This window comes from Cryptosporangium aurantiacum, from assembly GCF_900143005.1.
Lineage (GTDB): Bacteria > Actinomycetota > Actinomycetes > Mycobacteriales > Cryptosporangiaceae > Cryptosporangium > Cryptosporangium aurantiacum.
Genome location: NZ_FRCS01000010.1, coordinates 1 through 55,733, shown reverse-complemented (window position 1 = coordinate 55,733; position 55,733 = coordinate 1). Strand labels below are relative to the sequence as shown.

Here is a 55,733-nt window from a genome sequence, read left to right as displayed (position 1 = left end):
GTCGTCCTCGAATTCACGTACACCGGGGTCGTCGTCGACCAGAACCACCGGGTGCGGATCTTCCGCTTCGTGCAGGACGGCAAGTACTACGAGGTCTCTCTCCGTGCGCCCGAGACGAGCTACGCCGACTTCTTACCGGGCTTCGAACAGATCGCGGGCTCGCTCACACCGAAGTAATTCGTCTGCGTAGGGTGCGGGGCGAAGGGGAAGGGTGCACGCGACGCACGTCCCACGTGCGCCACCGTTCACCGCAGTGCCTCGAGGAGGAACCGTGTCGCAGGAGAACGTCGCCGACAAGCTGCTCTGGAAGGTCGTCGGCGGAGGTGCGGTCGCTGCCGCGGCCTTCGTCGCGAAGAAGGCCCTGGACGGCAGCTGGCGTGCGGCCACGGGCAACCCGCCCCCGAACAACCCGGAAGACCCGGACGTGGCGTGGAAGGAAGCGATCGGCTTCGCGCTGCTGTCCGGTGCGGTGATCGGCCTGGCGCAGCTGGTGGCAGCTCGGAACGCGGCAAAGTACTGGCGCCACCGTCGCGGGGCGCTTCCGCCCGGCCTTCGCGATGTGGGCTGAAAAAGCCATATTCCGGTTTCGGGTGGCAGGGTGGGGGGCGAAGTGGCTGGGACTAACAGCGTTACAGTGACCACATCTCGAGCCCGTAACCACAGGTCAGATGACTCCTGCTGACTCTTGAGAGGCGCGTCACGTTACTCACGGGTTAACCTCGGGCTAGGCTGCCGGGCACGCCCGCTGTAGTGCTGATCCCGCGTTGGAGGATCGTCAGCAATGGACGCCGTCCAGATCGTTGCCACGGTTATCGCCCTCGGTGTGGCCGTCGTCGGCCTCACCCTGTTCATCCGCGCGATCGCGACGATCGTGCGCACCATCAAGCTCGGTGCGCCCGATTATTCGCGAACGAACGACAAGGGCGAACGCACCAAGACGATGCTCCGTGAGTTCGTCGGCCACACCAAGATGATGAAGTGGCACACGGTCGGCATCGCGCACTGGTTCGTCGCGTTCGGCTTCATCCTGCTGGTCGCGACGCTGGCCAACGCGATCGGGCAGCTGTTCGCCCCGCACTGGGTCCTGCCGATCATCGGGCACTTCTGGCCGTACGAGTTGCTCACCGAATTCCTTTCGGTGGCGACCGTCGTCGCGATCGCGGTGCTGATCGTCATCCGTCAGCGGGCACATCCGCGGAACCCGCAGCGTAAGTCGCGGTTCGCCGGATCGAATTTCTGGCAGGCGTACTTCGTCGAGTTCGTGATCCTCGCGGTGCCGGTCTGCATCCTGCTGATCCGCGGATTCGAGGCAGCGCTGACCGGCAAGGCCGACTCGTGGAGCATCCACTTCGCGTTCAGCTACCCGCTGGGCGCCGCGTTCTCCGGTCTGTCCGAGGAGGCGCTCGAGACGGCCATCGTGCTCACCGCCGCGGTGAAGGTCATCGTCTCGTTCGTCTGGATGATCGTCCTGGGCCTCAACCCGACGATGGGTGTCGCCTGGCACCGCTTCAGCGCGTTCTTCAACATCTTCTTCAAGCGCAACGCCGACGGCGCGGTGGCGCTCGGCGCGCTGAAGCCGATGACCAGCGAGGGCAAGCCGCTGGACTTCGAGGAGGCCGACCCGGAGAAGGACGTCTTCGGCGTCAGCCAGGTCGAGCACTTCAGCTGGAAGGGCATGCTCGACTTCACGACCTGCACGGAGTGCGGTCGGTGCCAGTCGCAGTGCCCGGCCTGGAACACCGGTAAGCCGCTCTCGCCGAAGCTGCTGATCACCGGCCTGCGTGACCACGCCTACGCGAAGGCGCCGTATCTGGCTGCCGGCGGCGGCAAGACCGTGGAGGGCGAGGAGAAGGGCTCCGAGGAGCAGCTCGCGGGTGTCTCGGCGGTCGCGCTGGCCGAGGCCGAGCGTCCGCTGATCGGGGACGCCGAGTCGCTCGGTGTGATCGACCCGGACGTGCTGTGGTCCTGCACCACCTGCGGCGCCTGCGTCGAGCAGTGCCCGGTCGACATCGAGCACGTCGACCACATCGTCGACATGCGCCGCTACCAGGTGATGATCGAGTCGAGCTTCCCGTCCGAAGCCGGCGTGATGCTCCGCAACATCGAGAACAAGGGCAACCCCTGGGGCGCCAACCCGAACGACCGCGAAGAGTGGACCAAGAACCTCGGGTTCGAGGTCCGCAAGGTCGAGCAGGGCGAGCCGCTGCCCGAGGACGTCGAGTACCTGTTCTGGGTCGGCTGCGCCGGCGCGCTGGAGGACCGGGCGAAGAAGGTCACGAAGGCCGTCGCGACGCTGCTGCACGAGGCGGGCGTCGAGTTCGCGATCCTCGGCACCGGCGAGACCTGCACCGGCGACCCGGCCCGCCGGATCGGTAACGAGTTCGTGTTCCAGATGCAGGCGATGCAGAACGTCGAGGTGCTGAACGCGGCGTTCGAGGAGCGTCAGCCCGGTTCGCGCAAGATCGTCGCGACCTGCGCGCACTGCTTCAACACGCTGAAGAACGAGTACCCGACGATCGGCGAGGACGGTGGCAACTACGAGGTCGTCCACCACACCGAGCTGCTCTCGACGCTGGTGCGCGACGGCAAGCTGACGCCGGTCACGCCGCTGGAGCAGAACATCACCTTCCACGACCCGTGCTACCTGGGACGGCACAACCGAGTGTTCTCGGCGCCGCGCGAGGTGCTCGGTGCGGTCGTCGACGCGTCGCCGAACTCGACGCTGACCGAGATGCCCCGGTTCAAGGAGCGCTCGTTCTGCTGCGGCGCCGGCGGCGCCCGGATGTGGATGGAAGAGCGCATCGGCAAGCGGATCAACGTCGAGCGGACCGAGGAGGCGCTGTCCACCGGCGCCGAGGTCGTCGCGATCGGCTGCCCGTTCTGCCTGACGATGCTGTCCGACGGTGTGACCGGCGCGAAGGCCTCCGGGACGGCGTCCGACTCGGTTGAGGTTTTGGACGTCTCGCAGGTGTTGCTCAAGTCGATCCAGCCGGCGGCGGCCGAGGCGAAGCCGAGTGCGACGCCGGTCGGGAACCCGGTCTCGGCCGAGGAGATCGGCCCGAACGAGCCGGCCACCAGCTGACCTGAACGCACGCAAAGGGCGGCCCACCGGGCCGCCCTTTGGCGTTACATGTCCGACAGGACTGATACGGGTGCGGCGAGACATCGAGCCGTACCATTAGTTGCCGTGAGACCCCGACATAGTCGCCTCGTGAAGAGGTGACCGGTCATTGACGTCCTACTAGCCCTGATCGCGTTCGCCGTGCTGACCGCCGCGAACGCATTCTTCGTTGCCGCGGAGTTTTCGCTGGTCACGGTCGACCGGGCCAGCATCGAGGAGCAGGCAGCACAGGGTGACGGTTCCGCACGGCGACTTTCCGGCGCCCTGCGCTCGCTCTCGTTCCAGCTCTCCGGCGCCCAGCTGGGCATCACGCTCAGCGCTCTGCTCACCGGTTACCTGGCCGAGCCCGCCATCGCACAGCTGATCCGGCCGCTGGTTCCCGGCGGCGACGACCTCGCAGACGGCATCTCGGTGGCGCTCGCGCTGGTGCTGGCGACGCTGATCTCGATGCTGTTCGGCGAGCTGGTACCGAAGAACGCGGCGCTGGCCCGCCCGCGCGGCGTCGCGCTCTGGACCGCCGGCCCGCTCCGGGTCTTCTCGGTGATCCTCCGGCCGATCATCGCGGTGCTCAACGGCACCGCGAACGTCATCGTCCGGCGCCTGGGAATCGAGCCGCAGGAGGAACTGGCCAGCGCGCGGTCGCCCGAGGAGCTCGGGCTGCTGGCCGCGATCTCCGCGCGGGCCGGTGCGCTGCCGACCGAGACCGCCACGCTGCTGCAGCGGACGATCCGGTTCGGCGACAAGCGGGCGGCCGAGGCGATGACCCCGCGCGTGGACATCGTCGGGCTGGAGGCCACCGCCACCGTCGACGACCTGCTCGCGCTGGCCACCGAGTCCGGTCACACCCGGTTCCCGATCTACATCGACACGCTCGACCAGGTCGTCGGTGTGGTCGGCGTGATCGACGCGCTGGGCGTACCGGCCCAGCGGCGCGGCGAGACGCTGGCCCGGTCGATCGGGCGCGACCCGGTTCTGGTGCCGGAGAGCCTCGACCTCGATGGGGTGCTGGCGGCCCTGCGGGCGGCCGGTGCCGAGCTGGCGGTCGTCGTCGACGAGTACGGCGGCACCGACGGCATCGTGACGACCGAGGACCTGGTCGAGGAACTGGTCGGCGAGATCGACGACGAGTACGACCCACCCACCAGGCTGGACGCTCCGCGGATCACCGCCCCAGACGCCGACCAGGCCGTTCTCGTCCCCGGTGTGCTGCGGGAGGACGAACTGGCCGAGCAGACCGGGTTCCGGCTGCCCGACGGACCGTACGAGACGCTGGCCGGCTTCGTCATGTCGCAGCTCGGCCGCATCCCGGTCGAAGGCGAGCGCGCGGAATACAACGGCTGGACGTTCATCGTCACGTCGGTGGAACGGCACCGGATCGAGCAGGTGAAGGTGCGTCCGTCCGCGGAATGGCTGGCGGAGCAGCGGGAACGTGCGGCCGCTCCGGCGCGTCAGCCGGGCGGTGGTGAGGCGCGCGCCGTACAGCACGACGAGACTGCCCGCGGCAGTGAGGAGACCGGCGACCTCTCGTCGGTCGGATCACGCTCATCCGCCGGGTCACGCTCCTCGTCCGGGTCACAGGGGAAGGCGCAGTGAACACGCTCGCGTTGGCCGTCACGTTCCTGCTTCTGCTCGGGAACGCGTTCTTCGTGGGTGGCGAGTTCGCGCTGATCGCGTCCCGGCGCACACAGCTCGAGCCGATGGCCGCCCTGGGCTCACGCCGGGCCGCGGCGGCGCTGCGGGCGATGAACCAGATCCCGCTGATGATCGCCGGCGCCCAGCTGGGCATCACGATCTGTTCGCTCGGGCTCGGTGCGATCGCCGAGCCGACCCTCGCCCACCTGCTCGAATCGCCGTTCCACTCGCTCGGCGTTCCGGACGACCTGCTGCACCCGATCGCGTTCGTGCTGGCGCTGGCAATCGTGGTGTTCCTGCACACCGTCCTCGGCGAGATGGTGCCGAAGAACATCGCGCTGGCCGGCCCGGAGAAGGCCGTGCTGTGGCTCGGGGCTCCGATGCTCTGGTTCGCACAGGCCACCAAGCCGATCCTGGTGGCGCTGAAGTGGATCTCGCGGACGCTGCTCGGTGCGATCGGCATCGAGTCGCACGACGCGGTGAAGACCGTCTACACCGCCGACGAGCTGGCCAGCCTGGTCGCCGAGTCACGCACCGAGGGGCTGCTCGACGCCGAGGACCACAAGCGGATCACCGGTGCGCTCTCGCTCACGGAGAAGACCGCGGGCATCGTCGCCGTGCCCTGGCCCCAGGTCGACACCGTCAACCAGGAGATCAGCCCGGCGGCGCTGGAGGTACTGGCCACCCGGGTCCGCCGGTCGCGGTTCCCGGTGGTCGACCGGGTGAGCCGGGAGATCCTCGGGTTCGTGCACGTCAAGGACGTGCTGGGGATGAGTGGCGCGGAGCGACGAGCCCCGCTGCCGCCGGCGAAGATCCGGACGCTCAAGGCCGTGCCACCGTCGACGACGCTGGCGGATCTGCTGGTGCTGATGCGTCGGGAACGAGTGCACTTCGTCCTGGTCACCGACGGCGTGACCCCGGTAGGCGTAGTCACCCTGGACGACGTCCTCCACGCCGTCTTCGGTGAGGAAGCTACCGCCGTCTGAGGCGCTGAACACTTTGTGACCCTCTAGGGGCACAAAGTGTTCAGCGCTCCGTCGACCAGGTGCGGAAGTTCTTCCACGAACGCGACGGTGTGGGGCCGCGCTGGCCCTGGTACCGCGAGCCGAACACGGTTGAGCCGTACGGCTCGGTGGCCGGGCTCGACAGGCGGAACAGGCACAGCTGCCCGATCTTCATGCCCGGCCACAGCGTGATCGGCAGGTTCGCGACGTTGGACAGCTCCAGCGTCACGTGACCGGAGAAGCCCGGGTCGATGAAGCCGGCCGTGGAGTGCGTCAACAGCCCCAGGCGACCCAGGCTCGACTTGCCCTCCAGCCGCCCCGCCAGATCGTCGGGCAGCGTGACCTGCTCCAGCGTCGAGCCGAGCACGAACTCACCCGGGTGCAGCACGAACGGGCTCTTGTCGGGCGTCTCGACCAGCTCGGTCAGGTCGTCCTGCTGCTCGGCCGGGTCGATGTGCGTGTACTGCATGTTCCGGAAGACCCGGAACCACCGGTCGAGCCGCACGTCGATGCTGGACGGCTGCACGAGTTCCGGCTCGTACGGGTCGAGGCCCAGCCGGCCAGCGTCGATCTCGGCGCGAAGATCCCGGTCGGAGAGCAGCATGTCCGCACCCTACCGGCGGGGTCGTCTACGCCCGGTACCACACCCGGGCACCGTACGCTGCCGGCACCGCGAGCACGAGCAGACAGACCAGCAGCGCCACCGCCGGTGACCAGTGCACCGGCAGCAGCGCCACCGCAGCGAGTGCTCCACCCAAGCCGATCTTCAGTGCCGGGCTGAACGTCGGGTGGGTCGGCTCCGACTCGTCGCGCTCCAGCGTCGTCTCCAGGACGCCGAGCGCCGCCAGCGCCGCTCCGACGCTTCCGAACAGCAGGTCGGGAACGTCGTGGCCGGCCAGCGCGTAGCTCACCATGGCACCGGCGACCGTGATCGCGAGCAGCGTGAGCAGGTGCAAGTAGACCCACCCCAGGGCGACCACGATCTGCTGCCGGGACGGACGTCGGGCGATGAAGTCGTAGTACAGCCACCAGAACGCGAAGCCGATCGCGAGCCCGAGGACGCCGCTCGCCAGGTGCTTCTCCTCCGCGTCGGACAGCGCGTGGATCACCCCGATGATCATCTCGCCGAGCACGATCATCGTGAACAATCCGAAGCGCTCCGGCCACTTCGAGCGGCTCAGCGGTGGCAGCGCACCCTGCTGTTTCGCGGTGAACGACGGCGTGATGATCTCGACCACGACTGCGACGCCGAAAAACACGACGTTCTCCGTCACCGCGCCCGCCACGATCAACACGACGGCGATCGCGTAGCCCGTAGCGAACCGCACCGCGATCGGCAGGAACGCACGCTCGTGCACACCGGCGCGGAGCCAGAGTGCGATGTTCAGGCCACGGGCGGCCAAGTACGAGCCGGCGAACCCGACATAGTTGTCGTCGAGGCCGTGCGGTGCCCACACTGCGAGGCCGGCGACCGTGACCATGGCCAGGAACGTGAAGAGGCGGTTCTCCAGGCCGTCGGTCTCGAAGCGCTCGGTGTAGTAGGTGAACGCGTTCCAGACCCAGAACAGGGCCATGAACTGGAGGATGAAGCCGGGTAAGTGGTGCGGGTCGTGGGCCAGGTCCTCGGCGAGCACGCCGATGATGACGACGAAGACCAGGTCGAAGAAGAGCTCGAGCCAGCCGACCGGGCGATGCTGGCCGTCCTCCTCGTCGCGCCGGAGTTCGGCTCGTCTCCAGTAGCGCTGGGCTGACACGGTCATCTCGTCTCCCCGTTGACGGCCGCGAGTGATTACATCGTTGCAACCGTAAGAGATAGTCGAGATTGTCCGTTCGAGCAACCGAATCCTTCGGGGTGCCGCGTCGGCGGCGGCGCGAAGGCGCTAAAGTAGCCAGCGCTGCGGGTGTAGTTCAATGGCAGAACATCAGCTTCCCAAGCTGACAGTGCGGGTTCGATTCCCGTCACCCGCTCAACAGCACGCGGCCCAGGTCAGAGGACGTTTCCTCCGAACCTGGGCCGTTGTCGTGCGGGCCATCGGTTGGGCCACGGGCCATCCACGGGCCACTAGCTCGCCGGGACCAATGCGCCGGCCGCACCGTCATCCGGGGCGTCGGGCCGCTTCTTCTTCCGGGCCTTCCGCTCCTTTTTCGCCGCCGCCTTCAGCTCGGCGTTGATCGCGTCGGCGATCTTGCGGTCCGCTTCGGCCGACGCGTGCTGGTAGACGATCGCGGCGTCGGAGCTGTCGTGCCCCATCCGAGCCATGAGGTCAGCGAGGCTCGCACCGGTCCGAGCGGCGAGCGTGTTGCCGGTGTGCCGCAGATCGTGGAAGTGCAGACCCGGCACGCCGAGCGCAGTCACCGTCGCCTTCCAACCGACGAGCTTGTTGAAATTGCCCCGCCAGATCGGCCGGCCACTCGGCACGGTGAAGACGAGTGCATCCGGGTCGTCCGGGACCGAGCCGACCAGGTGGTCTCGCACTGCCGGAAGAATCGACGCCGGGACCGTGACCGTACGAAGGCCGGCCCTCGACTTCGGAGGACCGAGCACCAGGCCCTTTCCACGCTGCTCGGTGAAGGCTTGCCGCACCCGAACCGTGCCGCGCACAGGGTCGATGTCCTGCCGCTGGAGCGCGATCGCTTCACCCCAGCGGAGACACCCGAATGTGCTGACGAGGATGAAGGCCCGGTAGCGGCCCGGCACCGCGTCGGCGAGCTGGAACACCTGCGCGAGTGTGAGAACCGGCCGTTCCTCCGGTGACTCCTGGTCGGCACCCGGGATGCGGCACGGATTGACGCGGAGGATGCCGTCTTCCTTGACCGCCGTCATCAGCACAGCACGCAGCAGGCGATACGACTTCGCCGCCATGCTTGGAGAGACGCCCTTGTGAAGCAGCGTCGACCGCCATTCGCGGACGAGCGGCGTATCGAGCTTCCCGAGTGGGACGCCGCCGAGGTACGGCGCGACATGCTTGCCCAGGAGCCAGGAGTACAGCTCACGCGTGCGCGGACGTAACCCCGGTCGCTCCTCGATCCAGCGTTCCGCGTACTCACCGAGCCGCACTTCCGCTCGGGCCGGGTCGACCCACTCCCCCCGCATCATCTGCACTTCGATCAGCGACAGGTACCGCTCGGCGTCGCTCTTCCGAGCGAAGGTTTCCGGCGCCGTCCGGGTCTGCCCATCGGGACCGGGATAACGGACCTGGTAACGCCCTGAGTCACGCTTACGGATGCTGCCGAAACGACGACGTCCGGTCATCACGCCACCGCCCGGAGGTTGTGCCAAGCAGCCGGAGCAGTCAGCGGCTCAACCCGCCCAGCTGCGACGAGTTGCACCAGGTCGGATTCGGCGATGCGGACGCTCCGACCGAGCTTGTGGAACGGGATGCGACGTTCGGCGACCAGCCGACGCACGTAGCGCGGGCTCATATTGATCCGTGCCGCAGCCTCATCGATGGTGAGCAAGTTGTCCGTCATCAGTGCCTCCCGTCAGGCCGCGCGGTCGGCGGGTTCGGTTGCCGAAAGATCGGCGAGGGCGTCTTGGGCAGTGGCGTACTCCTGTCTCCAGCGGAGTCGATCGGTGAGGGTTCGCATCAGCAGAGATGCGACGGGTGGGCAGTCTTCGTCGGTGGGCTTGGCGCGTTCCCAGACGTAGGCGTCGGCGTTCTCGACCTGCTTGCCGACAGCGCCGAGGACGCGGAGCACGTGGGCTTTGCGATCGGCCCGGTGATCGGTGAGCGTCTTGCCCGACCACTTGCGGGAGACCAGCACCCGCCGGCCGACGAAGCCGAGCGTTTCCCGACGGTGGGCTTTGCCGGAACACCGACCCGGCACCAGACCCGCCTTCGCGTTGCGTGGCTGAATGCCGTAGAGCAGCCAGTTCGCACAGCGTTCCGAGCACGGCTCATACCGGAGGGCAGCGGCGAGCCGGTCGACGTGCGCGCGCTGCTGGTCGGTCTCGGGGGCGTGGCACTCAGCCACGGACTTCGTCAGGTACTTGGTGAGGTACCCGACGCACGTGTTGGCCGACTTCGTGCCTGCGGTGACGCCCTGGATGTCGGCGACGGGACCGAAGCGCACGACGTGGAACGGTTCGGCGTCGTCGTCCTGGTCGTCGAGTGCGTCGTCGAACGTCGGGAGGACTTCGCCGGTCGTCGGGTCGACGTAGCCGGCCTCGGTGTCCCAGACCGGGAACGCCTCCGGGGTGTTCGGGTCGAAGCGCAGTTCGTCGAGCGCCGGTCACCAGACCTGGTGGTAGGTCGCGGCGATGACCTGCTTGAGCAGCGCGCGCGGGAACGTGCCCCGGACAGCGGCGTGCAGATGGGGAGCCAGCCGCTTCTGTGGCTCGACGGCAGCGAAGTACTGGACGTCGTAGCCGACGACCCGACGGAGGTTCTGCCAGAACCGATCGACCAGGCGCGGGAAGTGGATCGCATCCCGAGCAGCGCGCCGGTAGTCGTAGGTGTTCGGGTTGACCGGTGTGCCGTCCGCCTTGACCCGCCCGTAGGTGTCGCAAGTCAGGGTGAGGAACGTCGACGGTCGGAATACGGTGCCGTCGTTGCCGAGGAACGTGCGGCCGATCGTGGTGTCCTCGACCTTGCGGAAGGGCAGGTTCGGGGCGTCCTGACGCCGCTTCGTCGACCGCACTCGCCGGGGCTTGGCCGGGTCGGCCGGGTGCGGGAGGGAGCCGCGGATTCCGGCGTTGAGCATCTGCTCGGAGACGTCCGCGATCGCGGCATCCAGCTCGTCTCGCTCGGAGAGGTCACCGGCCTCGTCGGCGTCGGCGCGGGCGTCTTCGAGCGCGGCCCGCCATTCGACGAGGTCGACCTGGTCGTCGGTCGCCTCATCCGGGGTGAGGTCGGGTTCGTCGTCGAGGTGCCAGCCTTCGCGGCACTGCTGCATGCGGAGGCGCTTGGCGCGGAGGGAGCAGGCGGGGCACTTGCTGGCGAGGGTGGAGCCGCACGGAACGCCGATGATCGAGGTCAGGCCGGTCACGGTGTCCGTGCGGCGCATCGGTACGAGGTTGGTGCAGACGCCGTTGTTCGCGGCGACTTCGGTCAGGACGTCGACGGCGCGGGGCATCTTGGCCCGCTGGACACGGGAGAGCCGGCGGTCGTCGGCCCGCTGGGGTGCGGTTGGTTCGGGGTCTGGGGCAGCGTTCATTGGTGGTCCTCTCCCGGCAGAGAAGCGCGAAGGGGCAGCCGATGCCCGGGAAGCGGGCATCGGGTCGGAGTAGTGCGGGGTGGTCACGTCGTCGGCTCGCAGTCCGGGCCGCCGTGGTTCCACCAGGCGACGAGGGCATCAAGGGCAGCGACGGCAGTGGTGAATGAGCGACCCCAGGCCAGCGATTCGCCGACCGGCTGGACTCCCCATTGGTGATCGGAGATCCAGACCAGCTCCCCCGCCAACACCGCCGAGTCAGTGGAGGGGCCGGTCTGGCGTTGTGGCCCGTAGACCATCCAGCGCCGCGCGGACGAACGCTGAGTGAGCCATCCGGGCTTGAGGAAGGGTTGGAGCGCTTCGGACGGGTCGGGGAGAACCCGTCCGAAGGGCCGGTAGCCGTCATGGGGGTCATGGCCGCCCGGCGCACCGCTCCAGAAGGTGGACATGAGGAGTTAGGCCGCTTCCTGCTCGTCGTTGAGGATCGGGCGGGGTCCGAAGTGCGGGGCGTAGAGCTGGCAGGTCTCGGCGATCGCGTCGTCGTCGGGGTAGCCGAACCGGACGCGGACCGGGTCGGGGTCGTCGTCGAGCCGGACGTACGCGACGCCCGGGAGTGCTCGGGGGATGCGGTCGCAGAGCGCGCCACGGTCGCGGGCTCCGTCGCCGAGGACCATGTCGACCTGTTCGGCCTCGGTGAGACGCAGTGCGATCCGGGTCGGGAAGAGGTCCCGGAACGGCACGACGTCTTTACGCGGGTCCTGTACTGCCGCGACGACCAGGAACCCCGGTGCCCGACCCTGCGACAGTAGGAGCGAGAGCGCGGCCTTGATCCGATCGCGCAGCTTGCGGTCCGAGAGGTACGCCGTGAGCGCGGCGAGCTCGTCGACCAGGACGACGATCAGCGGATCGCCCGGCGTCGGCGTGTGCTGACGGGTGACGCCCTTGAGCCGCTGAGTCCGTGCCTGCATGCGGTCGGCGGCTTCCTCGAGAAGTTCCGTCATCGCTTCGGCGTCGGTGTCCTCGTAGCGAGCGAAGAGCGGCTTGCCGAACGTCATCTCCATGCCGCCCTTGGGGTCGATGACCCACAGCTCCACCGATCCGTGCGCCACCAGCGGAGCCAGCGCCCGGATCAGCGACCAGAGCACCGAGCCCTTGCCCGCACCCGAAGCGCCGGCCACCAGCACGTGAGTCCCGAGCAGTGCGAGCAGGAACGGCACGGCGTCCTCGGTGCGGCCCAGCTCGACCCGACGCAGGTCCGGCACGTCGACGATCGGCAGCGGTCCGAGCGGCTGTTCGAGCGGATCGCGGTGGTAGAACCGCAGCGTCACGACGCCAGGCTTCAGCTCTCGGGCTGTGCAGCGGTAGGCGCCGAAGACGTGCCGCAGATTCTCCGCGACCAGCGCGAACCGTTCCGGTGTCTGCCCGTAGAGCAGGCGGACCCGCAGCTCGTCGGCCCAGCGGGTCGACCGAACCCGACGGATCAGCGGGAGGTACTGCTTCTCATCGTGGACGACCGCGAGCTGACCGCCGATCATGGCCGGACGCCACAGCCTCCGGTACCGGACCATCAGCCGCCACTGACCGAGTAACCGCGCACCCACGACCCGCCGGAACGAGGCGGGATGCGCCAGCCACCAGGCGATGACGAAGAGCACCGCACCGGTCAGCAGCGCCGCCGGCCCTGGCCAGTCCCACTTGCCGTAGGCGAGGAGCAGCACCAGCGCGGGACCGGTGATGAGCCCTCTCCGGACGAGCCAGACGAGGAACCGGCCGAGAGCACGGAAGCAGACGCCGAGAATCGACATCCACAGCGGCATCACCCAGCGTTCTCGGGTGATCAGTCCAACCCGAGCTAAATCGTCAGCACGGTATCCGTTCACCTTCATGCTTGATCGCCTCCCGGACAGGCAGCGTCGGATTCGGTGGCCCACTCGGGCCGCTGGGGAAGGAAGTCCTGACCCCGGAAGTTCTCCGGGATCGCGTATCGCTCGGCCGCTTGCTCCGGTGTCGTCCCATCGACAACCGCGAGCTGTTCGGGTGTCGCGCCGTAGTGAATGGCCCAGCGACCGGCGGTCACCGCGAGGCGTTCGAGGTGTTCAGCGGTGGCCCGATCGGTGGCGACCTTGAGCAGGTACCGCGACCGGAGTTCGATCGGATCGCGGCGGGCGGGGTCGAAGGCACCGGGCAGCGGTCGCAGTCGCGTGACGAATGTCGACACCGCCGACTGCACGCCGCCGTTCAGCACCAGCCACTCTGGTCGCTGCGTGATCAGATCGGGCCGGTAGAGGTGTTCCGGGCCGGTCATGCCGCCTCACCACCCCAGGCGTTCCGGGGCAAGAACCGGCCCCGTGCGTCGCGGAGCGGTAGCGGCACGAGGCCCGCGCAGTCCGGGCACTCGCCGCGCACCAGAGCGCCGGCCGGGCGAGCTTCGTGGCAGGTGACGCAGTCCCGGGTAGCCGAGCGCCGCGCCGAACGTTGATCAGTCACGAGGTCTCCCAGGGAAGGGGGCGCGGCCCGGACGAAGGGGAAGATCCGGGCCGCGTCCGGTCAGGTGGTCAGCCGTCACGCGGCCTTGCTCGGCGCGGCGTGGGCAGCGCGGCCCGGGGAGCGCATCCCGGTCGCGCGGTAGGAGTAGGCGACCCGTCCTCGGCACTGCGGGTGGTTGCCGCCCTTGCACCGGGAGCCGTCCACGTACGGGAAGACCGTCAGGTCCTCGAACTCGACCGGCCGGAACGGCGTGCCCGCGAGGGCATCCGGGAGCACCGGCTGAGCCGGGGCGACGATGATGACCTTGAGCTCGGCCTGTCCGCGCTTCTGCGCGTCTTCGTCGCCGTCGACGCAGCGCACGACCCACATGCGCTCGCCGGTTTCCTTGTCACGCTTTTGGATGTCTGCCGCTCCGGACTGCTTCCGCTCGAAGTCGACCTCAGGCTCGACGGCCATCGCGAACAGCCCTGCTGCGAAGGCCGTGTCCATGCTGATTCGCATACGTCCCTTGATCACGCGAACTCCCTGTGGTCGCCCGCTGCCTCTTTGGCAGCGCTAGGAACCTGTCCAGCATGCCTAGCCAAGTTGAGTTTCGCAAGGGATCTTTCTAGGTTGTCTAGCCAGGCTTTAGGGTGGGGGCATGAGCCTTGACCCGGACGACCCCCGTCCGCCCTATCAGCAGGTGGCCTCTGACCTGCGGGCAAAGATCCTCACCAAGCACTTCGAGCCCGGCGAGAAGTTGCCGTCCGGTCCGGAGCTGTCCAAGCACTACGGCGTGGCACGGATGACCGTGCAGCAGGCGATCCGGATTCTTCGCGACGAGGGCCTGATCGTGTCCCGCCAGGGAAGCGGCGTCTTCGTCCGTGCCCGCACCGAACGACCGGTCGGCTTGCGTCCGCACATCGAGCGCGCCTTCGAGGCCGAGCACGTCACCGTGGACTTCGCCGGGTTCTCAGGCGAGACGCTGGCAGGCGTCATGGCCGAGCCGCTGGACAAGATCCGCGCCGGCCGTCTCACGCCGAAGTCCATCCACGTCCGCGCACTGGTCCCGGACACCTCGACGCCGTGGGCACTACCCGTCCGCGCCGAGGACTTGGAGGACGACCCGGAGTTCCGGGAGCGCGCCGCCGGCATCACGAATCGCAGCCTGTCCGCGATCACCGAGGCCGTGCACGAGCTGGGATCACTCGGACTCGTCCAAGACGCGAAGGCCGAGGTCCGCGTCCACAGGGCAGCGCCGCTGTTCAAGCTCTACATTCTGAACGGGGACGAGGTCTTCTTCGGCTTCTACCCCGTCACCGAGCACACCGTGACCATCAAGGGAACGGAGCACGTCGTGTACGACCTCATGGGCAAGGACGCCACCTTGTTCCACCACTCCGTGACCGAGGACGACACCAGCATCGGCACGCAGTACGTAGAGCAGGCGCGCCTGTGGTTGGACAGCATGTGGAACACCGTCGCTAGAGACCGCACGCCGTGACCAGCGACGCGGTTGACGATTCCGGGAAGCTGACCGCGCTGCTCTCCCAAGCCCGCTACATCCTGCTCGACTTCGACGGACCCGTCTGCAAGGTCTTCGCCGGCCTCCCCGCCGCGAGCATCGCCGCCGACCTTCGAGACCTGGTCGTCAGCCGCGGAGTAGACCTCCCCGCCGAGCTGCATGACACCGGCGACCCGCTGGCGATCCTCCGATGGGCAGCCGACACTGACGACGAGCTAGCCCACCTGGTCGACAAGGCACTGACCGACGCCGAGGTCCGCGCCGTCGCCACCGCCGAACCCACCCCCGGTGCCCGCGAATTCCTCGAAGCCTGCCAAGCCACCGGTCGCCCAGTCGCCATGGTCAGCAACAACAGTGCCGAAGCTATTCGCGCCTACATTGATCGCCTCGGGATCGCCCGGCTTGTGATTTGGGTTGAGGGCCGCGATCATGAGCGACTAGCCGAGATGAAGCCTTCGCCTCACCTTCTACATCGCGCATTGGTCGCCCTACACGCGAATCCGTCAGAGGCGATATTTGTCGGCGACTCCGTCACTGACATCAAAGCTGGCCAAGCCGCAAAGATACTTACCCTTGGCTATGCGAACAAGCCCGACAAGATAGCCACGCTCGGTCACGCAGGAAGCGCGGCACTAACCGAATCTATCGGCTATCTCGGCCAAGCCCTCTGGCCACCTAAACAAGGCGAATCCCTCTTGGATAGGAATCCTTGAACTTCATAGAATCTTATGGATTCCCCTTACCACGACACCGATTGTCTCAATTGCGGCTAGCGCATCGCTAGGACTTAGGGTAAGCAACAGGGCCGAGTCAGCCGGATCAATATCGCAGGCATGGACGATCTGGTTCCGCCGGTAGACAACTAAGCCTAACGCTTCGGTCACTTTGGCAGACCCTGCACCGAAGGCTTTCGACCAGACCTTTTCGACGCCGACAGACGATAGTCCTTGAGCGATGCTGTCCGCTCGCTGGAATGTTTCCTTGGCAAGCCGTTGCGAGACGTGAGCGACGGCAGCGAGTTGTAGTTCAGTACTGTCGCGTGCCCCTACGAGTTCAGCTACCACCCCGATAGGCAGACCAATTTTCGTGGTTGGCCCACCCACTCGCGATCCGCACAGCATTTCGACGCTGTAGTCGAGTAGAACCCCATGCATGTAGGTGTCAAGAGCAGCGACCGCTTGGACTAGGGCAGCTCGGTATATGTCCGTAGCGTCCAGTGCGCCGGAGGTCAAGCGTTCTACCGACTCTCCGAGACCGACGAGTTCCTTAGCTCTCTGAAAATTGATCTCGAACTGCTTGATTCGCTCCCTGAGCATAATCAGCGCGCTGTGGCAGCGGCCAGCAAGAGTATCCGATCAGCCAACTCTTCGAAGGTTTGACGGAAGGTCGCAATGCTGGCCTGCTGAGTGCTCCACAACTTCCCCGAACGCCCGATATCCTCTTGGGTGAGTGTGAATACTGGCTTGCGTTGTTGTTGGGAAATGGCGATCAAAGTATTAAAATCAGAAATCTCGGAAAGCAGATAGTCGGTCATTCCGGCCGACTCATAGACTTCGTCGGGTAGCATCAAGCCATTCTTCTTGAGCGCAGGGACAAGAGCGCCGTTGATTGCGGAACCCAACTTTTCGAAATATGCCGCGAAAGCCTTTGTAGGCTTTCCTCCGCGCAGACGAAATCGCTGGACAACCAGCCCAAGAAATTTGATATCGGGGGCACGGAATGGATAGTCAGCATTCGCCAAAACTTCAAGCTGAGAGGCCCTCCTTGCCCAGTCGATCCAACGCGGAATCACGCGAGAAAGTGAATCTACCGCCATTACAGAGAAGACGTCCGGACTGCATGGCACGATAAATGCATCGGACGTTGCCACGAGGTTTTGATTTACGGCCCCCAGCCCCGGGCTCAAGTCAATCAGGACGAAGTCGGCATTGTAGGCTTCTGCCGTAAGATCGAATAGATGACTGAAGCTTCCAGGTAAGTTCCTAAGCCCTTGCAGCGATTCCGAAAGTTGTTGGGCGATTCCCAACGATGTCTCGTCCTCCGCCAGAGCCACGTGACCTGGGACTAGAAACAGTCCATCCCGCTCTGGCACCGGAATGCAGTCGACAGCCTTCAGCGGCACCGGACGAGATTTGAACGCCGGTTCGAGCGCTTCTTTAAGATTGCGACCCGGCTGCTGCTTATAGAATTCCTCGAGAGCATCTTCGCCGCTTAAGTCAAGAACCATGCCCGTAAGATTGCACTGCGGATCAGCGTCCACCATGACTACTCGGTGACCGCGCTCGGCCAGCATCCAACCCACATTAAAGCAGGTCGTCGTTTTGCTCACTCCGCCTTTGTTATTGAAAAGAGCGATCTTGATAGCCATAAGCCCCCCAAATCCTTCGCATGTCGATACAACTCCCGAAACCTCGGGTCCCCGATGGCGATTCACCTGCAACCTACCTTGGCCGTGAAGTCTATATCGGACTGATCCACCTTCCAAGGCTTGGCGTTGCGCGATCTAGTCTCGACATCCCCAACCGAAGTACACCGTGCCGGCATTCTCCCTCCAAACGCTTTACAAATGCCCCGCTCTGCCGAATTGCGCTGTTTTAGATCAAGGGCCGGCCTGCGGCCGGCCAGCGCGCGCCGACGCGGGCGTCTGGCGACGCCGTCGGCGTACCGCGTCCGGAGCATGCGGCCTCCGGCCGGTCACCGGCCGCGCCGCCACGGCGTCGCACGCGACGTGCGGGAGCCGGCCACCGTCGGCGAGTTGGCCGCCGTAGCGGCACGCGCTACTTCGACAACCGGGCACTCAGGCTCCGGGGATGAGGCATCCCGCCTACCGTCGACCCAGGCAAGCCGAGCAGACCGTCATCGGGGTCGCCAGCCTCCATCGGATGCCTTCACGATGTGGTGACAGGTGGCGACCCCGACGCCGCCCCGCTCCCCGGAGGGTGGGTCGACGGCAGACGGGATGCAGGTAGGAGGGTCCGTGCGCGGGCCATCCACGGGCCAGAAGCCGAGGGAACCCAGTGGTCAACCAGGCCACTACAGACCACGATCACCAGCGCGAACGCCGAGCGTCTTGCGGTACTGGTGCGATTCCCAAGCTGACAGTGCGGGTTCGATTCCCGTCACCCGCTCAGAGGTCGGGGCTCTGTGTCTGCGGAACGCGCAGACCAGGGCCTCTTCGCCATTTCGCTCCGGGGCCGAGCCCCGGACACCCCACGGTGCGAGGGTTGCTGTCGCGGGGTCGCCCGAGCTTGCTGGGGAAATCGTGGTTCGCTAATACTCTTGTACGTGCGCGGAGCCTCAGTCGCCAGACGGCAGCGAAGCGATCCGGCAGGGCAACGCGCGATCTCGGTTGGGGAAGCGTTACGCCGGTGGGTCAGATCCGTCGTCCTGGCCAGCCTCCTCTGCGTTGTCGCCGCCTTGTTGTCAGCGGCCTTCGACATCGAGGTTCCCACCACGGCGATCGGAGTCGTTTACGCCACGGGCTTCTTCGACCCGTCCGACCGACACTGGATGCGCGCGACCCTTATCGGAGTTGTCGTGGCGTTCCTCCTGGTAGTCCCCGGAGGAGCGTTGTTAGCGTTGTGGGTCCCCGAATCCGGGCAGGTCGTCGCGGGGTTCGGATTCGGATTCTTCTTCGGGGCTCTGGCCTACGCGAAAGTGACCCAACGGCGGGCGTGATCTCGCCGGTGCCGGACATGTGCGAGGGTGCACTGCCCTCGCTGCTCCCGGAGCGTCCATGTCTGAGGCACGATTCCGTGCTCTGTATGCCGACACCTTCGCCGACGTATGGCGGTTCGCCCGGCGTCGCGTGGAGTCGTCCGCCGAGGCCGACGACGTCACCGCGGAGACGTTCGCCGTCGCCTGGCGTCGATTAGCGGACGCACCGACCACCGACGCGCGCCTCTGGCTGTTCGGCATCGCGCGCAACGTCCTCGCGAACCACCACCGAACCGAGCGTCGACGAAACCGCTTGACCCTGCGACTCGGTGCGGTGAGCACCGCCGCCGCAGCAGAACCCCTCGAAACCGACCCGACGGTCTGGCACGCCCTGGCTGCCCTGTCCGAGTCCGACCGGGAGTTGCTGCTGCTCCGAGCCTGGGACGAGCTGAGCGTCAGCGACATCGCGACCCTGCTGGACACCACGGCGGCCCGCGTCTCGTCCCGCCTGCACAAGGCGCGGCTTCGCCTCGCCCAAGAACTGCAACGGCTTGATCCGGACGACGTTCCGCGGCGAGATGTCGGCGGCAGCGGACAAGTACCGGCCGATCCCCGAGGGAACAGGAGGACCGCACGATGACCGACGAGGAACTGTTCGCGCTCCGCGGTCTGGACCCCGCCCGTCGCGACGCGCCGCCGGCGCCGGGATCGCCCCGCTACTCAGCGATCCTGGAGAAGGCCATGACCACCGAGAAGGCTCACCGTTCGCATCGATCTGCCTGGATCATCGGCGCCGCAGCGTCCGTTGCCGCCGTGCTGGTGACGCTCGGCTTCGTGTTCAGCCCGGACCAGTCGAAGCCCGCGTCGGCAGCCGAGCAGGTACGGAGCGCCGCCACCGCCACCGGTGACGTCGATTCGCTCCGCGCGCGCCTCACCCGGACGTCCGACGATGGGACCGAACGAGGCACCGGCGAGTTCTCCGGCACCGACGCCACGGTGACGATGAACGGCCCGAACGGCACCGAGCGAACCACCGTTCTCGGCACGACGCTGTACGAGGTCGTCAACGGTGAGGTTCGTACCTCGCGGATACCGGCGGGATACGTCACGCCGTTCGGACCCGCCGCCGAGGCCGTTCTGTTGGCGGTCCTCAACGACGGGAAGGTGACCCGCAGGGGCACCGAAACCGTCGGTGGACAGCAGGCGCGGCGATACGGCATCGAGCTCACGCCGACCGCCCGGCAGAGGCTCGCCGCGCTGTCGCCGGGAGAACTCGCGTGGTTCGAGTTGGAGTACCCGTCGGCGGTGTCCCGGATCGAGGTCTGGGTGGCGGACGACCTGATCCGCCGCATCACGGTCACCGCCCGCGACGGCTCGTCGACGACCGAGTTCTACGACTTCAACGCCCCCATCAAAATCCGCCCCCCATCCGGTTCCTGACCCCACACCACCGGGTGTACACTCGTTGGAATGAGATGGCCTACGGGGATGCCCGTCGGCGGCGGAACGACCACCGGACGAGACGTGCCGTTGCTGACCGACTTGCGGAGTGAAGTCCGCCACATGGTGTTCGACCGGATCACCGTCGACCCGGCGGTCATGAACGGCCAGCCGTGCATCCGCGGTCTGCGCCTTCCGGTGGCGACTGTCGTCGCCATGGTCGCCGACGGGATGACCACCGACGAGATTCGCACTGAGCTTCCTGACCTCACTCCCGATGACGTCGCAGAGGCGCTCCGCTTCGCTGCGGCGGCCGTACAAGAGAGGGAGCTCCCGCTGAGCCACTCGGCGTAAACTTCCTGGTGGACAACAACATCTCGCCGCTCGTCGCGAAGAGCCTCACCGAGGCCGGTCACGACGCGACGCACGTCAGCGAGTACGGCATGCAGGCAGCGTCCGACCGGACATACTCGAACGGTCGGCGGCAGAAGGCCGAGTGCTCGTCTCGGCCGATACCGACTTCGGCTCATTACTCGCACTACGGCGTTCCCGAACGCCGTCCGTTCTCCTCATTCGCCGCTTGGTCGGTCGTCGCGCGGCGGACCAAGCGGCTCTGATCCTCGCCAATCTCGCGGCCGCGGAGGCTGATCTCGTCGAGGGCGCGGTGGTCGTGCTCGGCGAAGATCGGCTCAGGATTCGGCGGGTGCCGCTTCTTTCGTGAACGTCAGCGCCTTGAAGTTCTCGGTCTGCTTTCGGATGCCCACCTCCGTGGGAAGGCGCTCGATCGACGACGCTCCGAAGAAACCGACGACGCCTTCCGTGTGCGCCAACACGTACTGCGCATCCGCCGGCTCCGCGATCGGCCCACCGTGGCACAGGCACAGGATGTCCGGATTGACCCGCCGGGCGGCGTCCGCCAAAGCCTGAACCCGAGCCGCGGCCTCCGGCAGCGACAAGGCAGTGTGCGCGCCGATCGTCCCGGACGTCGTCAGGCCCATGTGCGGCACCAGGATGTCGGCTCCGGCTCGCGCCATGTCGGCGGCCTGCTCCTCGTCGAACACGTACGGCGCGGTGAGCAAATCCATCTCGTGTGCGGTCCGGACCATGTCGACCTCGTGCCCGTACCCCATCCCGGTTTCTTCAAGGTTCGCGCGGAACACCCCGTCGATCAGTCCGACCGTCGGAAAGTTCTGGACCCCGGCGAACCCGATATCGCGAACCTGGCGCAGGAAGTACGGCATCACCCGGAACGGATCGGTGCCGCACACTCCGGCCAGCACCGGCGTCCGGGAAACGACCGGGAGTACCTCGGACGCCATCTCCATCACGATCGCGTTCGCGTCACCGTAGGGCAGCAGGCCCGACAGCGACCCGCGGCCGGCCATCCGGAACCGGCCGGAGTTGTAGATGATCAGCAGGTCGATCCCGCCAGCCTCGGCCGACTTCGCGGTGATTCCGGTCCCGGCGCCGCCGCCGATGATCGGACGGCCCGCCGCGACGTTAGCCCGGAACCGCGCGAGAATCTCTTGCCTGCTCATGCCGATGCTCCCTTGATATACGCGTGCAGCGCTTCGGCTGCGGCGGCGCCGAACCCGGCGTCGTTGATCGCCACGTCCAGCTCGAACACCGAGACCTTCGATCCGGCCAGGCCGGACCGCAGCGCGTCGAACAGCGCCGCGTCCGCGGAAGCGTCCCGGAACGGCCCACCGTCGACGTCGATCGCGCTCACGCCGCGAAGCGGAAGGAACAGCGCGGTCGGGCCGGTAGCAGCCGCCAGCTTCCGCGCGATCCGGCGTCCGAGCTCGGCCATCTCCGCCGGCGTCGTCCGCATCAGCGTCACGGTGGGGTTGTGCACGAACAGGTTCCGTTCTCCGAATTGCTGCGGCACCGTCTCGCGCGGCCCGAAGTTGACCATGTCGAGCGCGCCCACGCTCACCACCTGCGGCACGCCGAGGCGTCCGGCGACCTCCAACCGCTGCGGGCCGGCGCTGAGCACGCCGCCGACTAGGTCGTCGCACAACTCGGTAGTCGTCAGGTCGCAGACCCCGGCCAGCATCCGCGACTCGACGAGCTTCTCCATCGCTCGTCCGCCGGTACCGGTCGCGTGGAAGACCAGCACCTCGTACCCGAGGTCGGTCAACCGCTCGCGTGCCTCGTCCGCGGCCGGGGTGGTGACGCCGAACATCGTCAGGCCGACGAGTGGCTTCCGGTCAGCCGCCGGTGCCCGCCGCTCGTAGGCGGCCGCCATCCCGGCGATACCGGCTGCGGCGTTGCCGAGGACTGCCTCGGACACCGAGTTGATCCCGGCGACGTCGACTACGGAGTACATCAGCGTGGCGTCCACCTCGCCGACGTAAGGCTGGACGTCGCCGCTGGCCATCGTCGAAACAAGCAGTTTGGGGACGCCGATCGGGAGCGCCTGCATCGCAGGCGCCGCCACCGACGAACCACCCGAGCCACCCACGGCGAGTAACCCGTGCACCCGGCCCTGGTCGAACAGCTGGCGGACGACGAGCGCGGCACCGACGCCCATCGCAGCCATCATCTCGCCGCGGTCGCGCCGTTCGCGCAGTTCGGAGGGGTCGGCGCCGGCAGCGCGCAGGACCTCGTCGGAGGGCACGTCCGCGAGCGTGCTGGTGGAGAACGAGCCGACGTCGATCGTCAGGACGTCGACGCCGGACTCGCGGAGCCGGTCGCGGAGCCACGTGTACTCGTCGCCCTTGGTGTCGAACGTGCCGAGCAGCGCAACGGTCGCCATTGACCTCACCTTTCGCCGGTTTGATCCGAGGCTAGGCCTGGCCGGTGGGCACGTCCGGGCCAATTCCTGCCGATTGGCCCACTCCGGGGGTGCCCTGCGGTGGCACAGTGCACCTGTGGCGACGACGGCACTGGACTCCAGCGAGCTGTGCCGTCTGCTCGGCCGCTGGACGACCGGCCGGGCCACGCTCGCCGACGACCTCGTCACCGCCCTGGTCGAACTGATCGACGTGGGGCTGGTCCCGGCAGGTGCCCTGTTGCCACCGCAACGAGGACTCGCCACCGCACTCCTGGTCTCCCGCGGCACGGTCACCGCCGCCTACGAGGCGCTGGAGGCGCGCGGTTACGTCGCCACCAACCGGGGCTCCGGCTCCCGCGTGCGCTCGGCCCGCGGTCAGCTGCACGCCCGTCCCAGCGGCCGCCTGTTCTCGTTCACTAGCGCACCGGCCGACGTCATCGACCTGTCGACCGGCTCGCTGCCCGCCTCACCGGTCGCCGCCGAGGTCCTCGGACGCCGCCCGAACGGGGAACTCACCGCGTACCTGTCCACCGATGGGTACTTTCCGGCCGGGCTGCCGGTGTTGCGCCAGGCGATCGCCGACCGATACACCCGCGACGGCTTGCCGACCCGGCCGCAGCAGATCCTGGTGACCTCGGGAGCGCAGCAGGCCACCTGGCTCGCGGTCACCAGCCTGGCGGGCAGCGGTGACCTGGTGCTGATGGAGGAGCCCACGTACCGGGGGGCGCTCGAGGTGGTTCGCTCGACGGACTCCCGAGTCGAAGGACTGCCGCTGGACGGCGGCGGCATCGACGTCGAGCAGGTTCGGCGCGCGCTGAGCCGCAAACCACAGGCCCTGTACTGCCAGACCGCGATCCACAACCCGACCGGCCGCGGCATGTCCGACGCCACGCGCAGCGAACTCGCGGCGGTGATCAACGGGGCCGGGCTGGCGACGATCGAGGACACCTGCTCGGCCGATCTGACGCTGAACGGCCCGGCCGTCGCGCGCACGCTCGCCGGTCTGGTGAACCCCGAACTGCTGATGACGATCGGCAGCGCGTCGAAGTTGTTCTGGGGTGGCGTCCGGATCGGTTGGATCCGCGCTTGCGAGACCCGGATCCACGGCCTCGTCGAGCTGCGGAAAGCGGTCGACCTGGCATCGTCGATCGTCGACCAGCTGCTGGCGGTGGAGTTGATCGGTCGCACCGATGTCGCCCGCGCGCAGCGGCGGACGATGCTGACCGACGCGCTGGCGGCGACCGAAGCCGAGCTCACCGCGGCGTTCCCGGAGTGGAGCTGGGCCCCGATCCGCGGCGGCTCCGGGCTGTGGGTCGACACCGGTCAGGACGCCGTCGCGCTGGCCGAACGCGGCAAGCGGGTCGGCGTCCGCCTGGCGGCCGGGCCGGGCTTCTCCACCTACGCCGGCCAACGCACGTTCCTGCGGCTACCGGTCTGGCACGAGCCGACCATGCTGCGGGCCGGACTGACCGCACTCAACCCCTAGGAGGACGTTCATGGCCCGGTCGTACTACAGCACGGTGTTCGAGCAGGATGCCGCCACGGTGTGGGCGGTGGTGCGCGACTTCAACGGCCTGGCCACGTGGTGGTCTGCCGCAGTGAGCGAGAGCCGGATCGAGGACGGCAAGGCCGCGGACCAAGTCGGTGCGGTTCGCGCGTTCAAGCTCGGTGAGTCGACGATCCGGGAGCGACTGCTCGCGCTGTCCGATCTCGACCGGTCGTACAGTTACGAGTTCGTGGACCCGGCGCCGTTCCCGGTGGTCGACTACGTGGCGACGTTGCGTGTGACGCCGGTGTCCGACGGACGCTCGTTCCTCGAGTACAGCGTCGTCTTCGACTGCAACGAGGCCGAGCGCGGCCACTGGACGTCGTTCTTCGCCACGCAGGTGTTCGACCCGGCGATGAAGGCCCTGTCCGAGTACCTGTCTCAGTAACGGCTCACCAGTTCCGCGCCGATCCGGGCCAGCTGTGCCCGGACCGGCGGCGGATCCAGTACCTCGACCTGGCCGCCCCAGCCGGCCAGGTTGCGGGCGATGTCCAGCGGAGTCGGGGCTCCGACCCGTACCTGGCTGCGGCCGTCGATCTCGGCGTCGACGTGGCAGTGCCGTCCGAAGTGGCCACGCAGGATCGGCACGAACCGGGTCTCGATCAGCACGGTCGCCCAGGTCCGCGAGCGTCGTTCTTCGACCTCGCCGACCACCTCCTCCCAGGCCTCCGCCAGGGCGAAGTCGTCCGGTCGGCTGCTGGGCTCTTCGGTCGGCTCGGCCTCCACGATTCGATCGACGCGAAACGTGCGGCGTCCGTTGTCGGTGCCCGCGATCAGGTACCAAACGTCGTCCTTGTCGACGAGCCCCCACGGGTCGACGAGCCGTTCGGTGCGTTCGCGCTTGCCGCTCGTGTAGACCAGGCGCACCCGGCGCCGCCGCACGACCGCGCTCTGCAGCAACTCGACGCGTTCGGGGCGCTGCCGCTCCCGCTCGCCCCAGCGCGTCGGATCGATCATCGTGGCGTCCGCTGCTGCCTCGGCGTCGGCGCGGAACGTCTTCGGTAGCGCCTGGACGAGCTTGCGGAGCGCTGCTTTGGCGTCGTCGGACACCGCCGCAGCCGGGCCCACCAGCAGGAACAACGCCTGTGCCTCGGTGGCTGACAGCCCGCTCAGGTCGGTCCTAGCGCCGCCCACCAGCGACCATCCACCGCCGCGTCCGGCCTGGGGGTAGACCGGGATGCCCGCGGCCGAGAGCGCCTCCAGGTCGCGGCGGGCGGTGGCGACCGAGATCTCCAGCTCCGTGGCCAGCTCTTTTGCGGTCACCCGGCCCTTGGCCTGGAGCAGCAACAGGGTGGCGACGAGGCGGTCAGCGCGCATGAATCGAGTTTCGCGCTAAAAGTGATCAGTTGGTGAGCACTTTGGCGCGGAAGATGGATTTCATCAACCAGAGAGAAGGAGCGCACCAATGTTGCGAGGGTTCACGACCATCACGTACTTCGCCGACGACGTTCAGGCGGCCGCGGACTGGTACACCGAGCTGCTCGGCGTCGAGCCCTACTTCGTCCGGCCGGAAGAGGGGCCGCCCGCGTACATCGAGTTCCGGATCGGCGACTACAAGCACGAGCTCGGTCTGCTCGACCGCAAGTTCGCGCCGCCGATCAAAGCGGGCGCGGGTCCGATCACGTTCTGGGCGGTGGACGACATCGAGGCGGCCTACGCCCGGCTGCTCGAGCTGGGCGCGACCGAGCACGAGAAGCCGATCGAACGCGGACCGGGCTACGTCACGGCGTCGGTGATCGACCCGTTCGGCAACGTGCTCGGCGTCATGTTCAACCAGCACTACCTGGACGTACTCGGCGAATTTCGTCGATGACCCACCGTTGGAACGCCCGGGCCTCCGGCCCGGGCGGCGGTGGTCCGCCCGCGCGGGCGGCGATCGACCGCTCAATCAATTCGGACGAACAGCCGGTGGACGCGATGCGCAGGCCGGCGTCGACTTTCGAGAGCCAACGGCCGTACCGGTGCTTCACGAGTGAACGGCACGCTCCGAGTACGGCGTCCTCGGTCGCGGGGAGCGCTAGCCACCAGGTGAGGGCCTCCAGCAGGAGTTGTTGCAGGTCGCCGGACGCGAGGTCGGCGAACATCTCGTCGGCGGGCGCACCGAGCAACGCTCGTCCGGACTGGTGCAGGATGCTGCGGTCGAGCGCGTACCAGAACCGGCCGTCCGCGGCGGGCCGGGCGTCCGGGTCGTGGGTCTCGCGGAAGTCCATCCGCGGCCCGGTGTTCAGCTCGACCTCAAAACCAGGTTCCACCGCACCCGATCGCGCCACCGCACTCCGGTAGACGACCAGTTCCAGACCCCTCGCCGGGCAGGCGAAGTTCTCGTGCCGAAGCGCGTCGACCAGCGCTCGCTTCTGCAAGTCCGGCACCGCATCCTCGACGACCAGCGCCACGTCGACGTCGCTCCGTCCGGGCTGGTAGGCGTCCAGCGCGATCGAACCGGCGGCGTAGGCGCCGGTGAGGTCGAGGATTCCTCCGGCTCTCGCGACCAGGGCGTCGAGGTAGCACTGGATCTCGCTGTCCATGCGTTACGCCTGCTTGCGGGCGAGGAGGAACGCGTGCGGGGCGGTCATCGTCTCGTCGGGCTCGCGCAGCATGCGGGTGTGGACCGTGATGCCGTTCGTCTTGAGCAAGCCGGCGATGCGGTCGACCGGATGCCGGAGATAGTCGAGTCCGAGCGGCTTGCCGAACGCCTCGGCGAGGTGGAGCGTCTCGGCGTCCGTTTGGAAGACGACCAGGGTGTGGCCGCCGGGCGCGAGGACGCGGGCGAACTCCGCGACGGCGGTGGGGAGAAACTCGTCGGCGACGTGGATGAGCGAGTACATCGCAGCGAGGCCGTGCACCGAGGAGGTCGGGAGCGGGAGGTCGAGCATCGAGCCGACCTCGAAGCGGGGGCGTGGATGGCGCTGCCGGGCGACCGCGACCATTTCTGGTGAGAGGTCGATGCCGATCATCGTGAGGCCGAGGTCCTGCAGAAACGCGGTCCGAAGCCCGGGACCGCACCCGACGTCCGCCACCAGCGGCCCGCGCTCGGCTGCGGGCCCGGCCGCGGGCGCTGCGTCGCGGCGGACCAGTTCGGCGAACGCGGTGAGGAACGCACGGTCGATCGGGCGTTCGGCGAGTTCGTCGGCGAAGTGATCGGCGTAGTCGGCGGCAATGGCGTCGTACGCAGCGCGCACCAGGTGGGGCTCGGTCACGGCTGGGGACGCTACCGAACCGGCCTCGGGCGGCGGTGCCCTGCGGCAGAGTAGGGACATGGCTGGCGTTGTCGAGTTGCCGTCGGGACTTCGCGTGCGCGGCCGGCGTCTGCGGGACCAGCCCGAGACACCGGCCGACTACCTGCTCGCGCTCGCCGAGGGTCCGCTGCCGGCGTGGCCGCATCGACGGATCGTCTGGCCCGACTTCTGGGTGCCCCGCGATCGCGCGGACGCCATCGAGGCGCTGCGCGACGCGCTGCAGCGGGCACGCGACGGGGCGTTCGTCGAGGTGGCGTGCGGCGGCGGCCGGGGCCGTACGGGAACGGCGCTGGCGGCGCTGGCCGTATTCGACGGCATGCCCGCCACCGAGGCGGTGGCCTGGGTGCGAAGCGCCTACCACCGCAGCGCGGTCGAAATGCCGTGGCAGGCGCGCTGGGTCCGCAACCTCGCCGTCGACGCCCGCGCGTAAAACAGACGCGCTCCCAGGGCGCCGGACAGAACGGACGCGGTCTCGTGGGAGACCGCGCCCGAGGATGGTAGGTGCCGGCCCGGCAGCCGCCTCGGCGAGTAACGCTCGTAGCGGGCGTGAAAGACGCATGCAGAGCGGACACGCTCGCCGCCTGTGGACAGTCCTTGGACCGGCTCGACAGCCGGTAACATAACTCATACCAACAAGATTGCCGCCGGGGTCGCCGTCCGACGATGAGAAAAAGCCGCGCCGGACATACCGAGGAAGGTATATGTTTAGTGCCAGGCGCTACGTGATCGAGCTAGAGCCCGAGGTCCGGGACTGGTTGGAAACGCTGACGCTCACGGAGTACGCGAAGGTCGAAGCAATGGCTGACATCTTGGCCGACCGGGCGGAGACGCTCGGCGAGCCGTACTCGCGTCATTTATCGGGGAAGACTCGCGAGCTGCGCTTCCACCTGAGTAAGGGGGCGGTTCGCATCAGCTACTGGCTCGCGCCGGGAGCCAGAGTCGTACTCCTGACCGTCTTCCGAAAGAGCAGACAGGTGGAGCGGGCAGAGGTCGAACGGGCGATCATGGCCCAGCAGGAGTGCGCAGCGGACCACGCGAACCATGCGCCCGCGACTGCACTGTACGAGCGGAAATGGAACTGAGGGTTCGGGGAGCGCGATGAACGCGGAACACGTCCGATGGGAGCGCACCGGCTCGGAGCAACATGCGGGTGCGTACGAAGAAGCGCGCGCCGCGCTTCTTCTTGGTCAGATGGTCTACGACCGCCGTACTGCGCTCGGACTGACACAAGCTGAATTGGCGGAACGGGCCGGCATGACCCAGCCGCAGCTGTCCCGACTCGAATCCGGTGGCGCTACACCGACAGTCCCGCTGCTCGCCAGGCTGGCAGCTGCCCTCAACGCCGACCTCGACATCACCTTCCGACCGCGCGGGCCGCTCGTCGCGTAAAGGAAGCAGCCGGACAGAACGGACGCGGTCTCGTGGGAGACCGCGCCCGAGGAAAGTAGGTGCCGGCCCGGCAGCCGCCTCTCGGCGAGTGGCCGCTCGTAGCGGCGAATGTTGAGGCCCGGGGGCATGGACCGGACCGGCACCCAGTAGAAGGCACCACCCCACCCGTTCATTCCCGCCCCACAAAAATTCGTGGCCGGACGGCAGAACCTAGGGTGGAGCCGATGGCCTGGATCCTGATCGGCGCCGCGGTCGCGCTCGTCGCGTTCGTGTTCACCGCGTTCGGGCTCCCGTCCGCGACGCTCTTCGCAGCCCTGCTCGTCGGAGTTCTGGTCTCGGTTCGCAAGACCGAACAGCCTCCGCGCAAGCTCCCGCCGCTCGCCAACCGCATCGGCCAGGCGTGCATCGGCGTGCTGATCGGTGCGCTCGTCCAGCCGAGTGCGCTCGGCGCGTTGGCGAGCGACTGGTTGGTGATCCTCGCCGCGACGCTCGTCACGCTCGTCCTGAGTTTGGTCGCGGGCATCGTGCTCGGCCTGCACCGCGACCTCGACCCGGTCACCGGCTCGTTCGCGCTGGTCGCGGGCGGGGCGTCCGGCCTCACCGCGATCAGCCAGGAACTCGGCGCCGACCAGCGTGTCGTCGCGGTTGTTCAGTATTTGCGGGTGCTGGTGATCGTCGTCGCGATGCCGGTCGTAGCCACCGCACTCCCCAGCGGCGACGGCACGAGCGGCGCCGCGCCCGCCGGTGAGCACGCCCCGCTCGTCGCCGACCTCCTGTTCACCGCCTGCTGCGCCGCGATCGGAGTGCTGCTGGCGAAGTACCTGCCGAAAGTCCCCGCGGTCGCGCTGCTCGGCCCGATGGCGATCGCGGCGGTCCTGACGGCCACCGGCGTCTCGCAGGGCGCCACCGTCCCCGATCCGATCGAGCAGGTCGCCTACGCGCTGATCGGGCTGCAGGTCGGTCTCTCGTTCACCCGGGAGAGCCTCCGGTCGGTCCGGCGGGTGCTCCCGCTCGCGTTGACGCTGGTCGTCGCGCTGCTGGTGGCGACAGCCGCAATCGGCATACCGCTGCTGAGCCTGGCCGGCGCCTCTCCGCTCGACGCCTACCTGGCCACCACGCCGGGCGGCCTGTACGCGGTCCTGGCCACGGCCACCAGCACCGGGGCCGACACCACGCTCATCCTCACCGTTCAAGTGTTGCGCGTGCTCGTCATGCTGCTGCTGGCACCGGCGATCGCGATGCTGCTGAGCGGCAAACGCGCCCGAAAAGAATGACTCCCGTCGGCGGCGGCCAGGCGAGAGGATGAACAGCGTGGACATCGAGGAGACCGACTACGCGTACGTCGACGGCAACGCCGCCGCGGGGCCATTGCAGGAGGTGCTCGCGGTCGAGCCGACCACCGTCCGTGGCGAGTGCTCGAGCTGCGGACGGACGTCGATGCTCGCCGATACCCGGGTGTACCTCGGTGGCCCCGGGTTGGTGATGCGCTGCCGCGGGTGCGGCTCGGAGCTGATGAGCCTGGTCAGCACCCCGGGCGTCACCCGGCTGGACGTCAGCGGCATCTCCTGCCTGAGCTTTACGACGACCGACGACTGACCTGTCCACAACCGGATAAAGAGGCTCTCGGACGCCGTCCGATCCGGTTATCTCCTAGGCATGGTTGTCTCGGACCACGGACCGATCACGGTGTGCGTGCTCGGCCCGATCCGCGCGGCCCGGGGCGACGTCCCGATCGACCTCGGCGGGCCACGTCAGCGCTCGGTCATCGCCCGGCTGGCCGTCGCCAGGCGCCACGTCGTCTCCACCGACCGGCTGATCGACGACCTCTGGGAAGGCGAACCACCGCCCAAGGCGCTCGCCACGCTCCAGGTACACGTCTCGCACCTGCGCCGCGCGCTGGAACCGGAGCGGCAACGCCGGTCCGCAGCCACGATCCTGGTCAGCGCCGCACCGGGTTATGCGCTCGCGCTGGACGACGACGCTGTTGACGCCTGGGCGTTCGAGGAACTCGTGGGCCAGGCCCGGAGCGCCGAGAACCCGACGGTCCGCCGCGACCTCCTCACCCAAGCGCTCGCGCGCTGGGCCGGTCCGGCGTACGCGGAGGTGGCCGACGCCTCCTGGGCCGCTCCGGAGATCATCCGCCTCGACGGGCTGCGGCTGGTGGCCTTCGAGAGCAAGGCCGACGCCGACCTCGAGCTGGGCCAGGCCGGCGCGCTCGTCCCCGACCTCGAGCGGCACTTCCACGACCACCCCACCCGCGAGGACGCCGTCCGGCTGCTGAGCCTCGCGCTCTACCGCAGCGGCCGCCAGGCGGACGCTCTCGCGGTCCTCCGCCGGGCGCGCGCCCACCTGGCCGACGAACTGGGGCTCGATCCGGGCCCCGAACTCCGCGAACTCGAAGCGGCCATGCTCGCCCAGGCACCGAGCCTCTCGCTGCCGACCCCGCCCGTGCGCGTGACCCGCGCTGCCCCGCCGCCCACAGCGTCGATCGCCGAGGACCACCGCTCTCCGGAATTGCGCCGCGTCCTCGGTGCGATCGAGGGACGGACGACCGCGGGTGTCGTCTGGGTCGGCGGCGAGGCCGGGGCCGGGAAGACCACGCTCGCCGAGGCCGTCACCGAACACCTGCGGACGAGGGGATGGCAGAGCGCCTGGGGACGCTGCCCCGAGGTCGACGGCGCGCCACCGGCCTGGGCCTGGAGCGAGGTGGTCCGCGTGCTGCCGGTCCGGGACGACCCGGCGCTGGCCGCGCTGCGCGCGGACCAGCCGACCGAGGGTGGCCCGGGTGACGCGTTCTGGCTGGCCAGGGCGGTGGCTGCGCAGGTGGCGGACGCCGCGGCCCACGCACCCGTACTGATTGTTCTGGACGACGTCCACCGCGCCGACGGCCTCACGCTGCAGTTGCTGCGCCGCCTGGTCGACGAGGTGGCGCAGCTGCCGGTTGTCGTCCTAGCTACCTACCGCAGCTCGGAGGCGGACGAACAACTGGCGGCGACCCGCGCCGCGCTCGCCGTCACGACAACGCACCACGAGGCGCTGACCGGGCTGGACGACGCCGGCATCGGGCGGCTGGCTCGCAGCTCCGGGCTGCCGCTGGTCGACGCCGAGGTGATCGCGCTGCTGCGGGAGCGCACCGGAGGTAACCCGCTGTTCGTCCGGGAGCTGGCGCGGTTGATGGCAGCCGAGGGTCTGGCGTCAGCTCGCGGGAGCGTCCCGACCGGTGTGGGCGACGTGCTGCGACGGCGGATCGCCAGGCTTCCCGGTCCGTCGGTGACCGTCTTGCGGCAGGCTGCGGTCCTGGGCCGCGAGGTGGACGTCGACCTCCTCGCCGAGGTGGCCGGTCGCGACCCGGACGAGGTGATCGACGCGCTGGAGACCGCGGTGTTGGCCGGGCTGCTCGACGAACCGGCGCCCGGCCGGGTCCGGTTCGCACACGCGCTGGTCCGGGACACGCTGTACGCGGACACGCCGGTGCTCCGGCGCACCCGGCTGCATGCCGCAGCGCTGGCGACGCTGTCCGAACAGCACGCCGACGCTGCCACGCTGGCCCACCACGCGGTGGCGTCGGCGGGCACCGCGAACGCACGGTCCGCGATCGGGTACGTGATCGCCGCCGCTCGGGCCGCCGCGGCGCTGGGCGCGTCGGCGGAGGCGGCCGCGCACTGGGCGACCGCCGTCCGCCTGCACGACTTGGCCGGCGCACCCGCCGACGAGTCGCTGGTCGAGCTGCTGCTGCCGTCGATCTCCGCGCACGCCAGGGCCGGGGACACCGATACCGCACGGGAGCAGCAGGTGGCCGCGGTCCGGATCGCGACCCGGCTCGGTAACTCGGAACTGCTGGCCGCAGCGCTGTCTGCCTGGGACGCGCCGCTGGTCTGGCGGGTCCGCGACCAGAGCCGGCAGAACCCCGAACTGCTGCGACCGCTGCTCGCTCTACTCGACCCGGCGAGCGGAACTTCGCTGCTGCCTAGCGTCCGCACAACGTTGTTGATCGCGTTGTTTCGGGAGGTCGAAGGCGAGGACGACGACCTCGCGCTCCAGGCGAGCGCGGAAGCGCTCGGCCTCGCCCGGGCGAGCGACGATCCGCGGCGGCTCTGCGAGGCGCTCAACGCGCGGGCGTACGCCGCGCTCGGACCGGACCTGATCGACGAGCGCGACAACCTGGCCGCGGAGCTGCACGCGGTCGCGGAGCGCGCCGGGTTGGTGGAGTACCAGGCCGTGGCGCACTGGTTACTGTTCCTGGCCGCGGCGGCGCGCACCGACCTCAAGCTGGCCAAGGGGCACGTCGACCAGGCGGTTGCGCTGTCCAGCACCGGTCAGTTCGCGCACCTGCTGGGGGTGTTCGGGATCTTCTCAGCCGCGCTGCTGGTGCTGGCCGGCCGGCTGGACGAGGGACGCGAGCGGTACGAGGCGGTCGCCGCGCGGCTGGCCGAGGCGGGGCTGACGAACGGCGCGATGATGGCGATGATCGGCCGCTTCACGGTGGGTTTCGCCCGTGGTGACCTCTCGAGCGCGGTCGCCGACGCGGAGTGGCTGCACCGCGCGATGCCCGGCATCCTGACCGAGGTGGTCGTGCTCTGCCTGCTCGACGCCGGACGGGAGCCGGACGCGCGGGCGGCCTGGCAGCTGCGGTCACCGGCCAACAGCCGGGACCACTACTGGCTCGTGGTCACGGCGCTGCGCGCACACGCGGCGGCGCGGCTCGGGGACGTCGCGGAGGCGGTCGCCGCCCGGGACGCGCTGCTGCCGTACGCGGGGCGGATCGCCGGGCTGGACTCCGGATCGATGCCGGTCGGGCCGGTGGACGACGCGCTGGCAGCGGTGGCGGAACTCGAGGGCGACGTGTCGCGGGCCGCTCGGCACCGCGCGGATGCGGCGGCGGTACGCGAGCGGGTGGCCACCGAGCTCCGCGCGCTCGAAACCTAGGGTCCGAACACGGCCCGCTCGCGCTTGCGGAACCGCGGCCCCAGCACCGCGAGGAGCAGCCGGATCACCAGCCCGCCGTCGGCCTTCAGCGCCGCGAGTTCCTCCGGGGTGGTGACCGCCACGATCCGGGGGACCTCGAACGCCAGGTCGGCGCGCTCCCGGATCTGCCGCTCGACGCCGTCCCAGTTCGCGACCGACACGTAGGCCTCGATGATCGGCAGCAGCGCGGCTTCCTCGTCCGCGATGTGTTCGGAGAGCAGGTCACGCAGCTCGGCGAGTCCGACCGCGAGCGTCGTCGCGGTGTCCTCGTCCGGTTCGGCCGCGAAGGCCGCCGCTGCGACGCGCAGCTGGTCCAGTCGCGGGTCGAGTTCGGCATGGTCGTCGGTGAGCCCAGTGAAGTCGATCCGCGAGCCCGCCGAGGCCTCGACCACCGGGCGGAGGACGGCGTCCTCGACCGTGTGATGGTGGTGGACCGAGTCGCAGAACGACACGAGGTAGGCGGCGATCGCGCGGGCCCTCGGGCGGTCACAACGGGTCTGACCAGCGGCGATGTCCTCGACCAGCGCGGCCAGCCGGGCGGCGTCCGCGAGCATGACGCGGTGTGCGAGGCGCAGGCCCAGCGTGTCGGGGACCGGGTCGCCGGGGTTGCGGGGTCGGACGTCGATCGGGCGCATCGAGATTCCTCTCCGGACGGGGACGACCGGACGATCCGTGGCGCCGCTTGCGATCGACTTGCCAACCTGATCACAAGTGCGCGGGCGCACAGTGCGGGCGTTCGGATCCACCGACTTCGAGGAAGACGAGGACACGATGACCGCAGTCTCCGCGCCGCTTGCCCCCACCGAGGCGCCGGATCACCGCGCCGGGCTCCGCATGCGAGCCCTGGCCGTGGTGGCCGGTGGGGTGCTGTTCGCGCTCGGCAACGCCCTGCACCCCTGGGAGCACAACGAGGCCGCGCTGACGTACCCGACGTGGGTGCTGTCGCACCTGACGTTCGCGGCCGGCGCGCTGCTGATCGCCGCCGGGTCGGGTGCGCTCGCGCAGCGGCTGGCGCCGTCGCGGGTGGCGCTCGTCGGCCTCGGGCTGCTCTGGCTGGGGATGGTCCTGATGCCGGTGGGCGCCTACGCCGAGGCGTACGTCGCGCCGGCCGTCGACCAGGACGTGTTCGCCGGCATCGAGGAGTCCGCCGCGATCCTGAACGTGGTGTACGCGCTGCCGGTACTGCTGGGACCGCTGCTGATCGCGTTCGGGACGCTGCGACACCGGCTGCTGCCGGTCTGGGTGAGCCTCGCGCTCCAGGGGACGTTGATCGGTGCGGTGCTGGGGCCCGCGCTGCCCAAGGAGGGCTACGGGATCATTCCGGGCACAGTGGTGTTCGGTTTTGCGATCGCCGCAGCCGGCTGGGCGGCGAGGCGGTGACGTGATTGCCGGGCCGCGATCGGGGCGCCCTCACCGCCCCGACCGCGGCGGTGGAACCACGTACGGAGACGCTCGGAGGTTCGCTTCGCGCGTTTCCCGTGAAACCATGAGGACGATGATTTTGCTCGCGCACGTCAGTGACCTGCACCTGGACGGTGGGGAGCGGGCGGCGCGCCGTGCAGCGCGCGTCTTCGACCATCTCGACGGACTCCGGCGGCCCGTCGACGCGATCCTGGTCACCGGCGACATCGCCGACCACGGCTTACCGCAGGAGTACGAAGAGGCCGCCAAGCTGTTCTCCGGGCGTGACCGGTTGTTCCACTGCCCCGGTAACCACGATCGGCGTCCGGCATATCGGGCGGTGCTGCTCGGCGATCCCAGCGGAACCGACGGGCCGATCAATTCCGTGCACCGGCTCGACGGAGGTCCCGCGTTCCTGCTTTGCGACTCGTCGATCCCGGGTCGCCCCGACGGCATCCTCGCCGACGAGACGCTCGACTGGATCCGCGAGACGCTGACCGGCCTGCCGGACGACGTCCCCACGTTTGTGGCTTTTCACCATCCGCCGGTCATCCTGCACCAGCCGTATATCGACGACATCCGGCTGGCCGCCGCGGAGCGGCTGACCGAACTCCTCGGGGGCTTTCCCCAGGTGATCGCGGTGCTCACCGGTCACGCGCATACGGCGGCGGCGTCCATGTTCGCCGGGCGGCCGCTGCTGGTCGGGCCCGGCGTGGTGTCGACGCTGCTGCTGCCGTGGGAGAGCGAGCGGGTGGTGGATCTCGAGCTGCCGCCGGGTCTCGCGTTCCACGTCCTCGACGACGACCGGCGGCTGACCACGCATTACCGGGTCACCTAGGCTCGGGGTGTGCTGCCCCATGTCACCGCCGTCCGATATGTGACGCCGCTCCGTGAGGGTGGCTCGCTGCCCGGCCTGATGGAGGCCGACGACCTCGGCACCTACGTCGTCAAGTTCGTCGGCGCCGGTCAGGGCCGTAAGACGCTGGTCGCCGAGATCATCAGCGGAACGCTGGCGCGGACGCTCGGACTGCCGGTGCCCGACCTGGTCACGGTCGACGTTGATCCCGCGCTGGCCGGTGGTGAGCCCGACCAGGAGGTGCAGGACCTGCTGCGGGCGAGCGCCGGGCTGAACCTCGGGATGGACTACCTGCCGCGCGCCCTCGACTTCGACGCGACCGCGTTCGGCGTCGACCCGGCGCTCGCCGGGCGGGTGCTGTGGTTCGACGCGCTGGTCGGCAACGTGGACCGGTCCTGGCGGAACCCGAACATGCTGTACTGGCACGGCAGCCTGTACCTGATCGACCACGGAGCGACGCTGACGTTCCACCACAATTGGCCCGGCGCGGCCAAATCCGCGGACCGGCCGTTCGACGCGACCCAGCACGCGCTGATCGCCTGCGCGCCGGCGGGCGGTGAACCCGCTGCGATCGACGCCGCCGACGCGGAGTTGGCGCCGCGGATAACCCTGGATTCGTTGACCGCGGCCGTGGCCGAGGTCCCGGACGTGTGGCTCGCCGACGAGCCCGGGTTCGACACGGTGGACGACGTCCGCCGCGCCTACGTCGATCGGCTGCTGGCCCGGCTGGACGCTCGCTCGTCGTGGGTGCCACCGCTGCGGGAACAGGCCGCCACCGCGCGCGGCAGCCGACGGAGCGTCGCTTCGACGCGGCCGGCGTGGCTCGAGGGCAGCAAATGAGCGCCGGGGGGCCGCAGGAGCGCGGGGGGCGGCAGGGCCCCACGGGGCCGCAGGAGCGCGGAGGGCCGCAGGCCCGCGGAGGGGCACAGGCCCGCGGCGGGATGCAGGCGCGCGGCGGGGCGCAGGCTCGGCACGTGTTCGAGTACGCGGTCCTGCGGGTCGTGCCGCGGGTCGAACGCGGTGAGGCGATCAACGCCGGTGTCCTGCTGTACTGCCGGCCGCTGAGTTACCTCGGGTCTCGCGTCCACCTGGACGTGGACCGGCTCCGGGCGCTCGACCCGGCGGCCGACCTGGACGCGATCGGGCGGGCGCTGGCAGCAGCCGCGCAGACCTGTTCGGCGGGTGCGATCGGCCCGGCGGGCGAGGAGGAGATCGGTCGGCGGTTCCGGTGGCTCACCGCGCCGCGGAGCACGGTGATTCAGCCGGGCCCGGTGCACACCGGCCTGACCAGCGACCCGGACGCGGACGCCGAACGGCTACTGCGCGTGCTGGTGTTGCCGGTCGATTGAGGGCAGGGTCACCCAGCGCAGCAGCGTGTGGCAGACCAGTAAGAGCAACGCACCGTCGAGGTAGTGGCAGAGCATCGCTCCGGCGTACGACGGGCCGCCCCAGGCATTCGCGGTGAAGTTCGGATCGAGCCCGGCGAAGACCTGCACGCCGATGCGCCAGCACAGGTACGCCTCGACGAACACCAGGAAACCGACCGCCGGCCACCGCAGGACGGCGCGGGCGCGGAACGTCGCGGCGATGCGGGCGGCGATCGGACGGCCGAGCGGCGCCAGGATCACCCGTAGGCCGAGTGGGCTCCGACGGGAAGCGATCAGGAGCCAGACCGCGAGGACGACAGCTACGGCGACGTGCGGCAGCCAGGCCTCGGTGCCCGCGACGTGCTGCTCCCGTTCCGGAGAGCGGCCGAGGTACATCGCGAGGCCGCTGAGCAGTCCGGCGACAGTGGACACGGCCGCGACCGTGACGGCGGTACGGGAGGTCATCATGGCTCGACGTTCTCGCGGGATACCGCAGCGGCGCGTCACACCGTGGCGTGATCCGGCTCGTCATGCTGAGGAGTGACGCGGCCGTCCGCGCGGGCTGGTTAGCGTCACGGCATGACATCTGATCCGGCCGCCGACCGACCGGCGCCTGATCTGATCGACGGTTGCCTTGCGGCGGCGTCCTTCCTACTGTTTTCGATTCCGGTGCTGGCGGGCGCCACGCCGGGGCAGGGGCCGACCGCGGCGATCGTGGTGTTCGGGGTCCTGACCGCGTTACCGCTGGTGTTTCGCCGACGCGCACCGGTTGCTGTGCTGGCCACGGTGGCGGCCGTGCTGATCGTCGCGGCGCTGTCCGACGTCCGGTTCACGCCGTTCGTGAGCAACGGGGGCCCGGCGCTGGCGATCGCTGCGTTCACGGTTGCCGACCGGCTTCCCGTTCGGACGGCGCTCCGGGCCGGGGTGGCCGCGATCGGGCTGGTGACCGCCGCCGAGCTGACCGCGATGGCGCTCTACCCGGCGACCGCGCAGGACGCGATTCAGCTGGTGACCGCCGTTCCGGCCTGGCTGCTCGGGTATTTGCTCGGAACGCGGCGCCGCCTCGGTCAGCAGCTCCGGGCGCGCGAGGAGGAACGTGCTCGGGAAGAGGAACGCCGGATCCGGGCCGAGGAGCGGCTTCGGGTGTCGGCGGATGTCCACGACATCGTGTCGCACACGCTGAGCATGATCGCGGTGCGCTCCGGCGTCGCCAGGGTGGTGCTCGATCAGCAGCCGGGTGAGGCTCGGGCCGCGCTCGAGGCGATCGAGGACGCGAGCCGGACCGCGCTCGACGAACTGCGAGCCGTCCTGCGCGCGGTGCGCGGCGAGCATGCGGCGGTGGCTGCGCCGTCGCTCGCCGATCTTCCGGCGCTGGTGGAGGCTGTGCGGGCGGATGGTTATGAGGTGGCGCTCCGGGTCCCACCGCACGTCGACGTACCACCGCTGGTGGAGGAGTCGGCGTACCGCGTCGTGCAGGAGGCGCTGACGAACGTCGTCCGGCACGCCGGGCGGGTGCCGGTGACGATCGAGGTGACGTCAGGGGCGGAGGAGTTGCGCGTCTCCGTCGTGAACGGCGCGGGGCCGGGTTCCGGGGCGGGCTCCACGCCGGGTTCCGGGCCGGGTTCCGGGGCGGGTTCGGGATTTGGGCTGGTCGGGATGCGGGAGCGGGTTGCGCTGCTCGACGGGACCGTGGAGGCGGCTCCACGTCCGGAAGGTGGGTTCGCGGTCGTGGCCCGATTCCCGAAGGAGACCGCTCGTGCATGACGCCGTGCGGGTTCTGGTGGCGGACGATGAGGGGCTGATCCGCGCGGGGTTCCGCGTGCTGGTGGATGCCTCACCGGGGCTGACCGTGGTCGGTGAGGCCGCCGACGGTGCCGCGGCGGTCCGCCAGTGCCGTGCACTGCGTCCGGACGTTGTGCTGATGGACATCCGGATGCCGGGGATGGACGGGCTGGAGGCGACCCGGCACGTGGCCGGGGACGACTCGCTCGCTACCCGGGTGCTGGTCGTGACGACGTTCGGCGACGACGAGTACGTGTTCGCCGCGCTGCGGGCCGGCGCCAGCGGCTTTGTCCTGAAGGACACCCGTCCGGAGGATCTGGTGGATGCGATCCACGTGGTCGCCGCGGGCGAGGCGCTGTTGGCGCCGCGGGTCACGACGAAGCTCGTGGCGGAGTTCGTGCGCCGAGACCGCGTGCCGCGGACCCGGGCGCGCGCGGTGGGGCTGGACGAACTCACCGAGCGGGAGCGGGAAGTGCTGGTCCAGGTCGCGGCGGGCAAGTCCAACGCGGAGATCGCCGGTCACTTCGTGGTCAGCCTGAACACCGTGAAGACGCACGTCAGCCGGTTGTTGTTCAAGCTCGCGGCGCGGGACCGGGCACAGTTGGTCGTGCTGGCCTACGAGAGCGGCCTGGTCACCCCGGGCGCCTGAGCGGGGCCGTCGGGCACGTGCACCGGGTCCTCGGGCACGCGCGCCGGGTCCTCGGGCACGCGCGCCGCGTCCTCGGGCACGCGCGCCGCGTCCTCGGGCACGCGCGCCGCGTCCTCGGGCACGCGCGCCACGTCCTCGGGCACGCGCGCCACGTCCTCGGGCACGCGCGCCACGTCCTCGGGCACGCGCGCCACGTCCTCGGGCACGCGCGCCACGTCCTCGGGCACGCGCGCCACGTCCTCGGGCACGCGCGCCACGTCCTCGGGCACGCGCGCCACGTCCTCGGGCACGCGCGCCGCCGAGGCCGGCGCGGAGCCGGGGGCGCCGGCGGGGTGGGCCGACGCGGGCGGGAGGTGGGCGACGAAGCTTGTGAGGAGCCGCGCGAACGCCGCACGGTCGGCGTCGGACCAGCTCTGCATGGCGGCGGCGAACATCGAGCGGCGGAAGTCGTGGATCTGCTCGGAGACCGCGCGCCCTGCGTCAGTGCGGGCCAGTAGCGTGCGGCGACCGTCGGACTGGTCGGCGACCCGCTCGATCCAGCCGGCCTCCACGGCTGCGGCGACCAGGCGGCTGGCGCGGGGCTGGTCGACCTGGAGTGCGGTGGCGACCGTGGAGACGGTGGCGGGCCGCGCGGCATCCTCGGCTGCTTCGACCACGTCGAGGACGTCGTACGTGGCCGGCGCCTCCTGCCCCGCGCGGCGCGCGAACGTGCGGCGGGCCATGCTGCGGCGCATCGCGACGATGGCGCGCTCGACGGCGTCCAAATCGTGGTTGTTCGGCACGTTGCTCCAGATGCATAATTCTTAACAACTAGTTGTCATTCTACATGGAGTTGAACGATGACCGACGAACGACCGATCGGGTACTGGGTGAAGAGCGTCGACCGGCTGCTGGAGGAGGTCTTCGAACGGGCGCTGACCGAACGCCGGATCGCCCGGCGCCACTGGCAGACGATGAATGTGCTGGCCGCGGGCCCACGCACGGTGGCTGAAATCGCCGAGCAGCTGACGCCGTTCCTCGGCGCCGACACGATCTCGGCGCCGGAGGTGCTGGCCGATCTGCGCGAGCTCGGCTGGATAGCTGTGCCAGACGGCCGGTACGCGTTGACGGAGGACGGGCAGTCAGCGCTGGAGAGCCTGCGCGCCGAGGTGCTCGGTCTGCGGCGTCAGGCGACCGACGGTGTATCCGACGAGGACTATCGGACGACGGTGGCGACCCTCCGTCGTATGAGCGAGAACCTGCACACGGTCGGCTAGAGCCCGGCCTCGATCAGAACGAACGCGCGGCCGCGACCGTACGGTTCGCGTAGCCCGATCCGAATAGGACACAGTGGACCAGCAGCGGATGGAGCTGATGGAGGCCGACACGCTCGCGCCAGCCGGCTGCCAGCGGCGTCGCCTCGTCGTAGGCCGCTAGCACCCGGTCCAGGTGCGGCGCTCCGAACAGCGCGAGCATCGCCAGGTCGGTCTCCCGGTGCCCGCCGTACGCTGCCGGATCGACCATCCACCACCCCTCGGCGTCACCGACCCGACCGGGCAGCACGTTGCCCGACCAGAGGTCGCCGTGCAGGCGGGCCGGTGGCTCCGGCGGTCCGGCTGCGTCCGCCACCCGTTCGAGCGCGGCGTCGATCGTGGACGCCTGGGCGGCGGTGAGCGCCCCGGCGTCCCGTGCCTGACGAACGAACGGCTCGCATCGATGTTTCACGTAGAACGTCGGCCAGTCCGGCTCCGGGGTGTTGCGCAGCGGGAGCGTGGCCAGCACCCCGTCGGTGTCGGCCCCGAACGTCGGCGCGCCGCTCGCGTGCAGTGCGGCCACTTCACGGCCGAACCGCTCGGCACCCTCCACCGTGGCAGGGCCCCCGTCGACCCATGCGGTCACCAGCATCTCCGGCAGAGCGGTGAAGACCTCGGGCACCGCCGCAACCCCCGGCTCGGCGAGCCACCGCAGCGACCGCCCCTCCGCAGGGAGCGCGTCACTCGGCTCCGACGTGACCTTCGCGAACAGGTCGGTGCCGTCGTCGAGCGTCCAGCGCTCGATCCGGCCGCCCTTCGCGCCGCCGAGCGGGGTGATCCGGATGCGCTGGTGCTCGACCAACCGCGGGATCGTCCCCGGGTGTGCGCGTAGGTACTCGAGGTCCACGCGTCGACCGTAGTTGCTCGCCCGCGCACGCCGGGGCCGCGCCGGAGATCGGGTGCGGTGTGGTGTTCAGTGTTCCTATGAGCTTTCCGCCCGTGGTCGGCCCCGGGCCGACGAACAGCCTGGTGGACGTCGCCGGCATCCGCGTGGGCCAGGCCCAGCGCCGCGGTGACGGCTGGCTGACCGGCGTCACGGTCGTACTCCCGCCGCCCGGCGGCGCGGTCGCGGGCGTCGATGTGCGCGGCGGCGGCCCCGGCACCAGGGAGACCGACCTGCTCGACCCGCGGAAACTCGTCGAGCGCGTCCACGGCATCGTCCTGACCGGCGGCTCCGCGTTCGGCCTCGCCTCGTTCGACGGCGTCGTCGGCAGGCTCGCCGACGCCGGAATCGGCTACCCGATCGGCACCGAGCCGCACGAGGTCGTGCCGATCGTCCCCGGCGCGGTCATTTTTGATCTCGGACGCGGTGGCGACTTCCGCTCTACTCCCGACCCCGCGCTGGGAGCCGCCGCCTACGACGCGGCCGTCGACACCCACGTGGACCAGGGCTCGGTCGGCGCCGGAACCGGTGCGCACGCCGGTGGCCTGGCCGGTGGCGTCGGAACGGCCAGCGTTGTGCTCTCGTCCGGCCATACGGTCGCCGCGCTGGCGGTCGTGAACGCGGCGGGCAGCGCTGTCGACCCGGCCAGCGGCATGCTCTACGGCGCCGAACAGGGCCTGCCCGGTGAGTTCAACCTGGAACGGCCCGATCCCGCGGAGGTCGAGCGCTGGAGCGGTCCGGCCGAGCCCGGCCGGTTCAACTTCAATACGACGCTCGGCGTGATCGTCACCGATGCCCCGCTGAGCAAGGCGGGCTGTGGCGGGCTGGCCTCCGCGGCGCAGGACGGGCTGGCTCGCGCGCTGCGTCCGGCTCACACGATCACCGACGGCGACACGGTGTTCGCGATGTCGACCGGCGACGGCGCGCCGCTGACCGGACGCGACCAGCGTGGCGTCCAAATCGTGGCGGCTGACTGTCTGAGCCGCGCGATCGCGCACGGCGTCCTCGCCGCGTCCGACCGGCCGGCCGCACGCTCGTACCGGGCGCTGTTCCCCAGCGCGCTCCGGTAACGCTCGTTAACCACGATTCAGCTCACTCGGTACCACTCACGCCGCTACCGTGACCGTTCATGGCACGGGCTTGGGCCGTCGGCGTGGCGGCCGCACTGATCGCGGTCCTGCTCTACGAGAGCGCGCTCGCCTGGGTGTCGATCATGGGCCCGGCGATCCTGCCCCCGCTGTTCCTGCTGCTGTCCTACGTGGTGATCGGCGCCGCGACCGGCCACGCCGCGGTCTCGCTGACCGGCGGACCGAACCGTGCCTGGCCCGCGGTCGTCGTGGTCGCGGTGGTCGGTGCCGTGCTCATCGGCTGGGGCCGGAACGCCGAACTGCTCCACCCGGCGATGGCCGCGCTCCCGGCCGCGCTCGGCGGCGGCGCCTGCACGGCGGTGGGTGGCTGGCTCGGGCTGGTGCTGCCGAACGCGTACCGCTCCGCCGCACCCTCGTCGGTGCTGGCGCAGCTGAAGACCGTCGAGCTACGAGCGCGGCCGAGTGCCCGGCCGGTGTCCGACGGCGGACGGCACCACCAGCGCAGGGCCCCCGTCACCGAACCCGCCGACGGCCCGGACATCCTGGAGTTCGGAAGCTAGGTGACGATCCGCTCGGCTCCGGCATAGACGTTCATCGTCTCGCCTCGCAGGAACCCGACCAGCGTCATCCCGGCCTCGGCCGCCAAATCGACCGCGAGCGTCGACGGCGCCGACACCGCCGCCAGCGCAGGCACCCCCGCCATCACGGCCTTCTGCACCAGCTCGAACGACGCCCGCCCGCTCACCATCAGCACCTGCCCTGCAGCGGGCACTCCACCGGCCAGCAACGCGGCCCCGAACACCTTGTCGACCGCGTTGTGCCTGCCCACGTCCTCGCGGACGATGCCGAGCTCACCGTCGGCGCCGGCCAGCGCTGCCGCGTGCAATCCGCCGGTCCGGTCGAACACGCGTTGGGCGGCGCGCAGCCGGTCGGGCAGCTTCGCCAGCACGTCCACGCCGATTCGCAGCGGATCGTCGGCCACCGAGAACGCGCTCTGCGTCCGCACCGCGTCGATCGACGCCTTACCGCAGATCCCGCACGAGCTGGTCGTGTAGACGTTGCGCGTGATGTCCGGGGACGGTGGTGCGACTCCAGCGGCTAGCACCACGTCCATCACGTTGTAGGTGTTCTGTCCGTCCGGCCCGGTGCCGAGGCAGTACCGCGCCCCCGTCACCTGCTGGGGCGACGTGATCACACCTTCGCTGAGCAGGAACCCGTGCACGAGGTCGACGTCGTCGCCCGGAGTTCGCATCGTCACCGCTAACGGCTGCCCGTTGACCCGGATCTCCAGCGGCTCCTCCACCACGAGCGTGTCGGGCCGACGGTTCTGATCGGATCCGGCGATCCGAATCACCGGCCTGCGCCCGGTCACCCTGCCCATGGCGTCCTCCTCGCAGCACTCCCGTTCTCAACCGTACGGTGAAAACCGTGAATCCGTACGGCGCGCTGATACTGGCTGGGGGTAACGCCCGGCGCCTGGGCGGCGTCCACAAGCCGGGTCTGCTCATCGGCGGCGTCCGCCTGCTCGACCGCGTGCTCGCCGCGGTCCCCGACGCGGTTCCCCGCGTCGTGGTCGGCCCGCCCCAGCCGACCCCACCCGACGTGCGAGTGGTGCGCGAAGAACCCCCCGGTGGTGGCCCGGTTGCCGCACTCTCAGCCGGTATCACTGCTCTTGCGGACGCCACACAGCAGGCGATTTCCTGGCTGGCGCTGCTCGCAGGCGACCTGCCGTTCCTGACCCCCGGGGTGATCACCGCACTCCGACTCGCCGCCGAGGGGGCCGAGGGGGCGGTGCTCGTCGATCCGGACGGCCGTGACCAGTACCTGGCCGGGGTCTACCGGATGGACGCGTTGGCCACCGCGGTGACGTCCGTCGGGCCTCCGTCCGGCGTACCACTGCGCCGCGTCGTCGCCGGCCTGGATCTGGTCCGGGTTCCGGCCCCCGAGCGTCCCGGCGCGGCACCGCCCTGGCTCGACTGCGACGATGCCGAGGACATCCGGGCCGCCGAAGCGTTCGCGCGGCAGGCGTCCGACCAAACAGTGAACCGGCCGACGGTCGGGCGGAAGGAGGCAGACGGATGAGCAACCTGGATGACTGGGTGGCTGCGGTCAGTGTCGACCTGGGGCTGGACAAGCCGGTCGACCGGTCGTTGGTGCTCGACCTGGCCCGTGACGTCGCCCACGGCGTCGCTCGGCCGGCCGCGCCGCTGACCACCTACCTGCTCGGCCTCGCGGTCGGGGCGGGCGCCGACCCCCGGGCCGCCGCCACCGCGATCTCCGCGCTGGCCGAGGGCTGGAACCCCGACCGGGTCTCCGAGACGACGCTGGAGGACTGACCCGTGCTGGTGGCGTTTTCGGTCAGCCCGATGGGCGTCGGGGAGTCGGTCGGGGCCGCGGTCGCCGAGGCGGTCCGGGTGGTCAGGGAGAGCGGGCTCCCCAACCACACCGACGCGATGTTCACGACGATCGAGGGCGAGTGGGACGAGGTGATGGACGTCGTCAAACGGGCCGTGGAGGCCGCCGGGGTCGGCGCGGGACGGGTCAGCCTCGTACTCAAGGCCGACATCCGTCCCGGCGTCACCGACGGCATGACCAGCAAGGTCGCCACCGTCGAACGGCACCTCGCCGGCGATTAGAGGCCGTCGCGCACCAGCCAGTTGTCGCCGCTCTTCACCAGCGTGAAGCCGTTGCCGCTGCTCACGTCGGGTGCGGTCTGACGGCTCGTGCTGGTCGTCGTCTTCTTTTTGCCGTTCTTGTCCTTCTTCGTGGTGCGAACGGTCTGGACGACCTCGATGTTGCGGTCGGTGACCGTCGCGGTCGAGCCCTTCACCGTGACCCGGTCGACCTGGATCTTGTCCAGGTCGCTGCGGACGGTCGCGGACAGGTCGGCGTACCGGTTGCTCAACGCGGCCGTGCAGTCGGCGCCGAGCTTCTGCTTCGCGGACTTGTCGAGGTACCCGCAGGCTTCTTGGTAATCCTGCTCACCGACCTCGTCGAGGAACTCGGACAGCGCACTGCGCGCGTTGTCCTCGTCGGAGGTCGAACATCCGGCGAGCAGCGTGGCTAAGACGGCCGCCGCAGCAATGAACCCGCCTGCGCGGACTGTCATGACTCTCATTTCTCCTTCACATCGCGGACCGGTGTCCGATCACTCAGCGAGTGTGCGGTGCGGACCGGGACGGATGGATTGTTGAGTCGGCCACGCGTCAGACCGGGTCACCGGAGCCATAACGGCTGGTGGTCTGGTCAGTGAATGGTGGAGGCTCCGCCCCGGGCGCCCGTGCGCACGCTCCTGCAGTCGGGGTCGGGGGAGGTGCAGCACTAGGGTGGCCGGAACGCGGGTGACCCGGACGCGGGCGGCCGGAGTGTGCCACGCGCGGACGTATGACACAGGAGGCGCCATGCCGGGATTCGACTGGGCGAGTGTGCCGACCAGGCTGGCTGCCGAGCTGGCGCGTGAACTCGCGCTGGAGGAAGCGGCGGGCGGGCCGGCGGCTGCACTTCGCGCCACGTTCGGTCCGGCACCCCGTGTCGACTTCGTCCGGATTGCCTGGCCCATCCTGCGTGACCGCTGGCTGGCCACCGACGCCGACGCTCGCGCGGACGTCGTCGCCGGGTTGCGCGCGGCCGCGCTGGGCGACCACGAGACCGCTCCGCGTGGCGCGGAGGCACAACTCACCTACCTGCGCTCCTGCCGTAACACCGGGCGGCTCCGGCAAGTCGTCCTCGACCGGTTCCTGGAACTCGGCGAGGACCCGGACCACGAAACGAGCGGGCCGATCAACGATGAGGGGCCAGTGCTGAAGTCAGCGACCGAAGCGAACGGGAAGAAGCCCCGGAAGCCGAGCGGGTTCACGCCGCTGCCCGAGGACCCCTCGACGGTGGATCTCGGCGCCAAGGTGGAGGCGGCCTGGGCCGAGCTGCGTTCCGCGCTCGCCTCCGTCCTCGCCCACCTGGAGCTCGGCGCGCAGCTCACGCTGACGCTCGACCCCACGGCGGGCGGCACCGGCGACGCGACCTACACCGTCGAGTTCGTCATGTTCGACGAGAACCTGCTGCACGCCGAAGCCGTCGGCAACGCCGCACTCCCCCCGGGGCACCGCCTCGACCGGCACGCGATCGCCGACCTGGTCGCGCTCGGCTGGTCGCCGCCCGGAGTCGTCGACGGCACGACCGACAACTTCGGCATCCAGATGCCGACGTCGGACGCCGACCGCCTCGCCGCGATCGCCGTCCGGACGCTCCGGGAGGTCTACGGCACCCCGCACCCGGCGTTCCTCACGTACTCGGCCACCGCGCTCGAGGGTGAGGTGGAGGTGCATGCGCTCGGCGCTGCGCGCCGGGTCCCCGGCTCGAGCGGCGGTGCCAGTGCGCCTGCGGCGCACGACCCGGGTGCGCCGCTGCCCGACCGGGTCCGCGCGGTCGTCTCCGAACTGCTCTCCCGCCCGGTGGACGAACTTCCGGTGGACGCCGACGGCGACATCGCCATCCGCAGCGGATCAGCGATGGTGTTCGTCCGGATCACCGACGACCCGCCGCTGGTCGAGGTGTCCTCGCCGGTGCTCACCGAGGTGCGCGCCACCCAGCGCCTCTACGAGCGGCTCTCCGCGCTGACCAAGACGCTGCCGGTGGGCCGCCTCTACCTGGAGGACGACACCGTCTGGGCCTCGGTCGGCGTGTTCGGCACCGACTTCCAGCCCACCCACCTGTCCACCGCGATCCGGGTCATGACCGGCCTGGCCGACGTCCTGGACGACCGCCTGCAGGGCGATTTCGGCGGCAAAGTGTTCTTCGGCGAGGCGCTGCCCGAACGCCGGGAACCGGGGACGCACGGCGAACGAACGGGCATGTACCTGTGATGTCGCCGTTCCCGGTGCCGCGTTTCGTCGGTGGGCTCTGATAGGAACTCCCCCATGAGGCGGTCCGCGACAAGGGCCAGCCCGCATTGGAGGAGGCAGGATGCCGACCACCCGCAGCCGAGGGCTGTCCACTGCCGACCTCGACACGCTCCGTACGGCGGTCGAGGCCGGACGGAAACCCAAGGTCCAGTTCACGTCCGCCGCCGGTCAGGTCGCCGGGCAGATCGGCCAGGTCGTGCGGTTCGACGACCCGTCCGCTGACGAGTGGGTCGTCGTTCGGTTCGGCCGCGACGAGCTCCCGTTCGCCCCCGGTGACCTGCAGTTGCCGCCGCCCAAGCCACCGAGGCCGAAGACCGCACCCGCACCGAGGCAGGCGGCCGGCGCATCCTCCCCCGCGCCGGTAGCTGTCGACGCCGCACCCTCGGCGAAGACTCCGGAGCCTGCTGCAGCGGTGGCAGCGGCGACAGCCACCCCGAGCCGTACTGTCACCGCACCGGCCGGCACACCGTCGACCGCGGCCGAAGCCGCCGCTGCGGCCAAGCCGGGCGGCGCCACCAAGCAGCCGACGCCCGCACCAGCCAAGCCTGCGGCCACACCCGCCACCCCGGCGAACGCGAGCGCGAGCGCGGCACCGAAGAGCCGGCCGGCCCGCAAGGCAGCCGCCAAGCGCGCTCCCGACCTGACCGTGACGCTCGGCCACCACGACGGTCAGTGGACGGTGTCCGCCGCCCGTGGCGCCCGTGTCCTGATCAAGCCGACGCCGGTCCGGGCCGCCGACGCGCTCCGGATGGTGGGGCAGCTCGACTCGCCCGCCGTAGCCGAGGCCGTCGAGGAGATCGTGGCCGCGGCCCGCGCCGAGGCGGAAGAGCAGGCAGAACGGCTGCGGCGGGAGCTGGCGGAGGTCGAAGCAGCACTGGCCGACCTCAGCGACGACGAGTAGTTCTCCACAGCTCGGTTCCCGGGTTGGGTCGGGAGCGAAGTTCGTCGGGTTCGCCCGGCCTGGCGGCGGTAATCTCCGAGTCGGATACGCCGAGCGACATCGGCGCGCCATCGTGGGCCGGTAGATCGGCCGTGTGAACCGTACGAGCGAAGGGCAGGGCTCGGGGTGACGACCGACGGGGGTGTGCGCGCTCTGCCGGCCGCGCGTGCGGGGTCCGACGCCGACCGACTGATCGCGGCCTTAGAGGCGCTTCGGTCCGCTGTCGGTGAGGTCCGGTTCGGGTTGCCGCTCCGCGGCGGGGACGACGCCGCCCGCACCGCGACGAGCCTGGCGAACCAGATCGACGACTACCTCCTACCGCGCCTGACGCGGCCGGACACGCCGCCGCTGCTGGTGATCGGCGGCTCGACCGGCGGCGGCAAGTCGACGCTGCTGAACACGCTGGTCAGCGCGCCGGTGAGCCCGGCAGGGGTACTCCGTCCGACGACCCGCTCGCCGGTGCTGGTCTGCCACCCGGACGACTACGGAACGTTCCTGGTCGGCGGACCGCTCCCGTCGCTGCCCCGGTCACCCGACGGCGCTCCCGGCACGCTCCGGGTCCTGGAGTCCGACGAGGTGCCGCCCGGCCTCGCGCTGGTCGACGCGCCCGACGTCGACTCGGTCGAGGCCGAGAACCGCCGGCTCGCCGTGCGGCTGCTGGACGCCGCCGACCTCTGGATCTTCGTCACGACCGCGGCCAGGTACGCCGACGCGGTCCCCTGGGACCTGCTGCGGTCGGCGGTCGCCCGGGGTGCGTCGATCGCCGTTGTGCTCTCCCGCGTCAACCACCTGGCGCACGCGACGGTCAGCACCCACCTCCGCGAGTTGCTGCGGGCCGAAGGGCTGGGTGCCGCCCCGCTGTTCGTCATCGAGCAGGTGACACTGGAGGAGGACGGGCTGCTGCCTGACCGGGTGCTCCGCTCGCTGCGGATGTGGACCGGTCGGATCAGCGCCTCGCCGAAGCAGCGCGTCGGCATCGTCCGGCAGACGCTCACCGGCGCACTCCAGACGATCAGCGATCGGGTCGACGTGGTCGCCGACGCCACCAAGGCCCAGCGGGAAGCGGCGGTGACGCTGCGGGAGCACGTCCGCCAGGTCTTCGCGTCCGCCGATTCCCGGCTGAGCGAGGCCGTCGCGGACGGTGTGTTGTTCCGCGGTGACATCGTCGGCCGCTGGCAGGAGTACGCGGGCAACGGTGGCCTGGTGGCGATCCTCGAAGCCAGGGCGGGTTCCCGCACCGGCGTCCTCACCGGGCAGCCGTCGATCCGGGCCGCGCGGGTCCGGGCCGGGCTGGTCGGTGGCGTCGTGCGGCTGTTCACGTCGATCGCCGACGAAGCGGCGAGCGAACTGGTCGCAGCGTGGCGTACCAGCCCCGGCGGTGCGGGCGCGGCCGAGTCCGCGTCTGACCGGGCGTCCGCCGAAGCTGCCAAGAACGCCGAGGACGCTGCCCGCGCGTGGCTGGACGACGTCGACGCGTCGGTGGCCAGGGCCGACGGGAGCATGCGTGCGGCAGCGATGCCGGTTGTCGTCGCGGCCGCGCTCCAGGACGGCGCGCTGCCGGTAGGCCGTGAGGTCGACGTCGCGGGCGGCACCGTGACGCTCTCCGCGGAGCTGCTCGCCGACGTCTTCGAGGACGACGACGTCCGCACCGCCGCCCGCACCGCGCGAACCGGCTTGCTCGACCGGCTCGGCGCGGCGCTGCGGGCCGAGGAGCACCGATTCACTGCTCTGCTCGACGCGTTGGAGCCGTCCGCCGCGCTCACCGACCGGCTGCGGGACGCCGCTCGGGCGGTCGACCGGCACCGAGGCGTGGTGTCGACGCTGTTCGCCGATCCCGAACAGGCCCCGGCGTCGGGCCCAGTGTCGCCTCCGGCCCCAGCGTCGGCGTCGCCTGCGCCTGCGGCCGAGGCGAAGCCGCCGGCGGCCGGTGGGGCCACGACGCCATCGGCGCCCGCTGCGGCCGCGATGCCGTCGGCGGCCGCTCCGGTCGCTGCTGTTCCGCCGGTTGGGGCTGCGCCGCCCGGCGCGGTGGTGCCGCCCGCCGCGGTGGTGCCGCCCGCCGCGGTGGTGCCGCAGCCGGCCGTGACGCTCGACCTGCGTCCGACTGTTCCCTCGACGGCTGTTCCCTCCGCGGTTTCCGACGCGGACGACGCTGCCACCGAGGCCGAGGCAGCGGCAGCGGCTTCGGCTGAGCCCTCCGGACCTGTGGACGACAGGCCAGAGGCTGTGAATGACGCGGCCGACCCTGTGGATGACAAGCCAAAACCTGTGGACGAGCGTCCTGAGCCTGTGGACGGGGCACCCACGGAGGTGGCTGCGGCGACTAACGTCGAGCCCGTGACCCCCGACGTCGCCGAACCCACCCCGACCGGCCCGGAGGCCGACTCGCCGGCGCTCACCGCCGACGAGGCCGACGACTCGCGGGAGGTATCGCGATGAGTCGACCGCTCTCCGGGCCCCCCGGCCCCGGCTTACCGGCCGACGAGCCCCCGTCGATCGCTGCGCGGCTCACCTCGCTGGAGCGAGTGATGGGTGTGGTCGACGGCCGGGTCGACGACAACCAGCTGCGTTCCGCCCGCGACGTGACGAGGCAGATCACCGAGCGGCTGTCGTTGTCGCCGGCACACACCGTGGTCGCGCTCGCCGGTGCCACCGGCAGCGGCAAGTCGTCGCTGTTCAACGCGCTGGCCGGGCTGGACCTGTCCGAGGTCGGCGTACGGCGTCCGGTCACGAACGCTCCGCACGCCTGCGTCTGGGGGCCCGACGGCGCCGGGCCGCTGCTCGACTGGCTGAGCATCCCGTACGACAACCGCACCGCCCGGGAGAGCGCGCTCGACGCCGACACCCAGGCCGAGCTGCGCGGGCTGGTCCTGCTCGACCTCCCCGACCACGACTCGACCCAGCTGGCTCACCGCCTCGAGGTCGACCGTCTGGTGGAGCTCGTCGACCTGCTGGTCTGGGTGCTCGACCCGCAGAAGTACGCCGACGAGGCGGTGCACTCCCGGTACCTTCGCCGGCTCTCCCGGCACGCCGGCGTCACCGTCGTCGTGCTCAACCAGGTCGACCTGCTCAACCGGGCCGACGCCGAAGCCTGCCTCGCCGACGTCCGCCGTCTGCTCGACGCCGACGGGCTACGGGGCGTTCCGCTGGTCCCGCTGTCGGCCCTCCGTGGTGACGGGCTCCCTGAGCTGCGGGAGCGCATCACGACGACGGTCGCGTCCCGGCAGGCGGCGCTGCGGCGCCTGGCCGCCGACCTCGACGACGTCGCGGACGAACTGGCGCCGTTGGCCGGGCCGGAGGTCCGCGAGGACGTCGACCGCGGCTCGGCCAAACGCCTCTACACGACGCTGGCCGAAGCAGCCGGTGCCGCCGCGGTCGGGGAAGCGGTGGAGCGCGGGTACCGCTACACCGCGAACCGCAACCTCGGGTGGCCGCTGATCCACTGGTTCGGTCGGGCGAAGGTCGATCCGCTCGCACCGCTGCGCGAGCACGCCGGGAAGGCGCCACGCAACCAGGGCCGGGCGCGCACGACGGCCCGGCCCACGGTGCTGCACCCGGTGCAGCGGCCGCAGGTCGAGGAGGCACTGCGCTACCTCGCGGACGACGCGGCGAACGCGCTGCCCGCACCGTGGCCCCGTTTGGTGCATCAGGCGGCGCGGTCGGAGCTGGACGCGCTGCCGGATGCTCTCGACCGTGCGGTGGCCGCCGCCGACCTGGGCCTCGCAAGGCGGCCGGCGTGGTGGTGGGGGTATCGAATCGTCCAGTACCTGTTGGTGCTGGCGCTGCTCGCCGGCGTGGCCTGGACGCTCGGCCTGGCGATCGCCGCCGGGGTGGGTGGCGCGCAGGACACGCCGAGCACGGGTGCGTTGATCTTGCCGATGGGTTTGTTGCTGGGTGGGCTCGTGCTGGGCCCCGTCCTGCATCTGGTCGGCATGGTGCTGGCCAGCCGTGGCGCTCGGTTGGCGCGGCTACGCGCCGAACAGGCGGTGCTCGACGCGGTGACGACCGTGGCGCGCGAGCGCGTGCTGGCTCCGGTTCGTGCGGAACTCAGCGCGTACGCCCAGGTGCGGGATGCCCTGATCGAGTTCGGTGTGCCCATTCCGCAGTCGCTCACCAGTCAGGCCGCGCTCCGGCAGGCCGCCGAAGATGAGGCCCAAGCCGTGACCCACTCACCAGATGCTGCTGCACCGAACCCGGGCTTCCCCGGCCCCGGCGCACATACCGCTCCGACCAGCCACCCCGCCCCCGGCGGCCCAGGCGCACCGGGCAGCGCGGGCGGGCTGGGCAGCGTAAGCGCACCAGGTGCCACGACCGGGCCGGGCCGCGCGGGCGCCCCAGGCGCCATCGGCGCACCGGGCAGCCTAAGCGGGCCAGGCGGCACGGCGGGATTAGGCGGCGCGGCGGGATTAGGCGGCGCGGCGGGATTAGGCGGCGCGGCGGGATTAGGCGGCGCGGTTGCACCGGGCAACCCGGGCGAGCAGGTCCGCCCGGGCGGACAGGAGAGCATGGCCGGTCTAGGCGCCGCGGGCGCACCAGGCTCCGCAGGCGCGCCGGGCGGCGGCGGGCCGGGTGGGTTGGGGCCGCTGCCGTCGGTGGCCGGCTACCCCGATCCGTTCCGCGGACCGGCGCCCGCGCGTCCACAGCCCAGGCCGGGCGGCGGGAACGAGCCAAGCGGACCGATCCGGCCTGCGCTGCCGACCGCACACGAGGGACGCATCCGTCCGAGCGCGATGCTGTCCGACAGCTCGGGGCGTCCGCCCGAGCTACCGGCACGCCCCGCCACCAGGGCGTCGGGGCCCGTGCCCCCGCCGCCGGGCCCGGAGGCCATCCGCCGCGGTGCGATCCCCCCGGCACCTGCAACGCCTCCGGCTATACCCGCGCCGCAGTCACCCGACGCGTCTCCCTCGGCCGCGGACCCACTCCCGACTCGCATCCCCCGCTCGGCCCCGGACCCGCGCTACGCCGCCGAAGCCCGCCCGACCACCGACCCCCGCTCGGACTTCGGCTCGCGTCCAGCCAGCGCCCCGCACACAGCCGGCGACCCGCGCCCGACGAGCGGCCTGCGTCCAACCGGCGACCCACGCGCCGCCGACCCCCGCGCGGGTGCGGACCCACGCTCAGCCGCCAACCAGCGTGCGGCCGGGGACCCACGCGTCACCGACCCACGTACGGCCGGGGACCCGCGCGCCGCCGCAGACCCGCGTGCGGCTGGGGACCGGCGGCCGGCGGCCGAGCTGCCGTCGGCGGCAGCGTCGCGGTCGGGCGAGAGTTCGCCTCCTACCGGTGCGCCGTCGAGTCCGGCCAGGCCGCCGCTCGCCCGGCGTCCGGGCGGGAAGCTGCCTCCGGCGCCCCCGCCTCGACCCGCCGTGGAAGCCGACCCCGAGGTCGTCTGGGCACGCACCCGACCAACCGCACGCCCCACCGCCGACGCCCGGAGCGACACCACCCGGAGCGACACCGCCCAAAGCGATGGCGCCGCCCCGAACGACACCGGCGCGCCGCGGAACACCGCTCCCGCGCGTGATGGGTCCCCGGCGGGAAAGCCTGCGACACCAGACGACGAGCCAATGGCGGCGCAGCCCCGGCGCAAGGGTCTCCGCGGGCTGTTCAGCCGTCGCAAGGAACCGGCCGACGTCGTCGACCGCTGGTGGGCCACGACGGACGACGGTGAGGATCCGTTCGGCCGCCCTCCGGCCAAGGATCCCGACCCCGCCGATGGCGAGTCCCGGCCGCGCGTTCCCGGCCAGCGCTAGACGGTGTTCACCGTGCCGACGGCTACCACCCGGACGGATTGCACTTAGAAGCGGATTGCATTTAGAAGACCCAGGGCCCTTCTAAATGCAATCCGCTCAACGGCGCGTGGATGGTTGGCCCCTCGTAGGTGCTCCTGCACCCGCGACGGGACGACCACGAGTGCCGCGCCCGCAACGGTGCGGCGCTGAGCGGCGTGTGACCTACGAGCTAGTTTCCCGCGAACCAGACAGGTCACCCCTTCTAGGGACAGGAAAGCATCCTCGTCCCAAGGAGGGATTCGATATGGGTACGCGTTCCACCGCCCTGGACGAAGCCGTCCGCTCGGAGGTGGGTCACCTTCTCGAAGGCGTTGCGGTCGATCTGATCGCCCTGTCGCTCAACTTGAAGCAGGCGCACTGGCACGTCCAGGGGCCGACGTTCAAGCAGGTCCATGAGCAGCTCGACGAGGTACTGGCCGACGTGCGGACGTACTCCGACGACGCGGCCGAGCGGGCGATCACGCTCGAGGTCAGCATCGACGGACGCCCGGCCGCAGTGGCGAAATCGTCCGTGGCGGACTTCCGGACCGGTTGGCTGGACGCGCAGGAAGCCGTCGCGCTGGTCGCCGACGAGCTGGGGGCCGTAGCCGCCAGGGCCCGCGAGGCGCTGCCGACGCTCGAGGAGAAGGACCCGATCTCGCACGACCTGGTTGTGCAGATCGTCAGTGGGCTGGAGAAGCACCTCTGGATGCTCCGCGCCCAGACGCGCTGACCAGCGCGAACCGACCGCTGACGAGGCGGGCCCCGAGCACCGGGCGCCCGCCTCGCGGCGTCTACTGCGACGCGCCCGAGCGCACCCCGCCTGCCGAGCGCACCCCGCCTGCCGAGCGCACCCCGCCTGCCGAGCGCACCCCGCCTGCCGAGCGCACCCCGC

General features: G+C 70.2%; 57 protein-coding genes, 1 tRNA gene and 2 pseudogenes (1 of these 60 running past the window's edge). 39 read left to right on the top strand and 21 right to left on the bottom strand.

Translation table 11 applies throughout. The features are described 5' to 3' along the window. The 5 genes from BUB75_RS28830 to BUB75_RS28810 all read left to right on the top strand — a co-directional run. Nucleotides 1-177, top strand: the end of a protein-coding gene (locus tag BUB75_RS28830) for a serine/threonine-protein kinase (RefSeq protein ID WP_073261106.1). The gene continues 1,629 nt to the left of window position 1, outside the view; 177 of the gene's 1,806 nt are visible here — the last part of the coding sequence; its start codon lies beyond the left edge, outside the window; it ends in the stop codon at nt 175-177. A gap of 94 nt (nt 178-271) precedes the next feature. Next, nucleotides 272-568 (top strand): DUF4235 domain-containing protein, encoded by a 297-nt coding sequence (locus BUB75_RS28825; protein ID WP_073261104.1) that lies wholly within the window; start codon nt 272-274, stop codon nt 566-568. Between the two features lie 213 nt (nt 569-781). After that, the gene (locus BUB75_RS28820; RefSeq protein ID WP_073261102.1) at nt 782-3,082 is read left to right on the top strand and encodes a (Fe-S)-binding protein; all 2,301 of its coding nucleotides are present in this window, start codon (nt 782-784) and stop codon (nt 3,080-3,082) included. A 180-nt stretch (nt 3,083-3,262) separates the two neighbouring features. Then, on the top strand, nt 3,263-4,714 hold the full coding sequence (locus BUB75_RS28815; protein WP_073261100.1) for a hemolysin family protein: 1,452 nt from the start codon (nt 3,263-3,265) through the stop codon (nt 4,712-4,714). Beyond that, entirely contained in the window at nt 4,711-5,739 is a 1,029-nt protein-coding gene (locus BUB75_RS28810) for a hemolysin family protein (protein ID WP_084741847.1), read from the top strand. Before BUB75_RS28815 ends, BUB75_RS28810 begins: the two co-directional genes overlap by 4 nt. 40 nt (nt 5,740-5,779) lie before the next feature. On the opposite strand, the gene dcd is transcribed toward BUB75_RS28810, so the two are convergent. After that, on the bottom strand, nt 5,780-6,361 hold the full coding sequence (dcd, locus tag BUB75_RS28805; RefSeq protein ID WP_073261098.1) for a dCTP deaminase: 582 nt from the start codon (nt 6,359-6,361) through the stop codon (nt 5,780-5,782). 25 nt (nt 6,362-6,386) lie between these two features. Beyond that, a complete protein-coding gene (locus tag BUB75_RS28800) occupies nt 6,387-7,517 on the bottom strand; it encodes a low temperature requirement protein A (protein WP_073261096.1) in 1,131 nt (376 codons plus the stop codon). A 137-nt stretch (nt 7,518-7,654) separates the two neighbouring features. On the opposite strand from BUB75_RS28800, the gene BUB75_RS28795 reads away from it, so the two are divergent. Beyond that, nucleotides 7,655-7,725: transfer RNA gene (locus BUB75_RS28795), tRNA-Gly, on the top strand. Nucleotides 7,726-7,819: 94 nt separating this feature from the next. Here BUB75_RS28795 and BUB75_RS28790 read toward each other — a convergent pair. From BUB75_RS28790 to BUB75_RS28760, 7 genes and pseudogenes are all read right to left on the bottom strand, one after another. After that, nucleotides 7,820-9,010 (bottom strand): tyrosine-type recombinase/integrase, encoded by a 1,191-nt coding sequence (locus tag BUB75_RS28790; RefSeq protein ID WP_073261094.1) that lies wholly within the window; start codon nt 9,008-9,010, stop codon nt 7,820-7,822. Next, nucleotides 9,010-9,228, bottom strand: coding sequence for a helix-turn-helix domain-containing protein (locus BUB75_RS28785; RefSeq protein WP_073261092.1), 219 nt, complete (start codon nt 9,226-9,228; stop codon nt 9,010-9,012). The genes BUB75_RS28790 and BUB75_RS28785 overlap by 1 nt, the downstream gene beginning before the upstream one ends. A 12-nt stretch (nt 9,229-9,240) precedes the next feature. Further along, nucleotides 9,241-10,833: pseudogene (locus BUB75_RS48565) on the bottom strand (replication initiator). A gap of 164 nt (nt 10,834-10,997) precedes the next feature. Continuing rightward, nucleotides 10,998-11,360 (bottom strand): hypothetical protein, encoded by a 363-nt coding sequence (locus BUB75_RS28775; RefSeq protein ID WP_073261090.1) that lies wholly within the window; start codon nt 11,358-11,360, stop codon nt 10,998-11,000. A gap of 6 nt (nt 11,361-11,366) precedes the next feature. Then, nucleotides 11,367-12,728, bottom strand: a complete 1,362-nt coding sequence (locus tag BUB75_RS28770) for an FtsK/SpoIIIE domain-containing protein (protein WP_073261088.1) — start codon at nt 12,726-12,728, stop codon at nt 11,367-11,369. Between the two features lie 65 nt (nt 12,729-12,793). After that, complete coding sequence (locus BUB75_RS28765; protein WP_073261086.1) at nt 12,794-13,216, bottom strand: hypothetical protein; 423 nt, start codon at nt 13,214-13,216, stop codon at nt 12,794-12,796. Between the two features lie 257 nt (nt 13,217-13,473). Further along, nucleotides 13,474-13,887: a hypothetical protein gene (locus BUB75_RS28760; protein ID WP_218617824.1), complete on the bottom strand. Its 414-nt coding sequence runs from the start codon at nt 13,885-13,887 to the stop codon at nt 13,474-13,476. Between the two features lie 151 nt (nt 13,888-14,038). Here BUB75_RS28760 and BUB75_RS28755 point away from each other — a divergent pair, with 151 nt between their 5' ends. Both BUB75_RS28755 and BUB75_RS28750 read left to right on the top strand, forming a co-directional pair. Further along, entirely contained in the window at nt 14,039-14,881 is an 843-nt protein-coding gene (locus tag BUB75_RS28755; protein ID WP_073261082.1) for a GntR family transcriptional regulator, read from the top strand. After that, complete coding sequence (locus tag BUB75_RS28750; protein WP_084741845.1) at nt 14,878-15,615, top strand: HAD family hydrolase; 738 nt, start codon at nt 14,878-14,880, stop codon at nt 15,613-15,615. Before BUB75_RS28755 ends, BUB75_RS28750 begins: the two co-directional genes overlap by 4 nt. A 605-nt stretch (nt 15,616-16,220) precedes the next feature. Here BUB75_RS28750 and BUB75_RS28745 read toward each other — a convergent pair. Next, a complete protein-coding gene (locus BUB75_RS28745) occupies nt 16,221-17,270 on the bottom strand; it encodes a ParA family protein (protein ID WP_073261080.1) in 1,050 nt (349 codons plus the stop codon). A 917-nt stretch (nt 17,271-18,187) separates the two neighbouring features. Here BUB75_RS28745 and BUB75_RS28740 point away from each other — a divergent pair. From BUB75_RS28740 to BUB75_RS28720, 5 genes and pseudogenes are all read left to right on the top strand, one after another. Then, a complete protein-coding gene (locus BUB75_RS28740) occupies nt 18,188-18,580 on the top strand; it encodes a hypothetical protein (RefSeq protein WP_143175458.1) in 393 nt (130 codons plus the stop codon). Nucleotides 18,581-18,638: 58 nt separating this feature from the next. Next, entirely contained in the window at nt 18,639-19,199 is a 561-nt protein-coding gene (locus tag BUB75_RS28735) for an RNA polymerase sigma factor (protein WP_073261076.1), read from the top strand. Further along, on the top strand, nt 19,196-19,999 hold the full coding sequence (locus tag BUB75_RS28730; protein WP_073261074.1) for a LolA-like protein: 804 nt from the start codon (nt 19,196-19,198) through the stop codon (nt 19,997-19,999). Before BUB75_RS28735 ends, BUB75_RS28730 begins: the two co-directional genes overlap by 4 nt. Before the next feature lie 123 nt (nt 20,000-20,122). Then, nucleotides 20,123-20,353, top strand: coding sequence for a DUF433 domain-containing protein (locus BUB75_RS28725; RefSeq protein ID WP_073261581.1), 231 nt, complete (start codon nt 20,123-20,125; stop codon nt 20,351-20,353). 8 nt (nt 20,354-20,361) lie between these two features. After that, nucleotides 20,362-20,720 (top strand): annotated as a pseudogene (locus BUB75_RS28720) (DUF5615 family PIN-like protein). Here BUB75_RS28720 and BUB75_RS28715 read toward each other — a convergent pair. Together BUB75_RS28715 and BUB75_RS28710 are read right to left on the bottom strand one after the other, a co-directional pair. Then, on the bottom strand, nt 20,689-21,537 hold the full coding sequence (locus tag BUB75_RS28715) for a phosphoenolpyruvate hydrolase family protein (protein ID WP_073261072.1): 849 nt from the start codon (nt 21,535-21,537) through the stop codon (nt 20,689-20,691). The pseudogene BUB75_RS28720 and the gene BUB75_RS28715 overlap by 32 nt on opposite strands. Then, on the bottom strand, nt 21,534-22,757 hold the full coding sequence (locus tag BUB75_RS28710; RefSeq protein WP_073261070.1) for a Tm-1-like ATP-binding domain-containing protein: 1,224 nt from the start codon (nt 22,755-22,757) through the stop codon (nt 21,534-21,536). Before BUB75_RS28710 ends, BUB75_RS28715 begins: the two co-directional genes overlap by 4 nt. Before the next feature lie 115 nt (nt 22,758-22,872). Here BUB75_RS28710 and BUB75_RS28705 point away from each other — a divergent pair, with 115 nt between their 5' ends. Both BUB75_RS28705 and BUB75_RS28700 read left to right on the top strand, forming a co-directional pair. Further along, the gene (locus BUB75_RS28705) at nt 22,873-24,261 is read left to right on the top strand and encodes an aminotransferase-like domain-containing protein (protein ID WP_218617822.1); all 1,389 of its coding nucleotides are present in this window, start codon (nt 22,873-22,875) and stop codon (nt 24,259-24,261) included. A 10-nt stretch (nt 24,262-24,271) separates the two neighbouring features. Next, nucleotides 24,272-24,709, top strand: a complete 438-nt coding sequence (locus tag BUB75_RS28700) for an SRPBCC family protein (protein ID WP_073261068.1) — start codon at nt 24,272-24,274, stop codon at nt 24,707-24,709. Here the strand turns inward: BUB75_RS28700 and BUB75_RS28695 are convergent. After that, nucleotides 24,703-25,638, bottom strand: coding sequence for a helix-turn-helix transcriptional regulator (locus BUB75_RS28695; RefSeq protein ID WP_073261066.1), 936 nt, complete (start codon nt 25,636-25,638; stop codon nt 24,703-24,705). The genes BUB75_RS28700 and BUB75_RS28695 overlap by 7 nt on opposite strands. 88 nt (nt 25,639-25,726) lie before the next feature. Between BUB75_RS28695 and BUB75_RS28690 the strand changes: the two genes are divergently transcribed. After that, nucleotides 25,727-26,134 carry a VOC family protein gene (locus BUB75_RS28690; protein ID WP_073261064.1) on the top strand — a complete coding sequence of 136 codons (408 nt, stop codon included), beginning with the start codon at nt 25,727-25,729 and terminating at the stop codon, nt 26,132-26,134. Here BUB75_RS28690 and BUB75_RS28685 read toward each other — a convergent pair. Continuing rightward, entirely contained in the window at nt 26,091-26,846 is a 756-nt protein-coding gene (locus BUB75_RS28685; RefSeq protein ID WP_073261062.1) for a nucleotidyltransferase, read from the bottom strand. The two genes, BUB75_RS28690 and BUB75_RS28685, sit on opposite strands and share 44 nt — an antisense overlap. Nucleotides 26,847-26,849: 3 nt before the next feature. After that, entirely contained in the window at nt 26,850-27,518 is a 669-nt protein-coding gene (locus BUB75_RS28680; RefSeq protein WP_073261060.1) for a class I SAM-dependent methyltransferase, read from the bottom strand. 58 nt (nt 27,519-27,576) lie between these two features. Between BUB75_RS28680 and BUB75_RS28675 the strand changes: the two genes are divergently transcribed. From BUB75_RS28675 to BUB75_RS28650, 6 genes are all read left to right on the top strand, one after another. Then, nucleotides 27,577-27,987: a phosphatase domain-containing protein gene (locus BUB75_RS28675; protein WP_073261058.1), complete on the top strand. Its 411-nt coding sequence runs from the start codon at nt 27,577-27,579 to the stop codon at nt 27,985-27,987. A gap of 292 nt (nt 27,988-28,279) precedes the next feature. Next, nucleotides 28,280-28,639 (top strand): type II toxin-antitoxin system RelE/ParE family toxin, encoded by a 360-nt coding sequence (locus BUB75_RS28670; RefSeq protein ID WP_218617821.1) that lies wholly within the window; start codon nt 28,280-28,282, stop codon nt 28,637-28,639. A gap of 16 nt (nt 28,640-28,655) precedes the next feature. Further along, nucleotides 28,656-28,946, top strand: a complete 291-nt coding sequence (locus BUB75_RS28665; protein WP_073261054.1) for a helix-turn-helix domain-containing protein — start codon at nt 28,656-28,658, stop codon at nt 28,944-28,946. 224 nt (nt 28,947-29,170) lie between these two features. Further along, entirely contained in the window at nt 29,171-30,220 is a 1,050-nt protein-coding gene (locus tag BUB75_RS28660; protein ID WP_073261579.1) for an AbrB family transcriptional regulator, read from the top strand. Between the two features lie 28 nt (nt 30,221-30,248). After that, nucleotides 30,249-30,542: a DUF6510 family protein gene (locus BUB75_RS28655; RefSeq protein ID WP_073261052.1), complete on the top strand. Its 294-nt coding sequence runs from the start codon at nt 30,249-30,251 to the stop codon at nt 30,540-30,542. A gap of 60 nt (nt 30,543-30,602) precedes the next feature. Then, nucleotides 30,603-33,872, top strand: coding sequence for an ATP-binding protein (locus BUB75_RS28650; protein ID WP_073261050.1), 3,270 nt, complete (start codon nt 30,603-30,605; stop codon nt 33,870-33,872). On the opposite strand, the gene BUB75_RS28645 is transcribed toward BUB75_RS28650, so the two are convergent. Then, the gene (locus tag BUB75_RS28645; protein ID WP_073261048.1) at nt 33,869-34,546 is read right to left on the bottom strand and encodes a hemerythrin domain-containing protein; all 678 of its coding nucleotides are present in this window, start codon (nt 34,544-34,546) and stop codon (nt 33,869-33,871) included. The two genes, BUB75_RS28650 and BUB75_RS28645, sit on opposite strands and share 4 nt — an antisense overlap. Before the next feature lie 76 nt (nt 34,547-34,622). Between BUB75_RS28645 and BUB75_RS28640 the strand changes: the two genes are divergently transcribed. The 4 genes from BUB75_RS28640 to BUB75_RS28625 all read left to right on the top strand — a co-directional run bounded on the left by BUB75_RS28640 (nt 34,623) and on the right by BUB75_RS28625 (nt 37,517). Continuing rightward, nucleotides 34,623-35,291, top strand: coding sequence for a hypothetical protein (locus BUB75_RS28640; protein WP_143175456.1), 669 nt, complete (start codon nt 34,623-34,625; stop codon nt 35,289-35,291). A gap of 115 nt (nt 35,292-35,406) precedes the next feature. Next, a complete protein-coding gene (locus BUB75_RS28635; protein ID WP_073261575.1) occupies nt 35,407-36,150 on the top strand; it encodes a metallophosphoesterase in 744 nt (247 codons plus the stop codon). Between the two features lie 9 nt (nt 36,151-36,159). Then, nucleotides 36,160-37,008, top strand: coding sequence for a HipA family kinase (locus BUB75_RS28630; protein WP_073261046.1), 849 nt, complete (start codon nt 36,160-36,162; stop codon nt 37,006-37,008). 101 nt (nt 37,009-37,109) lie between these two features. Continuing rightward, entirely contained in the window at nt 37,110-37,517 is a 408-nt protein-coding gene (locus tag BUB75_RS28625; protein ID WP_073261044.1) for a DUF3037 domain-containing protein, read from the top strand. Here the strand turns inward: BUB75_RS28625 and BUB75_RS28620 are convergent. Beyond that, entirely contained in the window at nt 37,485-38,003 is a 519-nt protein-coding gene (locus tag BUB75_RS28620; protein WP_073261042.1) for a hypothetical protein, read from the bottom strand. The genes BUB75_RS28625 and BUB75_RS28620 overlap by 33 nt on opposite strands. A 111-nt stretch (nt 38,004-38,114) precedes the next feature. Between BUB75_RS28620 and BUB75_RS28615 the strand changes: the two genes are divergently transcribed. Together BUB75_RS28615 and BUB75_RS28610 are read left to right on the top strand one after the other, a co-directional pair. Then, nucleotides 38,115-39,299 (top strand): sensor histidine kinase, encoded by a 1,185-nt coding sequence (locus BUB75_RS28615; RefSeq protein WP_073261040.1) that lies wholly within the window; start codon nt 38,115-38,117, stop codon nt 39,297-39,299. Continuing rightward, nucleotides 39,292-39,966 (top strand): response regulator, encoded by a 675-nt coding sequence (locus BUB75_RS28610; RefSeq protein WP_073261038.1) that lies wholly within the window; start codon nt 39,292-39,294, stop codon nt 39,964-39,966. The genes BUB75_RS28615 and BUB75_RS28610 overlap by 8 nt, the downstream gene beginning before the upstream one ends. On the opposite strand, the gene BUB75_RS47230 is transcribed toward BUB75_RS28610, so the two are convergent. Continuing rightward, nucleotides 39,933-40,748, bottom strand: a complete 816-nt coding sequence (locus BUB75_RS47230) for a MarR family transcriptional regulator (RefSeq protein WP_073261036.1) — start codon at nt 40,746-40,748, stop codon at nt 39,933-39,935. The genes BUB75_RS28610 and BUB75_RS47230 overlap by 34 nt on opposite strands. Before the next feature lie 57 nt (nt 40,749-40,805). Here BUB75_RS47230 and BUB75_RS28600 point away from each other — a divergent pair, with 57 nt between their 5' ends. Continuing rightward, entirely contained in the window at nt 40,806-41,222 is a 417-nt protein-coding gene (locus tag BUB75_RS28600) for a MarR family winged helix-turn-helix transcriptional regulator (RefSeq protein WP_073261034.1), read from the top strand. 13 nt (nt 41,223-41,235) lie between these two features. Here the strand turns inward: BUB75_RS28600 and BUB75_RS28595 are convergent, their stop codons facing one another. After that, nucleotides 41,236-42,105 (bottom strand): fructosamine kinase family protein, encoded by an 870-nt coding sequence (locus BUB75_RS28595; RefSeq protein WP_073261033.1) that lies wholly within the window; start codon nt 42,103-42,105, stop codon nt 41,236-41,238. A 77-nt stretch (nt 42,106-42,182) separates the two neighbouring features. Here BUB75_RS28595 and BUB75_RS28590 point away from each other — a divergent pair, with 77 nt between their 5' ends. Both BUB75_RS28590 and BUB75_RS28585 read left to right on the top strand, forming a co-directional pair. Continuing rightward, nucleotides 42,183-43,211, top strand: coding sequence for a P1 family peptidase (locus BUB75_RS28590; protein WP_073261032.1), 1,029 nt, complete (start codon nt 42,183-42,185; stop codon nt 43,209-43,211). A gap of 59 nt (nt 43,212-43,270) precedes the next feature. Then, a complete protein-coding gene (locus tag BUB75_RS28585; RefSeq protein ID WP_073261031.1) occupies nt 43,271-43,789 on the top strand; it encodes a hypothetical protein in 519 nt (172 codons plus the stop codon). Here the strand turns inward: BUB75_RS28585 and fdhD are convergent. Beyond that, complete coding sequence (gene fdhD, locus BUB75_RS28580) at nt 43,786-44,610, bottom strand: formate dehydrogenase accessory sulfurtransferase FdhD (RefSeq protein WP_073261030.1); 825 nt, start codon at nt 44,608-44,610, stop codon at nt 43,786-43,788. The genes BUB75_RS28585 and fdhD overlap by 4 nt on opposite strands. 47 nt (nt 44,611-44,657) lie before the next feature. Between fdhD and mobA the strand changes: the two genes are divergently transcribed. The 3 genes from mobA to BUB75_RS28565 are packed head-to-tail and all read left to right on the top strand — an operon-like array spanning nt 44,658 to nt 45,865. After that, complete coding sequence (mobA, locus tag BUB75_RS28575; RefSeq protein ID WP_218617818.1) at nt 44,658-45,311, top strand: molybdenum cofactor guanylyltransferase; 654 nt, start codon at nt 44,658-44,660, stop codon at nt 45,309-45,311. Further along, a complete protein-coding gene (locus BUB75_RS28570; protein WP_073261029.1) occupies nt 45,308-45,565 on the top strand; it encodes a DUF6457 domain-containing protein in 258 nt (85 codons plus the stop codon). The genes mobA and BUB75_RS28570 overlap by 4 nt, the downstream gene beginning before the upstream one ends. 3 nt (nt 45,566-45,568) lie before the next feature. Beyond that, nucleotides 45,569-45,865, top strand: coding sequence for an MTH1187 family thiamine-binding protein (locus BUB75_RS28565; RefSeq protein WP_073261028.1), 297 nt, complete (start codon nt 45,569-45,571; stop codon nt 45,863-45,865). Here BUB75_RS28565 and BUB75_RS28560 read toward each other — a convergent pair. After that, nucleotides 45,862-46,338, bottom strand: a complete 477-nt coding sequence (locus tag BUB75_RS28560) for a hypothetical protein (protein WP_073261027.1) — start codon at nt 46,336-46,338, stop codon at nt 45,862-45,864. The two genes, BUB75_RS28565 and BUB75_RS28560, sit on opposite strands and share 4 nt — an antisense overlap. Before the next feature lie 292 nt (nt 46,339-46,630). On the opposite strand from BUB75_RS28560, the gene BUB75_RS28555 reads away from it, so the two are divergent. From BUB75_RS28555 to BUB75_RS28535, 5 genes are all read left to right on the top strand, one after another. Continuing rightward, nucleotides 46,631-48,088, top strand: a complete 1,458-nt coding sequence (locus tag BUB75_RS28555; RefSeq protein WP_084741841.1) for a T3SS (YopN, CesT) and YbjN peptide-binding chaperone 1 — start codon at nt 46,631-46,633, stop codon at nt 48,086-48,088. 100 nt (nt 48,089-48,188) lie between these two features. Further along, nucleotides 48,189-49,028 carry a hypothetical protein gene (locus BUB75_RS28550; protein ID WP_073261026.1) on the top strand — a complete coding sequence of 280 codons (840 nt, stop codon included), beginning with the start codon at nt 48,189-48,191 and terminating at the stop codon, nt 49,026-49,028. A gap of 183 nt (nt 49,029-49,211) precedes the next feature. Beyond that, nucleotides 49,212-51,506 (top strand): GTPase family protein, encoded by a 2,295-nt coding sequence (locus BUB75_RS28545; protein ID WP_143175455.1) that lies wholly within the window; start codon nt 49,212-49,214, stop codon nt 51,504-51,506. Further along, nucleotides 51,503-54,820 (top strand): GTPase, encoded by a 3,318-nt coding sequence (locus BUB75_RS48210; RefSeq protein ID WP_218617817.1) that lies wholly within the window; start codon nt 51,503-51,505, stop codon nt 54,818-54,820. Before BUB75_RS28545 ends, BUB75_RS48210 begins: the two co-directional genes overlap by 4 nt. Before the next feature lie 283 nt (nt 54,821-55,103). Beyond that, a complete protein-coding gene (locus BUB75_RS28535) occupies nt 55,104-55,571 on the top strand; it encodes a Dps family protein (RefSeq protein WP_073261021.1) in 468 nt (155 codons plus the stop codon). Nucleotides 55,572-55,733 lie beyond the last annotated feature (162 nt).

Coding starts and splice junctions, on each gene's coding strand:
- BUB75_RS28790 (WP_073261094.1), bottom strand. CDS start 9,010: ATGACCGGACGTCGTCGTTTCGGCAGCATCCGTAAGCGTGACTCAGGG.
- BUB75_RS28800 (WP_073261096.1), bottom strand. CDS start 7,517: ATGACCGTGTCAGCCCAGCGCTACTGGAGACGAGCCGAACTCCGGCGC.
- BUB75_RS28560 (WP_073261027.1), bottom strand. CDS start 46,338: ATGACAGTCCGCGCAGGCGGGTTCATTGCTGCGGCGGCCGTCTTAGCC.
- BUB75_RS28650 (WP_073261050.1), top strand. CDS start 30,603: ATGGTTGTCTCGGACCACGGACCGATCACGGTGTGCGTGCTCGGCCCG.
- BUB75_RS28765 (WP_073261086.1), bottom strand. CDS start 13,216: ATGACCGGCCCGGAACACCTCTACCGGCCCGATCTGATCACGCAGCGA.
- BUB75_RS28695 (WP_073261066.1), bottom strand. CDS start 25,638: ATGCGCGCTGACCGCCTCGTCGCCACCCTGTTGCTGCTCCAGGCCAAG.
- BUB75_RS28775 (WP_073261090.1), bottom strand. CDS start 11,360: ATGTCCACCTTCTGGAGCGGTGCGCCGGGCGGCCATGACCCCCATGAC.
- dcd (WP_073261098.1), bottom strand. CDS start 6,361: ATGCTGCTCTCCGACCGGGATCTTCGCGCCGAGATCGACGCTGGCCGG.
- BUB75_RS28535 (WP_073261021.1), top strand. CDS start 55,104: ATGGGTACGCGTTCCACCGCCCTGGACGAAGCCGTCCGCTCGGAGGTG.
- BUB75_RS28620 (WP_073261042.1), bottom strand. CDS start 38,003: ATGATGACCTCCCGTACCGCCGTCACGGTCGCGGCCGTGTCCACTGTC.
- BUB75_RS28735 (WP_073261076.1), top strand. CDS start 18,639: ATGTCTGAGGCACGATTCCGTGCTCTGTATGCCGACACCTTCGCCGAC.
- BUB75_RS28760 (WP_218617824.1), bottom strand. CDS start 13,887: ATGGACACGGCCTTCGCAGCAGGGCTGTTCGCGATGGCCGTCGAGCCT.
- BUB75_RS28710 (WP_073261070.1), bottom strand. CDS start 22,757: ATGGCGACCGTTGCGCTGCTCGGCACGTTCGACACCAAGGGCGACGAG.
- BUB75_RS28655 (WP_073261052.1), top strand. CDS start 30,249: ATGAACAGCGTGGACATCGAGGAGACCGACTACGCGTACGTCGACGGC.
- BUB75_RS28590 (WP_073261032.1), top strand. CDS start 42,183: ATGAGCTTTCCGCCCGTGGTCGGCCCCGGGCCGACGAACAGCCTGGTG.
- BUB75_RS28550 (WP_073261026.1), top strand. CDS start 48,189: ATGCCGACCACCCGCAGCCGAGGGCTGTCCACTGCCGACCTCGACACG.
- BUB75_RS28635 (WP_073261575.1), top strand. CDS start 35,407: ATGATTTTGCTCGCGCACGTCAGTGACCTGCACCTGGACGGTGGGGAG.
- BUB75_RS28585 (WP_073261031.1), top strand. CDS start 43,271: ATGGCACGGGCTTGGGCCGTCGGCGTGGCGGCCGCACTGATCGCGGTC.
- BUB75_RS28675 (WP_073261058.1), top strand. CDS start 27,577: ATGGCTGGCGTTGTCGAGTTGCCGTCGGGACTTCGCGTGCGCGGCCGG.
- BUB75_RS28745 (WP_073261080.1), bottom strand. CDS start 17,270: ATGGCTATCAAGATCGCTCTTTTCAATAACAAAGGCGGAGTGAGCAAA.
- BUB75_RS28645 (WP_073261048.1), bottom strand. CDS start 34,546: ATGCGCCCGATCGACGTCCGACCCCGCAACCCCGGCGACCCGGTCCCC.
- BUB75_RS28665 (WP_073261054.1), top strand. CDS start 28,656: ATGAACGCGGAACACGTCCGATGGGAGCGCACCGGCTCGGAGCAACAT.
- BUB75_RS28725 (WP_073261581.1), top strand. CDS start 20,123: ATGGTGTTCGACCGGATCACCGTCGACCCGGCGGTCATGAACGGCCAG.
- BUB75_RS28820 (WP_073261102.1), top strand. CDS start 782: ATGGACGCCGTCCAGATCGTTGCCACGGTTATCGCCCTCGGTGTGGCC.
- fdhD (WP_073261030.1), bottom strand. CDS start 44,610: ATGGGCAGGGTGACCGGGCGCAGGCCGGTGATTCGGATCGCCGGATCC.
- BUB75_RS28625 (WP_073261044.1), top strand. CDS start 37,110: ATGCAGGCGCGCGGCGGGGCGCAGGCTCGGCACGTGTTCGAGTACGCG.
- BUB75_RS28600 (WP_073261034.1), top strand. CDS start 40,806: ATGACCGACGAACGACCGATCGGGTACTGGGTGAAGAGCGTCGACCGG.
- BUB75_RS48210 (WP_218617817.1), top strand. CDS start 51,503: ATGAGTCGACCGCTCTCCGGGCCCCCCGGCCCCGGCTTACCGGCCGAC.
- BUB75_RS28690 (WP_073261064.1), top strand. CDS start 25,727: ATGTTGCGAGGGTTCACGACCATCACGTACTTCGCCGACGACGTTCAG.
- BUB75_RS28755 (WP_073261082.1), top strand. CDS start 14,039: ATGAGCCTTGACCCGGACGACCCCCGTCCGCCCTATCAGCAGGTGGCC.
- BUB75_RS28660 (WP_073261579.1), top strand. CDS start 29,171: ATGGCCTGGATCCTGATCGGCGCCGCGGTCGCGCTCGTCGCGTTCGTG.
- BUB75_RS28730 (WP_073261074.1), top strand. CDS start 19,196: ATGACCGACGAGGAACTGTTCGCGCTCCGCGGTCTGGACCCCGCCCGT.
- BUB75_RS28785 (WP_073261092.1), bottom strand. CDS start 9,228: ATGACGGACAACTTGCTCACCATCGATGAGGCTGCGGCACGGATCAAT.
- BUB75_RS28555 (WP_084741841.1), top strand. CDS start 46,631: ATGCCGGGATTCGACTGGGCGAGTGTGCCGACCAGGCTGGCTGCCGAG.
- BUB75_RS28685 (WP_073261062.1), bottom strand. CDS start 26,846: ATGGACAGCGAGATCCAGTGCTACCTCGACGCCCTGGTCGCGAGAGCC.
- BUB75_RS28715 (WP_073261072.1), bottom strand. CDS start 21,537: ATGAGCAGGCAAGAGATTCTCGCGCGGTTCCGGGCTAACGTCGCGGCG.
- BUB75_RS28700 (WP_073261068.1), top strand. CDS start 24,272: ATGGCCCGGTCGTACTACAGCACGGTGTTCGAGCAGGATGCCGCCACG.
- BUB75_RS28570 (WP_073261029.1), top strand. CDS start 45,308: ATGAGCAACCTGGATGACTGGGTGGCTGCGGTCAGTGTCGACCTGGGG.
- BUB75_RS28615 (WP_073261040.1), top strand. CDS start 38,115: ATGACATCTGATCCGGCCGCCGACCGACCGGCGCCTGATCTGATCGAC.
- BUB75_RS28770 (WP_073261088.1), bottom strand. CDS start 12,728: ATGCCGCTGTGGATGTCGATTCTCGGCGTCTGCTTCCGTGCTCTCGGC.